Source organism: Asanoa sp. NPDC049573, assembly GCF_040676615.1.
In the GTDB taxonomy this organism is placed as follows: domain Bacteria; phylum Actinomycetota; class Actinomycetes; order Mycobacteriales; family Micromonosporaceae; genus Asanoa.
In genome coordinates, this window is record NZ_JBFAPI010000004.1 from 1 (window position 1) to 56,140 (window position 56,140).

The 56,140-nt window shown below is 70.5% G+C and carries 56 protein-coding genes and 1 pseudogene (1 of these 57 cut by a window edge); 33 read left to right on the forward strand and 24 right to left on the reverse strand.

Going from position 1 to position 56,140, the window contains the following annotated elements:
* Positions 1-201, reverse strand: a pseudogene (locus AB0J74_RS10080) (beta-xylosidase); the annotation flags it as partial.
* A gap of 549 nt (positions 202-750) precedes the next feature.
* Here AB0J74_RS10080 and AB0J74_RS10085 point away from each other — a divergent pair.
* Complete coding sequence (locus AB0J74_RS10085; RefSeq protein ID WP_363446630.1) at positions 751-1,221, forward strand: hypothetical protein; 471 nt, start codon at positions 751-753, stop codon at positions 1,219-1,221.
* Between the two features lie 249 nt (positions 1,222-1,470).
* Here the strand turns inward: AB0J74_RS10085 and AB0J74_RS10090 are convergent, their stop codons facing one another.
* From AB0J74_RS10090 to AB0J74_RS10105, 4 genes are all read right to left on the reverse strand, one after another.
* Complete coding sequence (locus AB0J74_RS10090; protein WP_363446632.1) at positions 1,471-2,391, reverse strand: phosphotransferase; 921 nt, start codon at positions 2,389-2,391, stop codon at positions 1,471-1,473.
* A 63-nt stretch (positions 2,392-2,454) separates the two neighbouring features.
* Positions 2,455-3,762, reverse strand: a complete 1,308-nt coding sequence (locus tag AB0J74_RS10095; protein WP_363446634.1) for a hypothetical protein — start codon at positions 3,760-3,762, stop codon at positions 2,455-2,457.
* 11 nt (positions 3,763-3,773) lie between these two features.
* Positions 3,774-5,396, reverse strand: coding sequence for a hypothetical protein (locus AB0J74_RS10100; RefSeq protein ID WP_363446636.1), 1,623 nt, complete (start codon positions 5,394-5,396; stop codon positions 3,774-3,776).
* 315 nt (positions 5,397-5,711) lie between these two features.
* Positions 5,712-6,956 carry a helix-turn-helix domain-containing protein gene (locus AB0J74_RS10105; protein ID WP_363446638.1) on the reverse strand — a complete coding sequence of 415 codons (1,245 nt, stop codon included), beginning with the start codon at positions 6,954-6,956 and terminating at the stop codon, positions 5,712-5,714.
* Here AB0J74_RS10105 and AB0J74_RS10110 point away from each other — a divergent pair.
* Positions 6,932-7,819 carry a CBS domain-containing protein gene (locus tag AB0J74_RS10110; protein ID WP_363446640.1) on the forward strand — a complete coding sequence of 296 codons (888 nt, stop codon included), beginning with the start codon at positions 6,932-6,934 and terminating at the stop codon, positions 7,817-7,819. The two genes, AB0J74_RS10105 and AB0J74_RS10110, sit on opposite strands and share 25 nt — an antisense overlap.
* Positions 7,820-7,879: 60 nt before the next feature.
* Here AB0J74_RS10110 and AB0J74_RS10115 read toward each other — a convergent pair whose 3' ends face one another.
* On the reverse strand, positions 7,880-8,479 hold the full coding sequence (locus AB0J74_RS10115) for a DUF488 domain-containing protein (protein ID WP_363446642.1): 600 nt from the start codon (positions 8,477-8,479) through the stop codon (positions 7,880-7,882).
* A gap of 549 nt (positions 8,480-9,028) precedes the next feature.
* Between AB0J74_RS10115 and AB0J74_RS10120 the strand changes: the two genes are divergently transcribed.
* Together AB0J74_RS10120 and AB0J74_RS10125 are read left to right on the forward strand one after the other, a co-directional pair.
* Positions 9,029-9,829 carry an ROK family protein gene (locus AB0J74_RS10120; protein ID WP_363446644.1) on the forward strand — a complete coding sequence of 267 codons (801 nt, stop codon included), beginning with the start codon at positions 9,029-9,031 and terminating at the stop codon, positions 9,827-9,829.
* A gap of 46 nt (positions 9,830-9,875) precedes the next feature.
* The gene (locus AB0J74_RS10125; RefSeq protein ID WP_363446646.1) at positions 9,876-10,196 is read left to right on the forward strand and encodes a TraR/DksA C4-type zinc finger protein; all 321 of its coding nucleotides are present in this window, start codon (positions 9,876-9,878) and stop codon (positions 10,194-10,196) included.
* A 43-nt stretch (positions 10,197-10,239) separates the two neighbouring features.
* On the opposite strand, the gene AB0J74_RS10130 is transcribed toward AB0J74_RS10125, so the two are convergent.
* Complete coding sequence (locus AB0J74_RS10130; protein ID WP_363446648.1) at positions 10,240-10,554, reverse strand: MerR family transcriptional regulator; 315 nt, start codon at positions 10,552-10,554, stop codon at positions 10,240-10,242.
* A gap of 631 nt (positions 10,555-11,185) precedes the next feature.
* On the opposite strand from AB0J74_RS10130, the gene AB0J74_RS10135 reads away from it, so the two are divergent.
* Together AB0J74_RS10135 and AB0J74_RS10140 are read left to right on the forward strand one after the other, a co-directional pair.
* Positions 11,186-12,049, forward strand: coding sequence for a hypothetical protein (locus AB0J74_RS10135; protein WP_363446650.1), 864 nt, complete (start codon positions 11,186-11,188; stop codon positions 12,047-12,049).
* An 8-nt stretch (positions 12,050-12,057) separates the two neighbouring features.
* Entirely contained in the window at positions 12,058-17,229 is a 5,172-nt protein-coding gene (locus tag AB0J74_RS10140) for a hypothetical protein (protein ID WP_363446652.1), read from the forward strand.
* A 40-nt stretch (positions 17,230-17,269) separates the two neighbouring features.
* On the opposite strand, the gene AB0J74_RS10145 is transcribed toward AB0J74_RS10140, so the two are convergent.
* The gene (locus AB0J74_RS10145) at positions 17,270-18,448 is read right to left on the reverse strand and encodes an MFS transporter (RefSeq protein WP_363446654.1); all 1,179 of its coding nucleotides are present in this window, start codon (positions 18,446-18,448) and stop codon (positions 17,270-17,272) included.
* A gap of 91 nt (positions 18,449-18,539) precedes the next feature.
* Between AB0J74_RS10145 and AB0J74_RS10150 the strand changes: the two genes are divergently transcribed.
* A complete protein-coding gene (locus AB0J74_RS10150; RefSeq protein WP_363446656.1) occupies positions 18,540-19,184 on the forward strand; it encodes an ABATE domain-containing protein in 645 nt (214 codons plus the stop codon).
* Between the two features lie 24 nt (positions 19,185-19,208).
* Here AB0J74_RS10150 and AB0J74_RS10155 read toward each other — a convergent pair whose 3' ends face one another.
* Positions 19,209-20,153, reverse strand: coding sequence for an NAD(P)-dependent oxidoreductase (locus AB0J74_RS10155; RefSeq protein WP_363446658.1), 945 nt, complete (start codon positions 20,151-20,153; stop codon positions 19,209-19,211).
* Between the two features lie 192 nt (positions 20,154-20,345).
* Between AB0J74_RS10155 and AB0J74_RS10160 the strand changes: the two genes are divergently transcribed.
* The gene (locus AB0J74_RS10160; RefSeq protein WP_363446660.1) at positions 20,346-20,729 is read left to right on the forward strand and encodes a Rid family detoxifying hydrolase; all 384 of its coding nucleotides are present in this window, start codon (positions 20,346-20,348) and stop codon (positions 20,727-20,729) included.
* 18 nt (positions 20,730-20,747) lie between these two features.
* Here the strand turns inward: AB0J74_RS10160 and AB0J74_RS10165 are convergent, their stop codons facing one another.
* From AB0J74_RS10165 to AB0J74_RS10185, 5 genes are read right to left on the reverse strand one after another with little or no spacing between them, the layout of a single operon-like run.
* Positions 20,748-22,007: an APC family permease gene (locus AB0J74_RS10165; protein WP_363446662.1), complete on the reverse strand. Its 1,260-nt coding sequence runs from the start codon at positions 22,005-22,007 to the stop codon at positions 20,748-20,750.
* 16 nt (positions 22,008-22,023) lie between these two features.
* Entirely contained in the window at positions 22,024-22,404 is a 381-nt protein-coding gene (locus tag AB0J74_RS10170) for a VOC family protein (protein WP_363446663.1), read from the reverse strand.
* A 14-nt stretch (positions 22,405-22,418) separates the two neighbouring features.
* Positions 22,419-23,183, reverse strand: a complete 765-nt coding sequence (locus tag AB0J74_RS10175; protein ID WP_363446665.1) for an ArsR family transcriptional regulator — start codon at positions 23,181-23,183, stop codon at positions 22,419-22,421.
* Positions 23,184-23,220: 37 nt separating this feature from the next.
* Entirely contained in the window at positions 23,221-24,120 is a 900-nt protein-coding gene (locus AB0J74_RS10180; protein ID WP_363446667.1) for a L,D-transpeptidase family protein, read from the reverse strand.
* A 41-nt stretch (positions 24,121-24,161) separates the two neighbouring features.
* Complete coding sequence (locus tag AB0J74_RS10185) at positions 24,162-24,716, reverse strand: YcxB family protein (protein WP_363446668.1); 555 nt, start codon at positions 24,714-24,716, stop codon at positions 24,162-24,164.
* Between the two features lie 299 nt (positions 24,717-25,015).
* On the opposite strand from AB0J74_RS10185, the gene AB0J74_RS10190 reads away from it, so the two are divergent.
* The 8 genes from AB0J74_RS10190 (at position 25,016) to AB0J74_RS10225 (ending at position 31,912) form a co-directional block, all read left to right on the forward strand.
* Entirely contained in the window at positions 25,016-25,885 is an 870-nt protein-coding gene (locus AB0J74_RS10190) for a hypothetical protein (protein ID WP_363446670.1), read from the forward strand.
* Between the two features lie 147 nt (positions 25,886-26,032).
* On the forward strand, positions 26,033-26,602 hold the full coding sequence (locus AB0J74_RS10195; RefSeq protein WP_363447761.1) for an RNA polymerase sigma factor: 570 nt from the start codon (positions 26,033-26,035) through the stop codon (positions 26,600-26,602).
* The gene (locus AB0J74_RS10200) at positions 26,599-27,150 is read left to right on the forward strand and encodes a hypothetical protein (RefSeq protein WP_363446672.1); all 552 of its coding nucleotides are present in this window, start codon (positions 26,599-26,601) and stop codon (positions 27,148-27,150) included. Before AB0J74_RS10195 ends, AB0J74_RS10200 begins: the two co-directional genes overlap by 4 nt.
* On the forward strand, positions 27,147-27,542 hold the full coding sequence (locus tag AB0J74_RS10205) for a hypothetical protein (RefSeq protein ID WP_363446674.1): 396 nt from the start codon (positions 27,147-27,149) through the stop codon (positions 27,540-27,542). Before AB0J74_RS10200 ends, AB0J74_RS10205 begins: the two co-directional genes overlap by 4 nt.
* Entirely contained in the window at positions 27,542-29,662 is a 2,121-nt protein-coding gene (locus tag AB0J74_RS10210; RefSeq protein WP_363446676.1) for a bifunctional polysaccharide deacetylase/glycosyltransferase family 2 protein, read from the forward strand. Before AB0J74_RS10205 ends, AB0J74_RS10210 begins: the two co-directional genes overlap by 1 nt.
* A 19-nt stretch (positions 29,663-29,681) precedes the next feature.
* Positions 29,682-30,245: a YcxB family protein gene (locus AB0J74_RS10215; protein ID WP_363446678.1), complete on the forward strand. Its 564-nt coding sequence runs from the start codon at positions 29,682-29,684 to the stop codon at positions 30,243-30,245.
* 151 nt (positions 30,246-30,396) lie between these two features.
* On the forward strand, positions 30,397-31,209 hold the full coding sequence (locus AB0J74_RS10220) for a trypsin-like serine protease (protein ID WP_363446680.1): 813 nt from the start codon (positions 30,397-30,399) through the stop codon (positions 31,207-31,209).
* Positions 31,210-31,255: 46 nt separating this feature from the next.
* Positions 31,256-31,912: a hypothetical protein gene (locus tag AB0J74_RS10225; protein WP_363446682.1), complete on the forward strand. Its 657-nt coding sequence runs from the start codon at positions 31,256-31,258 to the stop codon at positions 31,910-31,912.
* Positions 31,913-31,927: 15 nt separating this feature from the next.
* On the opposite strand, the gene AB0J74_RS10230 is transcribed toward AB0J74_RS10225, so the two are convergent.
* The 3 genes from AB0J74_RS10230 to AB0J74_RS10240 form a co-directional block, all read right to left on the reverse strand.
* Complete coding sequence (locus tag AB0J74_RS10230; RefSeq protein ID WP_363446684.1) at positions 31,928-32,383, reverse strand: SRPBCC family protein; 456 nt, start codon at positions 32,381-32,383, stop codon at positions 31,928-31,930.
* 97 nt (positions 32,384-32,480) lie between these two features.
* Positions 32,481-32,783, reverse strand: coding sequence for a hypothetical protein (locus tag AB0J74_RS10235; RefSeq protein WP_363446686.1), 303 nt, complete (start codon positions 32,781-32,783; stop codon positions 32,481-32,483).
* Positions 32,784-32,879: 96 nt separating this feature from the next.
* Positions 32,880-33,437, reverse strand: coding sequence for a hypothetical protein (locus AB0J74_RS10240; protein WP_363446688.1), 558 nt, complete (start codon positions 33,435-33,437; stop codon positions 32,880-32,882).
* A 110-nt stretch (positions 33,438-33,547) separates the two neighbouring features.
* Between AB0J74_RS10240 and AB0J74_RS10245 the strand changes: the two genes are divergently transcribed.
* Positions 33,548-34,144 (forward strand): TetR/AcrR family transcriptional regulator, encoded by a 597-nt coding sequence (locus AB0J74_RS10245; protein ID WP_363446690.1) that lies wholly within the window; start codon positions 33,548-33,550, stop codon positions 34,142-34,144.
* A gap of 19 nt (positions 34,145-34,163) precedes the next feature.
* On the opposite strand, the gene AB0J74_RS10250 is transcribed toward AB0J74_RS10245, so the two are convergent.
* Both AB0J74_RS10250 and AB0J74_RS10255 read right to left on the reverse strand, forming a co-directional pair.
* Entirely contained in the window at positions 34,164-34,562 is a 399-nt protein-coding gene (locus tag AB0J74_RS10250; protein WP_363446692.1) for a ChaB family protein, read from the reverse strand.
* A 70-nt stretch (positions 34,563-34,632) separates the two neighbouring features.
* On the reverse strand, positions 34,633-34,950 hold the full coding sequence (locus AB0J74_RS10255; RefSeq protein WP_363446694.1) for a hypothetical protein: 318 nt from the start codon (positions 34,948-34,950) through the stop codon (positions 34,633-34,635).
* A 199-nt stretch (positions 34,951-35,149) separates the two neighbouring features.
* On the opposite strand from AB0J74_RS10255, the gene AB0J74_RS10260 reads away from it, so the two are divergent.
* From AB0J74_RS10260 to AB0J74_RS10275, 4 genes are all read left to right on the forward strand, one after another.
* Entirely contained in the window at positions 35,150-36,496 is a 1,347-nt protein-coding gene (locus tag AB0J74_RS10260; RefSeq protein WP_363446695.1) for an extracellular solute-binding protein, read from the forward strand.
* 3 nt (positions 36,497-36,499) lie between these two features.
* On the forward strand, positions 36,500-37,417 hold the full coding sequence (locus tag AB0J74_RS10265) for a sugar ABC transporter permease (protein WP_363446697.1): 918 nt from the start codon (positions 36,500-36,502) through the stop codon (positions 37,415-37,417).
* On the forward strand, positions 37,414-38,337 hold the full coding sequence (locus AB0J74_RS10270; protein WP_363446699.1) for a carbohydrate ABC transporter permease: 924 nt from the start codon (positions 37,414-37,416) through the stop codon (positions 38,335-38,337). Before AB0J74_RS10265 ends, AB0J74_RS10270 begins: the two co-directional genes overlap by 4 nt.
* 115 nt (positions 38,338-38,452) lie before the next feature.
* A complete protein-coding gene (locus AB0J74_RS10275; protein WP_363446701.1) occupies positions 38,453-38,653 on the forward strand; it encodes a hypothetical protein in 201 nt (66 codons plus the stop codon).
* A 59-nt stretch (positions 38,654-38,712) separates the two neighbouring features.
* Here the strand turns inward: AB0J74_RS10275 and AB0J74_RS10280 are convergent, their stop codons facing one another.
* Together AB0J74_RS10280 and AB0J74_RS10285 are read right to left on the reverse strand one after the other, a co-directional pair.
* On the reverse strand, positions 38,713-39,897 hold the full coding sequence (locus AB0J74_RS10280) for a zinc-dependent alcohol dehydrogenase (RefSeq protein ID WP_363446703.1): 1,185 nt from the start codon (positions 39,895-39,897) through the stop codon (positions 38,713-38,715).
* A gap of 18 nt (positions 39,898-39,915) precedes the next feature.
* A complete protein-coding gene (locus AB0J74_RS10285; protein WP_363446705.1) occupies positions 39,916-40,707 on the reverse strand; it encodes a glucose 1-dehydrogenase in 792 nt (263 codons plus the stop codon).
* A 181-nt stretch (positions 40,708-40,888) separates the two neighbouring features.
* Here AB0J74_RS10285 and AB0J74_RS10290 point away from each other — a divergent pair, with 181 nt between their 5' ends.
* The 5 genes from AB0J74_RS10290 (at position 40,889) to AB0J74_RS10310 (ending at position 45,618) form a co-directional block, all read left to right on the forward strand.
* Complete coding sequence (locus AB0J74_RS10290; protein WP_363446707.1) at positions 40,889-41,974, forward strand: NAD-dependent epimerase/dehydratase family protein; 1,086 nt, start codon at positions 40,889-40,891, stop codon at positions 41,972-41,974.
* A 91-nt stretch (positions 41,975-42,065) separates the two neighbouring features.
* Positions 42,066-42,482, forward strand: a complete 417-nt coding sequence (locus tag AB0J74_RS10295) for a CBS domain-containing protein (protein ID WP_363446709.1) — start codon at positions 42,066-42,068, stop codon at positions 42,480-42,482.
* Positions 42,483-42,572: 90 nt separating this feature from the next.
* Positions 42,573-42,842 carry a hypothetical protein gene (locus tag AB0J74_RS10300; protein WP_363446711.1) on the forward strand — a complete coding sequence of 90 codons (270 nt, stop codon included), beginning with the start codon at positions 42,573-42,575 and terminating at the stop codon, positions 42,840-42,842.
* A complete protein-coding gene (locus AB0J74_RS10305; RefSeq protein ID WP_363446713.1) occupies positions 42,842-45,160 on the forward strand; it encodes a nitrate reductase in 2,319 nt (772 codons plus the stop codon). Before AB0J74_RS10300 ends, AB0J74_RS10305 begins: the two co-directional genes overlap by 1 nt.
* A 2-nt stretch (positions 45,161-45,162) precedes the next feature.
* Positions 45,163-45,618 carry a hypothetical protein gene (locus AB0J74_RS10310; RefSeq protein WP_363446715.1) on the forward strand — a complete coding sequence of 152 codons (456 nt, stop codon included), beginning with the start codon at positions 45,163-45,165 and terminating at the stop codon, positions 45,616-45,618.
* 5 nt (positions 45,619-45,623) lie between these two features.
* Here the strand turns inward: AB0J74_RS10310 and AB0J74_RS10315 are convergent, their stop codons facing one another.
* On the reverse strand, positions 45,624-45,821 hold the full coding sequence (locus AB0J74_RS10315; RefSeq protein ID WP_363446717.1) for a ribonuclease: 198 nt from the start codon (positions 45,819-45,821) through the stop codon (positions 45,624-45,626).
* A gap of 101 nt (positions 45,822-45,922) precedes the next feature.
* Here AB0J74_RS10315 and AB0J74_RS10320 point away from each other — a divergent pair, with 101 nt between their 5' ends.
* The gene (locus tag AB0J74_RS10320) at positions 45,923-46,729 is read left to right on the forward strand and encodes an SDR family NAD(P)-dependent oxidoreductase (protein WP_363446719.1); all 807 of its coding nucleotides are present in this window, start codon (positions 45,923-45,925) and stop codon (positions 46,727-46,729) included.
* Between the two features lie 603 nt (positions 46,730-47,332).
* On the opposite strand, the gene AB0J74_RS10325 is transcribed toward AB0J74_RS10320, so the two are convergent.
* Together AB0J74_RS10325 and AB0J74_RS10330 are read right to left on the reverse strand one after the other, a co-directional pair.
* Positions 47,333-49,138 carry a thiamine pyrophosphate-requiring protein gene (locus AB0J74_RS10325; protein ID WP_363446721.1) on the reverse strand — a complete coding sequence of 602 codons (1,806 nt, stop codon included), beginning with the start codon at positions 49,136-49,138 and terminating at the stop codon, positions 47,333-47,335.
* Positions 49,139-49,237: 99 nt separating this feature from the next.
* Positions 49,238-49,990 (reverse strand): ATP-binding protein, encoded by a 753-nt coding sequence (locus tag AB0J74_RS10330; protein ID WP_363447764.1) that lies wholly within the window; start codon positions 49,988-49,990, stop codon positions 49,238-49,240.
* Positions 49,991-50,207: 217 nt separating this feature from the next.
* Here AB0J74_RS10330 and AB0J74_RS10335 point away from each other — a divergent pair, with 217 nt between their 5' ends.
* From AB0J74_RS10335 to AB0J74_RS10360, 6 genes are all read left to right on the forward strand, one after another.
* Entirely contained in the window at positions 50,208-51,341 is a 1,134-nt protein-coding gene (locus tag AB0J74_RS10335; RefSeq protein WP_363446722.1) for a sigma-70 family RNA polymerase sigma factor, read from the forward strand.
* 110 nt (positions 51,342-51,451) lie between these two features.
* Positions 51,452-53,722 carry a catalase gene (locus AB0J74_RS10340; RefSeq protein ID WP_363446724.1) on the forward strand — a complete coding sequence of 757 codons (2,271 nt, stop codon included), beginning with the start codon at positions 51,452-51,454 and terminating at the stop codon, positions 53,720-53,722.
* A 7-nt stretch (positions 53,723-53,729) separates the two neighbouring features.
* The gene (locus AB0J74_RS10345; protein ID WP_363447766.1) at positions 53,730-54,035 is read left to right on the forward strand and encodes an STAS domain-containing protein; all 306 of its coding nucleotides are present in this window, start codon (positions 53,730-53,732) and stop codon (positions 54,033-54,035) included.
* Positions 54,032-55,222, forward strand: coding sequence for a PP2C family protein-serine/threonine phosphatase (locus tag AB0J74_RS10350; protein ID WP_363446725.1), 1,191 nt, complete (start codon positions 54,032-54,034; stop codon positions 55,220-55,222). Before AB0J74_RS10345 ends, AB0J74_RS10350 begins: the two co-directional genes overlap by 4 nt.
* Positions 55,223-55,318: 96 nt before the next feature.
* Entirely contained in the window at positions 55,319-55,642 is a 324-nt protein-coding gene (locus AB0J74_RS10355; RefSeq protein WP_363446726.1) for an STAS domain-containing protein, read from the forward strand.
* Positions 55,643-55,710: 68 nt separating this feature from the next.
* Positions 55,711-56,140, forward strand: partial view of a YihY/virulence factor BrkB family protein gene (locus tag AB0J74_RS10360; protein ID WP_363446728.1) — the start only. It continues 587 nt past the right edge of the window; 430 of the gene's 1,017 nt are visible here — the first part of the coding sequence; its start codon is at positions 55,711-55,713; its stop codon lies off the right edge, out of view.

Genomic DNA, 56,140 nt, shown 5'->3' on the forward strand with positions numbered 1-56,140 from the left:
GTTCTCGGTCATCCCGTAGATCCAGCCGGACGCCCGGTAGGTCGGGGTGCCGGACACCGCCGAGAAGTTGACGCTGATGGACTCATCGGCGGCGTACGCCGGCTGGCCGGTAGTGATCATGGCTCCACCGGCCAACGCGGCGGCCGCCAGGACGGCGATCACGCCGCGGCGCCATGGGCGAGCCCGTCGTGCGATGTCCATTTTCGACACTCCTGGTCCGTTATCCTCAGCACGGTCACGTCGCCGTGTTAGCGCTAACATTTCTCTCCCCGCTTGGACTTCTTCCATTAGCTCCGGGATGGATGCCACAGCTACGCATCGATGATGGTGAGGTTGCCAGATTGTTTCGAGGCGTTCAAGAGGAAGCGATCGATAGGCGCGCGAAAGTCGTCTCATGAAGCATGGGACTTTCGAAGTGCGCCATCGATAACACGTTCTCGACACGCATCTGAATAGTGGATGCGTAAAAGGTCGCCCCGTTTTCTGTTATGAAGGCGGTTGCCTGATGGTCCCGGCGTGGACGGATCGGGCCGACGCTCTGGTCGAGCCTGTCGAGGCTCGCCGCGGCCGCAGCCGGAGGGCCAAGGGATCTGGGAGGTCCGCCGTGACGGGCGGGTACTCACCTGTTCCGCCGCCCTGTGCCAGGTGGCTCCTTCATCGGCGACACGACAACCGTTACCCGGGCGGCGACATCGTGCTGCGGTTCGGCGATCATTTCGCCGACGCAGCCCTTTCGCATCACAGGGAAGAATGCGAACCGCGATTTCGATCGCCGCGGGGCCGCGCCATGGCCTGGCGCTGCTGTCGACCGGAAACGTCAAGGCATGGGGAGACAACTCCTACGGCGAGCTCGGTGACGGCACCACGGCCGATCGGATGGTCGCCCGCAGTGTGGCCGGTATGGGTGACGTGAAAGCCGTCGCCGCCGGCTCGCTCTTCAGCCTTGCCCTGCTCGGCGATGGCACGGTGCGGGCGTGGGGCCGAAACGTCGACGGCCAGCTCGGGGACGGCACGACGACGAACCGGTCGCTTCCCGTCCCGGTCGTCGGCCTGCCTGGCCGGGTGTCCGCGATCGCCGCGGGCTCCAACTTCGCGCTCGCGCTGTTGGCCAACGGTGGTGTCATGGCATGGGGCAGCAACGACCAGGGCAGCTCGGGCTGGGCGGGACCGACGTCGACCCGCATCCCGTCCCGGTCGCCGTCGCGCTACCCCGTCTTGTGACGAGCATCGGCGCCGGCCCGCGGCACGGCGATCAGTGCCGGTGACTCCGGGAGCCCAGACCGCGCCCTCAGCCTGGCGATCGCCGGCAACACCGTGCTGGCATGGGGGCTGAACAGCTCGGGCCAGCTCGGCCCGCGGTCGGTCTCGGCAAGCAACATCTGGAGCCTGGCTTCCTGATCGTGACGAACAGGGCCTCCGCCGGCACGGCAGAGGCCCTGTCTCCACTCGTGACCAGCGAAGCGGCTGACGTTACGCATTGGCCCGGCGGAGGCGTTCGGTTGCCTGCGCCCGCAGCGCATCACCGCCCGCCGGGGTGCCACCGCACAGGGCCATCTCCCGGGCGTTGTACGCGGCCATCCACAAGCTGGCCGCCCACGCGACCTCCAGCTCCACGGCCGTGAACGAGCGCCCTCGAACGTCCTGATACGCCGCCAGGAACGCCTCGGAGCTTGCGATCGGCGCCAGCGTGGGCGGCCCGGCACTGGCGAACGACCCGCTTGCCGCTCCCACCAGCGCCGCCTCCGGCTGCCACGCCAGGCTGTCCCAGTCGTGCACCGCCCACACCTGCCGACCCTGCCACCGCAGGTTCTGCGCCTCGAAGTCGGCGTGGCCGAGCACGCACGGCAGGGCGGCCGCCAGCAGCCGCCTTCGAGCGCGCGCCGCCGCCTCGACGATGTGCTCCGACACGACACTCTGGTCCCGGCAGTCGAGAGAGTCGATCGCCGGCCACACACCCGAATCGGCGTGGTCCCAGCGCACCCAGGGTGGATTCGGCAGGGGCGGCGCGACGCTCACGCCGGAGAGTTCGGCCATCAGCCGGGCGAACACCTCCGCGCAGCGCACGGCTATGTCCGGCGAGTCCCCGTGCAGCACCTCGCCTCCGGGCCGGGGTTCCTCGGCGTGGACGGCCAGTGCACCAACACCGACCACCGGCGTGAGCGGCCGGGCACACGGAAACCCGCGCTCGGCCAGCCGGTCCTGCGCCGCGACGCACGAGGAGGCCCGGCCGTCGTCGGCGCGCGCCTTGACCACGACGTCCCTCCCATCGGTCAACCGCAGGCCGAACACCGTCGAGACCTGTCGCGCCTGGAACAGCACGCCGGCGGGTTCGCCGCCCAGATGGTCAAGACACCAAGCCGGCAGCCAGTTCGGCAACTCGTCCAACCGCACACCCGAGACTGTGCCATAGGACGGTCGGCTGTCAGGTGCACCCTGACAGCCGACCGCACGAACCTAGCCGACGATGTCGACCGTGTCGCAACCGTAGAAGCTCGTCTGCACCGACGGGCCGCTGGTGAACTTGCCGAAGACACAGCCGGTCGTGTCCGTCGGCGTCAATGCGTCCTGAGGCGGTCCGAAGTGGAGAACCGCGTCCAGGTCGCCGTCGCGCGTTCTCTCGTCACGCTCGACCGAATCCTCCTGGTGAATCTTGTTGTGGATCTCCGCCACGCCGAGGCCGCGGAGCAGGATGTCCGGCGAGCCGAAGCGTGTCGCGCCGACGACGATGGTGGTCGCGTCGAACGCGAGAGGGTTGCCGTATTCGCCGGCCCGGGTGCTGAGCACCGCGGTCGGCACGTTGGCGGCGTGCAGGTTGACCGGGTTCTGTGCGCTGCCGGGGTGGATGTTGATGGTCACCGGAACCGCGCAGTCGAGCGTGAGCCGCACGGTCCGCTGGTTGTTGTCGGCCCTGGCGTCGACGACGGAGGCCCGACGCGGAGTCACGGCCGTGGTGAAGTCGAGCGTGCGAGGTCCAGGCTGGACACAGGTCACGGTGTACGTCTTCTCCAGCCGCTGCGGCGTGCCGACCGCGAGTGTGGCGGGCGTGGTGGCCGCGGCGTCGGGGGTGACGGTGATGCCGGGACCGGCCACGACCGTGCGTTCGACCTTGGCCTCGGTCGGACCGTCGGGCCCGGCATTGGCGACCGTGCTGGCCACGGTGATGGTCACCGGCCTGCCGAGCACGCCGAACAGCGGCCCGGGTGCGGCGATGGCGTCGACCGACAGGTCGCTCTCGAGGCAGTCCGGGTCGTTCGGGTTCGCGACGCAGTAGTCGTGGACGGCTCGCGTGGTGTCGACCGTGGCCACCGTGGCACCGGCCGGGCCGGCCAACCGGATCTGCTCGACCCGACTGTCGTAGGGCACGAGCACCTGGCCGCGGCCCGGTTGGCTGACGAAGCCCGCACCCTCCGCGAACGCGAGAGCCGGGTTCGGCATCGTGGTCGACCGCAGCACCGCACCGTCGGCGATGCTGGACACCGTCAGGTCCGGCTTCAGGAACGCGGTACCCGGCGTGGCCACGTGCGCCACCACGACGCCGGCCGAGGTGCCGGCCTGGGCGGACTGGAAATCGATCTCGGCGACGAAGCTACGGGCGTCGTCGACATATTCGGGCCGTGGAACCGGATCGCTCAGCGGGCTGGCGGCGTTGGGGACCGCCTGTGCGGTCGTGTGGAGCGCGCCGATCGTCAGGGCGACGGCGCCGATTATCAGCATGGGTACGCGGGCCCGCCGCAGCCGGCGGGAGGGAGTGCGGTTCGGCATCGAAGGACCCCTCAGCAACTTGCCTGGTCGCATTGACCGAATACGAACGTGATGCGGCGCCGATCGGCTCGCCGGGCGAAGGTGTTGTCGTTCATCAGGTCGTTGGACGCCGGGTCGGAGACCCAGAAGTCCGGGTTGGTGTCGGTGTCGTAGACCGAGTCCATGCCACGGCAGTCGGCAGCGACTCCGCCGAGGTTGCCGACGTCAGCGACGCACGCCGACTGGCTCAGGTAGACGTTGGGAACGTCGGTGGTCTGGAAGTAGCCACCGTTGCAGCAGTATTCGTCGGCCAGCCCGAAAGCGGAGTGGCCGGTCTCGTGAATGAACACCCCGGTCTCGCCGGCCTCGGCGCTCTGCACCCGGTTGAAGGCGCATTCCCGCAAGGTGTTCCTGTTGCCCGGTGCGGGGGTCGCGGGATGCAGGATCGCGCGGACCTGGCCGAACCCGTAGTCGGTGCCGAGGTTGGCCGGCATCTGGTGCTGGCAGGTGTCGTCGATGCCGTCGCCGCCCTGCAGATCCCGGAAACCGCCCGTGGCGGCGCCGTCGAGGGCTATCCAGACGTTGATGTCACGCTGGTTTTCCAGGACGAGTTGCTCTCGCATCAACTCGACGACAGCCGTGTAGGCGTGGCCCAGGAATCCGGGGTCTTTCGGCCCGCTGTAGACCGGGTAGGTCAGCAGACTGGTGTTCGAGGGGTTGTTCGGTTGACTCCGAACGTTGGTGGTCGCCGGGAACAGCACGACGTCCAGCGCCTTCTCGCGGGAGGCCGACAGCAGCACCGGCACGGCGCGTCCCTGCGGCGGATCCCCGACCTGCACCGTGTGCCAGCCGGAATCGACCGAGTCGAGACGGTCGATCGCCAGGCAACTGTAGGAGAAGGTCGAGCCGGCCGCCCCGGCCGTCTGGCTGGCGCTCAGCGTCGTCTGCCGGCCCGAACCGCCGATCTTCTGTCGAGTCGCGCCGCCGTCGGTCGAGAAGAAGATGTCCAACTGGTCGGAGATCAGCGGCGGTAGACCGGCGCCGTCGGGTTGGTCGCCGAACGCCTCGGCGGTGATGGTGACCGACTCGCCGGGCTGCGGCCACAGCGGAGAGTGCAGGCACCTGACATGCCGTCCGGGCGCCTGCGGCGGCTCGTTGACCTCGACCATGAAGATCATGTCGCCGACGTCGCCGTCGTCCGCGTTGCCCTGCGTCGTGACCTCGACCCCGCACGGTCCGCTGACGTCACCGGAGAAGTAGCAGCGGGAGTTTTCCGGATGCAGGTCGATCGAGAAATTCACGGCCCGGTCGGCATCGTTGTTGGTGAGATCGATCTGGTTGTCGCGGAAATTCAGGCCGTCGTCCTCGTCGAATATCTCGATCTTCACATCGGTTGTGGCATTGCTGTGGTCAACCGTTTCGGTCGCCTTCCAGTCGTCCGGCGTGATAATCGATTTATCCTCGATCTCCCCGAAATCGGTCGAGGCCCCCGCGATCGTCGTCCGGCCATAGAAGTCGGCGTCCGACGTCAGGTCAATGGGGCCACCAGGACAGCATTCCGCCACCCTGACAATCGTTACGGTCACGCTCAACGGCAGCGCCTGCGCGGGCGCCGCCCAGGCCACCAGGCACGTCGCGGCTACGGCGACGGCCACGAGCGCCGCCCGTATTCGCCGAAGGACAAACCGTCTCGCATTTCGGTTTCCCGCCAAGCCCATTTGCGTACACCCCTTTTCAAGGTTCGAAGAATTGAAAGAGCATTTCGCTAGATGGTTGCCGTGTCGCGAAGGCGTCGTCAAGACGACGGACAGTCGGCATTCAAGTCGGATCAACGACTCGCGAGCGCAATTCTTCACTCGAAAGAACGAAATTGCGATTCCCAAGGGAATGGCTTGTATCAAACGACGTCCGAGTCCATCCGTGTCGCAGGCTGTTGGCCCCTGTGTGGCTTCGACACGGCATTGCCGCCGTCAGAGCGCGGAGGGCAGCGGTTCTCCGGGCCAATTGAGGGCGGTGGCGCCGAGCACCGCCGCCTGAAGCATGAACCGGTTGGCGGGCTCGGCCGGGTCGTAACCGGTGAGCGCGGCGATCCGGTCGAGGCGGTAGGTGACGGTGCGGACCGACACGTGCAGGCGGCGCGCGGACTCGGTGGCGACGCCGCCGGTCTCGAAATAGGCCGTCAGCGTGTCCAGCAGCGGTTGCGCGCCGCCGCGGGCCTGTGTGAGCGGCGTCAGCACCGCTTGGACGAGGTCGACGATCGCCGGCTGGTCGCGCAACAGAACTCGGTAGACGAGCAGGTCGTGCGCGTTGACCACGGGACTGTCGACCCGCAACCGGCCGGCCATGCTGAGCGCCTCGCGGGCCTCCTCGTAGGAGCGCGCGATGCCGTACACCCCCGGATGGGCCCGACCGACGGCCACCCGCCACGGACGACCGTGCCGCAGCCGATCGAGCTGGTCATGCATCAACCAACCCAGGTCGCTGCGCCGGTCGACCGGTGCCGCGGGCCGACCGACGATCGCCGAGTCGGCGGGTGCGAGCACCACCACCAGCCCGTCCTTGGTCGCCACCATCACGTCGCGGTCGCCGAGCCGGTCGAAGATGGCCGCCTCCAGGGCGCTGATCGCCGCATCCGAATCCGGCAACCGGCGATCGGGGGCGGCCAGGGCCACCTGGTGCACCCGGGTCAGGTCGAGGCCGAACGGCTCGGCCCGTTCCACCAACCCGCCCAGGTCCGAGTCGCCGCGGAGCAGATCGTCGATCACCTCACGGCGCAGCGTCTCCTCACGCCGGACCAGGTCCCGCCGGGCCAGGTTGTAGCCCTCCGCCAGCGTGGCCACCGCCTCGTCCACGACGTGGAGTACGGCCGCGGCGGCCGCGCGTACGGCCTCCCGGTCCCGGGACCGGACCATCATCGGGATCTCCTGCCAGAGCCGGCGTGCCGCGGACAGGTATAGCTGGACCACCCGGCCGGCCGAGATGCCTTGCTCAGCCGCCTCGCGGCCCAGCCGGCTCACCGCCTCCAGTTCGCCGCGCTCCGGTCGGCGCCCGCTCACGGCCGCGTCCGCGAGCAGCGAGAGGTAGTCGCCCAGCAGCTCCACCGGAACCCCACCGGCGTCGGTGCTGGCGCCGCGCGCGACCTCGACCAGCCATGCCTCCTGCGGCCCGGCCCCCGACCCGGCCGGCGCTCGTGGCGGCCGCGACCCTGCTGCCATGCCGAACCTCCCGCCATGGCGAAATTGCCGAACGTCGGCAGTTTACCCCCGCGCTCTCTACGCCCACGGCCCCTGCCGCCACGCACCACCAGCCGCGACCATGGAATGGCGGAAGCGAACAGAAGGAGGAAGCGATGCTGCAATGGCAGGTACGCGACGTCATGAACACCGACGTCGTCACGCTCCCCGACGATGCCACGGTCACCGAAGTCGCGGCCGTCCTGAGCGGGCGGCGGATAAGCGGAGTGCCGATCGTTGACCGGTACGACGTCGTGACAGGTGTGGTCAGCTGGACAGACGTTCTCAGCAACATCGACTTCGGCGGGCGCCCGAGCCGCCGAAGCACAGCCGAGCTGCGCTGGCGTCCCGGGATTCGCACCGCGATCGACGTGATGAGCGCCGCCCTGGTCACGATCCGACCAGACGCGTCGCTGGCCGACGCCGCCAGGACGATGCATCGACGCGAGCTCAGTCGGCTCCTGGTCGTCGACGACCGCCATCGGCTCCTGGGCATCGTGACCCGTCGCGACCTGTTGGCGCCGTTCTCGCGGTTGGACAGCGTCATCGAAGACGACGTTCGGCAGCGGGTGTTGCGCGGAACGTTGGGTCTGGAGCCGGAAACGGTCCGGGTGCGTGTCGACGACGGCGAGGCGACCCTGACCGGCCGCGTCACGCGCCGGTCGACGGCGCTGGCTGCCCGTCGACTGACCGAGGCGGTGCCCGGCGTCTCCACAGTGGTCGATGAGCTGGCCTTCGATGCTGACGACATCGCGCCCGACCCGTCGCCGCCCGCGCCGGCGCCGGATCCGATGCGCGGCTGGTTGAACCCGGCCCCGGTCCCGGCGCCGCGCTCGGTGCATTGAGCCGCGTGGTGGCGAGCGTCCGCAAGGGACACTCCGTGTCACGGCGAGATCCCCGAACGGCTAGCCGCCGTCCGTGACGCCGTCGTAGACGAGGTCGCCCTCGGCGGAGAGCCGGGCTCCGGTGGCGGCGACGTGGGCCGTGAGCCGGCCATCGTGGTGCAGGTGGTTGACCCGGCCACCGCGCGCGAGGACGACGAAGTCGGCGATGAGGCGGCGGTGGCAGCGCCACCACACGCTTTCACCGCACATCACCGCCGTCACCGCCGTGCCCAGGTCGGAGAGCAGCACGTCCGCCGCGTCGCGGAACGCGGGGGTTCGCATGTATCCCGCGTAGGCACGGAACGCGGGGACGCGCCACCAGGTGTCCGGTGAGTCGGCCATGAGCCGTCGGCGACCGCCGAGCCGTTCCTCCCATCGATATTCAATGCCCGTCATCGGCAGCCATTGGGCGAGGGCGTCGCGGTTCACCTGCGGGTGGGCGCGGCTGCCGGGATAGCGGCGAACATCCACCACCCGGCGTACGCCCGCGTCGTGCAGCAGCCGGGCCAGGTCCTCGCGACTCGCGCGTCCGTGGCCGAACGTCAGCAACGCCGGGCGTGCGTCGTCGCTCGCGTCCGGGCGGGGCGTCATCTCCGGCGGTGGCTGCTCCGGCTCACCCACATCCCCATTGTCGCGGCGCGTGAGGAGGGCGACGACCCCGGCGGCGATGGTCGCCGACTGTCGGACCGGTTGCGCGCAGGCGAAGCGCCCGACGAAGGCCGGGCCGCACCTCCAGCATCGGAGGGAACAGATCCGACAGCGGACGGGAGCGCGGCCAAATCGGGCGTTGGTGGTTGCCTGCGCGCGGCAATGTCCGAGAAGCGGGTCCACTCAGCATCAGCGACGCCCGGTTTTGCCGACGACCGGCAAATGGCCGCAGGGGACCTTACCAGCCGCAGCCCCTGAATCCCGGCGGCGGATGGGGCAACGTGGGGGTTGGACGGCACCACGCCGGACGGAACGACCCCTATGCGGAGGAGGCGGTGATGGCGGCTGACACGACGAACGCACCGCGGCTGCGCCCGCCCGTCGCCTGGCTCTCGCTCGTTGGCCCGCGGGGCTGATCACCGCTTCGCCGGGTGATCCTCAGCCGGTCGACATCGGCATTCCACCAGGGATCTCCGGCCCTGCGCCCACCAGCTCACGCGTACCCGATGGAGGTAGACAACCATGTCCGCAGTCGCCACACCACATGCGCACGAGCGGCCGCGGTCCGACCAGCCGACCTTCGACAAAGCGACCGGGCCCACCGAGCCGGCCGCTGTCGGCGTCGATCTCGGGAGTGCCTACCTGCGTATCTGGGCTTCGGGCCGGCCGATGATCGACATACCCGCGAGTTACCCGACCGGCGCACCCACGAGGCTCGTCCGCGGTGGACGCGTCGTCAACCGGAACCGGCTCGCCGCACTGCTGCGACACGTTCTCAACCAATATCATCGGCAGCTCCCGGCCAGGCCACTGGTCGTGGCGTGCCTGCCGGTGCTGACCACCGACGACGACGAGCGCCTCACCCGCGACCTGCTCACCGAGGTCTTCACGCCCCCACGTCTGCTGGTCATCCCGACGGTGCGCGCCGCGGCGATCGGCGCCGGCGCGCACTCCGGGCCGCTGCTCATCGCCGACGTCGGCGCGGACCTCGTCGAGGTCGCCGTCGTCGCCGGCGGTCGTGTGGTCGCCGCCCGCCGCCGTGGTCGCGACACATCCGCCGAGCCGGAACGCAGCGTCCACATGATCGGTCGGCTGCGGCAGGACCTCCTGCGCGATCCGGCCTGCGGACCGCACCTCGCCGAACTCGGCCATCGCCCCGTGCTGCTGGCCGGTGGCGGCGCGGTGCGCTCACCGCTCGCCGCGGAGCTTTCCGGGCACCTCAACATGGCCGTTCGCACGGCCGCCTCGCCGCGTCTGGCCGCCGCCCGGGGAGCCGGACTTGCCGCACTGTCAACGCTGCGGCGGCTCGCCGCGACGCCCTAGTCGCACGGCGGCTCAGCAACCGACCACGTACGACATTGGAGTAACAATGACCCGCAGCATTCCCGGCCGGCTGCACGGCCTGCACCTTGTCCTACAGGAACTGTTCGAGCAGCAGACCGACGAACTCGTCAAGCTCGACAGTTATCGCATCGACCCCAGCCTGACCGGCCACACCCCGCGCGCCCTCGACGAGCTCACCACGACGGCCCGGCGAGCGCTGGCCGAAACGGCCGAGGCGCTGCAACGGATGAACGAGGGAACATACGGCATCTGCCAACATTGCGGCCAGCACATCCCCCTCGAACGGCTCGAGATCCTACCCAGCACCCGGTACTGCGTGCCGTGCCAGCGGCTCCAGCGCACGTAGCCAGCTTGGAGATCGGCCCGGGCGACGGCGGGCGGCGCCGAGCTCAGGCGGCGCCTGTCCGCCCCTGATGCCGTTCGTTCTGCTGAAGGGCTTCCTCGAGTTGGTCCTCGAGGATGATGATCCGGCAGGCGGCTTCCAGCGCGGTCCCCTGATCGACCATTTCCCGCGCCCGGGCGGCAAGGCGCAACTGGTAGCGGGAGTAGCGGCGGTGCCCGCCGGCCGAGCGGAACGGGGTGAAGAGCTTCGCCTCGTCGAGGCGGCGCAAAAAGTCCTGCGAGGTGCCAACGATGTCCGCGGCGCGGCCCATCGTGTAGGCGGGGTAGTCATCGTCGCCGAACATGTCATCAGATTTGGCCATACACACACCTCCATGACGAGGGCCCCGGCGCGGTTCCGCCGGGGCCCAGGGCTACGGGTCAAAAACACCATCTACCGACGAATGCGTCGGGTACTCGTATCCACACCTACCGTCGATGACGGTTTCGGGTGTGAGGATCGCATCAGCGTGACCGGAGACCACCTCTCGTTCGATGGGAACTACGGCGTCTACCCCAGCGTTGACGTTTCGTGCTGGTGGTAGGCGATCCAACGGTGTTCGGCCCTCCCTTTCCTCTGTTTCCACATCCTTGTTGCCCACATGCTCCGCCGGTGTCGAAGCCCCACGCGACTTCATGGCCTCGCACACGTGCGGCGGACGTTCCACTTACCTTCACTTGCTGCGGCGGCGACTCGTCTTTCACTGCCGCGCCGAGGGGGCCACGAAACATCCGGGCCCTGCTTAACGCTCGGCTGATCGTCTGCGTCTTTGAAGATCTCTGTTGTCAACGCCGATAACGCTAGCGAAGCCAACCCAGGATGTCTAGCGCTTTGGGCATAGATTTCCTCGGCGTGGCGGCGAGCCTGGTGCCGGGCCACCCCGTTGGTCCGGCAGTGCGGAGCACGTCACAATGAGTGTCCGCGAGACATGAACGCCGTGGAGGTGGACGCCGGTGGCCCGTGTCGTGTTGGTCCATGGGATCGGCCAGCAGTTCACCGGCCCGGAATCGATGCTCGCCGGGTGGCTCCCGCCACTACGCGACGGTCTGACCCTCGCCGGGGCGCCGACGCTCCTGTCCGCGGAGGATGTCGCGGCCGCGTTCTACGGCGACCTCTTCCGTCCTCCGGGCCGTCCCCTCGGAAGCGACGGCTCGCCGCCGTACACGGCGGCCGACGTCACCGCCGCGGAGGCCGACCTGCTGATGCTCTGGTGGGCAGAGGCGGCCACGGTCGATCCGGCCGTCGTGTCTCCGGACGCGCGGACGCTGGCGCGGACACCCCGGTCGGTGCAGGCGGCGCTGCGGGCACTGGCCGGTTCAGCGTTCTTCGCCGGGCTCTCGGTCCGGATGATGGTCGCCGACCTGAAGCAGGTCGCCCGCTATTTCGCGGACGCGGACACGCGCCAAGAGGTCGGTGCGCGACTGCGGGCCCGGATCGGCCCGGAGACGGCAGTCGTGATCGCGCACTCGCTGGGCTCGGTCGTCGCCTACGAGGCCCTCTGCGCCGAACCCGACCACGGGGTGCGGGCCCTGGTCACGCTCGGTTCGCCGTTGGGCATCCCCAACGTGGTCTTCGACCGGCTCGTGCCCGGGCCTGTCGGAGGCCTCGGGAGGTGGCCCGGCGGGGCCGGTCTGGTGTGGACGAACATAGCCGACCAGGGTGACGTGGTCGCGCTGGTCAAGGACCTCAGGGTCGGGTTCGGTCCCAAGGTTCGCGGCCACCTGGTCGACAACGGGACGCACGCGCACGCGGTCAGTTCCTACCTGAGCGCACCCCAGGCCGGTGCCGCCGTGGCCGCGGGCCTGCAGGACACCTAGGAGGCGCCATGGATCAGGACACCCGCGGTGCCCCGGCCCCGACCGGTGGTGGCGCCCGCCGCTACCTGATCGCCTCGGCGGTGACCCGGTTCCCGAAGGCACCGCGGCTCGACCGGCCAGAGCTGGTCGGCGCCCGGGACCAGGTGGTCGACCTGTTCACCACCCGCCTCGGCTACCAAAACGTGCCCGACCTCGGTCTGGACCCGACCCGCGATCAGTTGCTGGGTCTGCTCAACGCATTCTGCAGGTCCTCCGAGCGCAAGCCCGACGACCTGGTGGCGGTCTACCTGTCCACCCACGGTGAGGTGCTCGACGACGCCGGGTTCGAACACGTGTTGCTGCTCTCGGACACTGACCCGGACAATCCGGTGACGGCGCTGCCGACCGTCGACCTCGCACGGGCGATGCTGCTCGGCACCCGTGTGCGGCGGGTGCTGATCATGCTGGACACCTGCTACTCCGGGCAGGGCGGCCAGGACCTCACCGCAGCCGCGGTCGGCCGGTTCGCGCAACGCTGGGGGTCGATCCCAGGCGCCGGCTTCGTCGTGCTGGCCTCGGCACGCCCGAACGAGGCCGCCTACCCCAACCTGTTCCCCACACTGCTGAGAGGGGCCGTCACCACGTTCGCGACGGCCGGTGCCGCACCGGAGACGTTGGACATCGGTGCCCTAGTCCAGCGCATGAACGTCGACCCGGCGCGGCCGCCGGGCCAGCGGGTGAGCTGGAACAGCGTGGGGCTCTCCGGCACAGTGCCCGGGTTCTTCCCCAACGCCAACCACAACAGCACTCGGGCACCGGCCGAAGTCGACCGCTACGTCGCGCAGGTCACCGAGTGGCAGGACCACGCCGAACGCCGTGAGCTCGACTATCAGGAGCAGTTCCTCACCCGGGCACGGGCGGACCTGGGCATGGGTGACGGCTGGTGGTTCACCGGACGGCACTCCGCACTCACGGAGATAACAGCTTGGCTCACCACCGCCACCGGGCCGCCGGCGATCGTCGTCACCGGGGACCCCGGTTCCGGCAAGACGGCGATCCTCGGGCTGGTCACGACGCTCTCACACAGCGAACGGCGGCGGACCGTACCCACCGACAGCTTGCGGTTGCCGGCGGCAGCCATTCCGCAGGTTGGCGCCATCGACGTCGCCGTCTACGCCGGCGGACTCACGAACGACGAGGTGCTCGCCGCCGTGGCGGCGGCGGTCGAGGTGGATGCCGACACCCCGGGTGCGCTCGTCGAGTCGCTCGCGGCCCGGATCCGCCCGTGCGTCGTGCTGGTCGATGCGCTGGACGAGGCAATCGACCCGCACGGCCTGATCACCCGCCTGCTGCTGCCGCTGTTGCGGAAAGGCAACGGTCGGATCCGGCTCCTCCTGGGAACCCGACCACACCTCGCTGGCCTGATCTCCGGTGCCGCGACGATCCACCTGGACTCCGAGCATGCCGATCCGGCGGCGCTGCGCGACTACACCGTCCGGGTCCTGATGCGCTCCACGACGGACAGTCCCTTCGGGGCGGCCGGGCCAGATCTCGTCGGTGCCATCGCCGAGCGGGTCGTGGCCGCCGCCGGCAATTCGTTCCTGGTCGCCGGGATCACCGGTCGGATCCTCGCCACCGCCGGCGGGCTTCCCGACCCGGACGACCCGGTCTGGCTGGCCGGCCTGCCACGGCTGCCGGGCGACGCGATGGCCCAGGACCTCGCACGCCTCGGCGTCGATGCCGGGCGGGCCCGGGATCTGCTGCTGCCATTGGCGTTCGCGCAAGGGCAGGGACTGCCGTGGGAGGACGTCTGGTCGGCGCTCGCGTCCCGGCTCAGCAATCGCCGATACACCGACGAGGACCTGCTGTGGCTACGCCGTGCCGCGGGCTCCTACGTCGTGGAGACGCAGGTGCGCGGACGGTCTGTCTATCGGCTGTTCCACGTGGCGATGGCCGGTCATCTTCGGACGTCGCACGACGCGGCCGCCGTCAACCGCACGTTCGTCGAGGTGCTGACGGCGCACGCGCCCCGGACACCGGACTGGCAGGTCGATTGGGCACACACCCACCCGTACACCCTGCGCAACCTGGCCTCCCACGCGGCCGCGGCCGGCATGATCGACGGCTTGGCCGTCGATGCCGAGTTCCTCACACATGCCGCGCCCGACACGCTGATCCCGGCGCTGCGGACGGCGACCGGCCGGGAGGCCCGCCTCGCGGCCCGTACCTACTTGACGTCGGCCCACCTGCACCGCGCCGCGGACGTACCCAGGCGTCGGCAGTTACTCGCGCTGGACACGGTCCGGCTGCGACCGGCTGCCCGCCGGGAACCGGTGGGTCCGGTGGGTGAGCTGGCTCCCCGGTGGGCGACCAGCGGCCAGACCTCCGTCGCCCTGCATGGCACCCTCACCCGCTCGACCGCGCCCATCAACGCCGTGGCCTGCGCGCTCGTCGATGGCCGCCCGGTCGCGGTGACCGGGTCGTACTCGGTGCTGACCGTCTGGGACCTACGCGGCGAGGAACCCATGTTGCGCATTCCCACCCACCAGGGCGACGTGACGTCCGTTGCGTGCACCGTCGTCGCCGGCCGTCCGGTGGCGTTGAGCACCGGCTCCGACAGCACGACGCGGATGTGGGACCTGCGCTCGGGCCAGCAGGTCGCAGTCCTGGCGGGCCACCTCGACCGGGTCTGGTCGGTCGCCTGCACCGAGATTGACGGGCGACCGGTCGCGGTGACCGGCAGCACGGACCGCACGGTCCGGATCTGGGACCTGGCCGTCGGCGCAAACGAACCCGAGGATCGATGCCTCGCGATCCTGCGCGGCCATAGCCGGTCGATCCGTTCGGTCGCCTGCACGACGATCGACGACCGCGCGGTCGCCGTCACCGTCGGGTGGGAGGGCACTGGCCTGGTCTGGGAGCTGGACCGCAGGCTGCCGGCTATCGGCAAGCTGAGCGGGCACCTGAACCGGATCACCGCGGTGGCATGCGCCACGATCGACGGTCGACCGGTGGCGGTGACCGGAAGCCTCGACCGGACGGTGCGGGTCTGGGACCTCTCCAGCGACGTGGACGGCCAGGCGCGGCGTTCCGCGACCCACGTGCTCGCCGGCCACGCCCACCGGATCTGGGCCGTCGCGACGACCGAGATAGACGGCCGACCGGTCGCGGTCACCGGCGGCACCGACCGCACCGTGCGGTTGTGGGATCTGCGCGACGGGGGCCACGTCGCCACCCTGACCGGTCACACCGGCCGGATCGCCGCGGTCGCCGCCACCGTGCTGGACGGCCGGCCGGTCGCAGTCACCGGCAACGTCGACCGCACCGCACGGGTCTGGGACCTCGGCGCGATCGACATGAACGCGTCCGCGGGATCGCTGTGGGCGGTGGCCTGCACCGTCGTCGACGGCCGCCCGGTCGCGGTTACCGGTGGCACCGACCGGACGGTACGGACCTGGGACGCTGTCACCGGCGATCGGCTGGTCACGTTGACCGGCCACGCCGACCGGGTGACGGCGGTGTCCTGCGCGCAGGTCGGCGACGCGACGATCGCGGTCACCGGCGGCCGCGACGGCGAGCTGCGGTTCTGGGACCTGCGCACCGGCGCCTGCGTACGGCGGGAGCAGAGCCGCTGGCCGGTATGGGCACTCGCCTGCACGGTCGTGGGCCGTCGCACCGTCGCCGTCACGGGCGACGCGCGTGGCACCGTCACAAGCCACGACCTCCAGTCGGGGCGCACCGACATCATCGGTGAGCACGAGCGCGCGGTGTGGGCCGTGACCTGCTCGACGATGGGAGGCCGGGCGATCGCGGTCTCTGTGGGGGACGACCACCGGATGCGGGTGTGGGATCTGGAACGGCGCACCCTCGTCACCACCATCCCGGTCCCGGCCAGCCGGGTCTGGGCCGTACGGTGCATCTCCGTCGGCGGTGAGCGGGTCGCGGTGACCGCATGCGCCGACGGAGCCCTGCGGGCGTACAGCCTCGGGTCCGGCGCGAAGGTCCAGCAGATCGTCGGGCACACCGCTTCGGCCCAGGCGCTGGCTACCGCCTTCGTCGACCATCGACCCATGGTCGCCTCGGCCAGCCTCGACGGCACCGTGCGGCTCTGGGATCTCTCGTCCGGACGATGCGCCGCGGTCCTCGCCGACCACCGCGGTGGGGTCTGGGCGGTCGACTTCGCTCACACCGACAACGGGGCGCTGGTCGTCTCGGCCGGCGACGACCGCACCCTGCACGTCAACGATCCGGCCGCCGGGCCGACCGATGCGCATACCAACGACATCACCGCGATCGCCGCCGCCGCACCCGACGGCCGCCCCGTCGTCATCACCGGCGCGGCGGACCGCACGATGCGGTTCTGGGATCTCGCGAACGGCCACAGCACCAGCACCACGGTGGCCCGGGCCGCGGCGGTGACCGCGATCGCCGCGGTGGAGGTCGACGGTCGCCCTTTGGCGTTGGTCGCTACCACGGACCAGTCCCTCGAAGTATGGGACCTGATCGCGGGGAGCGGCCTACGACGTACAGCGCTGCGGCCGGACCGGGGCGGTGCGGGCCATGGCGGCGCGATGGCGATCGCCTGTGCCGTCCAGGACGGGCGGCCGGTCGCGGTCGTCTCACCGGCAGACCAGACGCTGCGGCTGTGGGATCTGCGTAGCTGGCAGATGTCCCTGGTGACACCGGCCGGCATGCACGTGGTGACTTCGGTCGACTGCGTGCCCACCACCGCGGGCCTCACGGTGGTTACCGGCGGCACCGACGGCACGGTCCAGCGCCTTGTCATGACGGCCGATCCGGCCGGCGCGCCGGGGGCCGTCACGCTCGGCCGGCACAGCGAGAAAGTGACCGCGGTCGCCTGCGCGATCGTTGACGGCCGGCCATTCGTGGCATCGCTGGACGCCGCGTCGACCGTACACATTCAGGACCTCGCGACCGGCGACACGATCGCGACCCGCTCCGGCCCGGCGCGCGTGACCGCCATGACCTGGTCGACCCACGCGGGTCGGCCAGCCCTGGTGCTCGGCAGCAACGATGGTCTGGTCCGGGTGTGCGACCCGTTCACGCTGACCGCCTTGACCGTGTTCCAGCTACCCGAGGTCGTCCACGTGTTGGCTCCGGCGCCGGACGGCAGCCTGCTCGTGGGGAGCGGCCACGAGGTGGTCGTTCTGGCGGAGGTGCTGCCCGGTCCGACAAGATAGCGTCCGGGCAGCCCCCGCGGCTGAGCGGACCGGCCTGAGGTCAGGCGCTCTGGGAGACGCGGCTTCGCGTCGGTGCCGATGGCATGAGTCGTTCGCCGATCGCGAGGGTCAGAGCGGCGAGGCCCAGTAGGGCACCGATCAGGACGGTGCTGTGGACGCCGTGCCGGGGCAGTGCGAGGCCGCTGGCCAGAGCGCCGCCGGTGATGCCGACGTTGACGGCGGCGGAGAGGGTGGCGGCGGCGAGGTCGGATCGCCCGGGTGCGATCTGGAGCACGAGGCCGCCGAGTGCCGCGGTGAACGCGGCGAACGCCAGTCCGGCGATGGCGATCAGCGCGACGGCCGCAGTGGGCTGGCGGCCGAGCGCGGACAGGCCGAGCAGCGCGACCGCCTGGAGCGCGACCGTCGCGATCAGGACGCGCCACGGCCCGCGGTCGACCAGGGTCGCGACGGCGACGATCCCGAGCACGCTGGCGATCCCGCGCGCCAGCAGGATGGCACCGACCGAGGCGGCGGCGAACCCGCTGACCTCGGTGACGAACACAGCGACGAAGGTGTAGGCGGCGATCGCGGCGGCGGTTGTCAGGACGGCCACCGCGACCAAAAGCCAGAAGCGACGGAGGTCGGGCGTCGCGCCCCGCGCGGCGTGGCCCTGCTCGGGCGGGGCCGAGGGCAGCAGCGTGGCCACCGCGACGAGGACGACCGCGCCGATCCCGGCCACCGCCAGGAACGACGCCCGCCAGCCCGCGCGTTCGCCGAGCCAGGTGCCGGCCGGCAGGCCCAGCACCAGAGCGAGGTTTCCGCCTGCGAACACGACCGCGACCACCCGCCCGCGGAGCCCTGGCCGGAACAACTCCGCGGCCGCCGGCACCACGACCGCCCAGAACAACGCATGGGTCGCCGCTGTCGCCATCCGTGCCGCCAGCACCAGAGCGAACGTGTCCGCGAACGCGGTGATCGCGGTGCTGACGACGAAGCCGGCCAGGAGAGCCGACAGCAGCAGCCGTCGTGGGACTCTCCGAGCCAGGGCCGTCAAAGGCACCGAGGCGACCATCACGACCGCGCCGTACGTGGTGACGAGCATTCCGACCTGCGACGGCGTTACGGCCAGGTCGGCGGCCATCGGGAGCAGCAGGCCGATCGGCAGCGCCTCGACGGTGGTGTAGAGGAAGGTCCCGCCGGCCAGACCGGTCAGCGCGGCCATCGCTCGCCCGTGTTCCATCCCGACCCCCAAATGTTGCCGGCTAAACTCGCTATGGTGGAAACACCGTATCGAGGTGCCCCACCGGCGTCTACTGGTAAAGTGGATTTCGATGGAAACAGTCGAGGGTGTTGCCCGGATGCGCCTGGTCGGCGGCGACCTCGCCCTGGATTTCGTCAACACCCGCAGCGGCCCACCCGACGGACCTCCGGACGACGACGTGCTGACGGGCTATCCGGAGTTGGTCGCCTGGGCCGTCTACGCGGGCGCTCTCACCGAGCCGGACGCGGCAGTCCTGCACCGGGCCGCACAAGACGATCCGAGTGGCGCTCAGGCGGCGTTCACGCGGGCGCTGCGCACCCGTGACTATCTCGACGAGATCTTCCGGTCGCTCTCCGCCGGCCGAAGGCCGGATACGCACGCGCTCGCCCTGCTGCGGGACGACGAAGGCGACGCGGTCGGCCACGCACACCTCGACGAGCACGGAACCACGTTCACCTGGACGTGGCGGGACGATCACACGCTGGGCCGACCGCTGCGGCCGGTGGTCCACGCCGCGACCGAGCTGCTCACCGGCGGAATGCTCGGCCGGATCAAGGCATGTGGAGGCTGCCGCTTCCTCTTCAACGACGAGAGCAAGAACCGCAGTCGCCGCTGGTGCAGCATGGACGACTGCGGAACCACCGCGAAGATCCGCCGCTACGTCGCTGCCCGACGCACCCGAACGACACAGCCGACGCCCAGATCGGGCTCCTGACGGCTGGTGATCCGATGTGGACGATCAGCTCAGCCCTGTGGTGAACCCGGCGCGCCAGCTCGGATACACGGGCGCCCAGGCCAGATCGCGTTTGGTCCGTTCGTTGGAGATGCCGGGCGCCCGGGTCATCATGTCCACCGCGAAGTCGCCAGCCAGCCCGCGGGCCAGCCAGGCCGGGACCCGCCGCGGCGGCTTGGCGCCCAAGGCCTGGGCCAGGTACGGCAACCATTCCCGCACCGGTGCCGGCTCGTCATCGGCGACATGGTAGATCCCGGGCCGGCCTCGCTCGATGGCCGCGACCGTGGCCGACGCGGCGTCGCTGATGTGCACCATCGACCACACGCCCGCACCGTTGCCGATGATCGGGAACCTGCGCTTGCGGACCTGCTCGGTCAGCACGGCGTCGGCCGCAGCGCTCAGATCGGTCCCGGGGCCGTAGAACCCGCCGTAGCGAATGACGATGCCGTCGGCCCAGTCGATGCCGGTGACCGCCTCCTCCAGGTGTCGCAACGCCGCCACCAGCGGCACGGCGTCGGCAGGCGGGTCCGGCTCGAGCTGCCCGTCCTCGTCGACCACGGGCGCGCCGGCGCGTTCCATCCAGAGCGCATTGCTCTGCGCCACGAACCTGCGGGCGCCGACCGCCCGCCCCGCGGCCAGGAAATGGTCCGTGCCCTCCGTCCGCAGCCGGTTGGTCGCCGCGAACGTCTGCTTCGCGTGCCGCACGTCCGCCGGTCCGCTCAATGCGGTGAGCTGATGGACGATCACCTCGGGCTCCGCCTTGGCCACGACGCCGGCCACCGCGTCCCGGTCGAGCGCGTCCACGACCACCGGCTCGGCGCCGAGCGCGCGCAGGGCACCGGTCTTGGCGGCCGAGCGTGTCGTGCCGACCACCTCGTGACCGCGTTCCACGAGCTGTGGAACGAGCTGGCCACCGATCGCGCCGGACGCGCCGGCGACGAAGATCCTCATGACGCCCCCTTCGTTGTGCTCACCCCCTGCTGAACGACGGTTACCCAGGTCGGATCCGGATACGGCTCAGGGGCCGCCACCACGACCCACAGGCAGCACCGGCAGCTCAACGACGTCACACGGACAACAGGTCAGGCGGACTCGCATAGAGTCGACGGCACTCACCTTCGGCCAACCGCCACGGAGGGAACCATGACTCGAACAGCGATCTCGAGCGAGGACGCACCGGCAGCGCTCGGACCGTACAGCCAGGCGATCGTCGCCGGCGGATTTGTCTTCTGCTCCGGTATGGCCGGCATTGACCCGGCGACCGGGGCTGTCCCGGAGGGCATCGAGGCCCAGACCGAGCAGGCCCTGCTGAACCTGGCCGCCGTCCTCGCCGGCGCCGGCGCCTCGATGGCCGACGTGGTGAAGACGACGATCTTCTACGCCGACGTGAACGATTTCCAGCGCCTCAACGCGGTCTACGCCCGGCACATGCCCGATCCCCCGCCGGCTCGCTCCGCGCCGGCCAACGTCCGGCTGCCACGCGGACTGCTCGTCTCGATCGAGGCCGTCGCCGTGCTTCCTACGTAGCCAACCCTGGACGGCCCGTCAACGCCGTTGGAGCCGGCGGACGGCGAAGGCGGCGGCGCCGACGGCGAGGACAACCGCACCCGAGACGATCGAGGTGACGGGCAGGGCGAAGGCGAGCGTGAGACAGCCGGCGAGCCCGACGATCGGGATGATCCGCGCCGGACGATTCTCCTGCGGGCTCAAGGTCCAGGCGGACGCGTTCGCGATGGAGTAGTACACCAGCACGGCGAACGAGGAGAACCCGATCGCGGACCGTAGGTCGGCGGTGCCGGCCAGGACGGCGACAACCACGCCGACGAGCAACTCCGCATGGTGCGGCACGCCGAACCGCTCGTGGACGGCGGCGATGGTCCGTGGGAAATGGCCGTCACGCGCCATCGCGAAGGTGGTGCGGGAGACGCCCAGAATCAGGGCCAGCAGCGAACCGAGCGCGGCGATCGCGGCGCCGGCGCGGACGACGGGCTCGAGCCAGCCGGCACCGGCCACCCGCACAGCGTCGGAGAGTGGCGCGGTAGCAGCGCCCAGGGCCGGTGGGCCGAGCACCGCCAGAACCGCGACGGCGACCAGGGCGTAGACGGCCAGCGTGATGCCGAGCGCGAGGGGGATCGCGCGAGGGATGGTGCGGGCGGGATCGCGTACCTCTTCGCCGAGGGTCGCGATGCGGGCGTAGCCCGCGAAGGCGAAGAAGAGCAGACCGGCGGCGCGAAGCACGCCGCCGGGTGTGGCGTCGGCGCCGATGTCCAACCGTGCCGCTTGCGGATCGCCCCAGCCGAGTGCCGCGACGACGACCATGACCAGCACGACGATCACCACCGCCACGATGGCCCGGGTGGCCCATGCGGATTTCTGGATCCCGACGTAGTTCACCGCGGTCAGAACGATGACGGCCAGGGCCGCGACGAGGTGCGCCTGGCCCGGCCAGACGTAGACACCGACGGTCAGCGCGATCGCGGCGCAGGAGGCGATCTTGCCGACGACGAAGCCCCAGCCGGCGAGATAGCCCCAGAACTCGCCGAGCCGCTCGCGACCGTAGACATAGGTGCCGCCGGACGCCGGGTAGCGGGCCGCCAGTCGCGCGGACGACGTGGCGTTGCAGTAGGCGACGACCGCCGCGACCGCGAGCCCGATCAGGAGCCCGGAACCGGCGGCTGCGGCGGCCGGCGCCAAGGCCGTGAAGATCCCAGCGCCGATCATCGCGCCGAGCCCGATCACGACCGCGTCGAATACGCCCAACCGGCGGCGCAGGGTGCCGTCGACGGACCCCGGGTGTTTAGTCAACGGTGGAAACCTTTGTCTAGTGCGCCGATTCGAACAGCTCGATCAGGTTTCCGGCGGGGTCGGCCACCAGAATCTGCCGGCCCCCGGGGCCGGAGGTGACCTCGCTCCGGAACGCGACACCGCGCTGGCGAAGCCGGTCGATCTCCGCGTCGAGGTCGTCGACGGTCAGGTGGATGCGGTTCCTGCCCGGACCCGCCAGATCGCCGGGTGTTGCCCGGGCGCCGGAGCTGGCGGGTCCCGACAGCAGCAGCCGCAGCGGACCCCGGATGACATCGGCGAACGCCGGCGCGGAGTTGGTATTGACGTGGAATCCGAAGTGCCTCAGGTAGTAGTCAACGGCGGCCTGGACGTCGTCGACCAGGTAGCGGACGCTGGCGTGCTGATCTGGTGTAGTCACGGTGCGGACCTCCGTCAACGGGTGACGAACTCGGTTGTCAGGACGGGCAACAGGTGGACAACGCGTCGGTGGATGTCGGTCGCGGTGCGGGTGAACACGTCCCCGGCCGGCGCGTCGCCGTTGGCGGCCGGGTCGGGGATGCTCCAGTGGATCCGCCGGGGATGGTCGGCGACGTCGGGGCAGGCCTCGCGGGCCTTGTCGCAAAGAGTGATGACGACGTCGAAGTGGCGCTCGGCCACGCTGTCCAGGTGGCGGGGATGCCACCCGGTGATGTCGATGTCGAACTGTTCACGGAGCACACGGACCGTGCCGGGGTGCATCCGCGGCTTCGGGTGACTCCCGGCGCTGGCCACGTCCACCTGGCCGCCGGTCGCCGTGCGCAGCAGAGCTTCGGCGATGGGCGAGCGGGCGGTGTTGCCGGTGCACACGAACAGCACCGCCACCGGCGGGAACGGGCCTAGCGCGCCCGCATCGTCGGCATGCCGGCGCAGGGCCGGATGCAGGGAGCCGCCGCTGCTCGCCAGGCCCTCGGAACAGCGGTCAAGGTCGAGGTGGTAGTAGGTGTCGCGGCCGTCCAGGGTGCTGCGGGTCGCGGTGACCAACCCACCGTCGCGGAGCAGGCGCAGGTGGTAGGAGACCAGGTTCTGCGTCTCCCCCACCAGCCCGACCAACTCACGAACCCGCAGGTCACTGGCGGCCAGCGCGGACAGCAGCCGCCACCGCACCGGGTGTGCCGCCAGGTGCAGGAACGCGGGCGCGCCGAGAGTCGATGACACCACGACCCCGACGATACATCAAACCGGTTTGATGAATGCGTCAGTAGCGCCCGAGGTTCTGGCTGGGCGCCATCACGATGCGCGGAGCCGCCCCCGGATCGAGCCATTCCAGCACGCGGAGGAGGTCGCTCTGGGTCAGTGACACGCAACCCGCGGTGGCACCGCTTCCCATGACGTGCAGGAAGATGCCGCTGCCGCGGGCAGGTGTGGCTTCCTTGACCGGGATGTTGTAGTTGATGACCGCGAAGTAGTTGTATTGCGGCACGGTCTGCCACAGCGCCTCGCTGTATCCACCCGGATCGGTGCCGTGCACAAAGCTGTTGTACGTCGACGAGCTGGGATTCTCGTCCCAGTAGTCGTTGGCGACAAGCTGGTGGTAGGTGTATTTGACGCCGGGATTGGCGCGCACGCCGTACATGGTGGAACCGATGGTGTAGACGCCCGTCGGCGTCGTGGGTATGCCCTCTTGATGGCTGTCGCTGAATCCCTTGGACCCGATTCGAGCGCTCATCACGCCGAACTTCGACCGCCACACGCCGTTGACCTTCTCGAAGGTTTCGAAGGACGCGACGCTCGTGCCGTAGCCGCTGCTGTAGACGACGATGAGCTGGCGGGTGCTGGCCGGAATGGTGTGTAGCCGGGACGCGATGGTGCCGGATGGCTTGGGCGTCTCGGCTTTGCTGGTCTGGACGCGGGCCGGCGACCGTTTCGGCGACGGCTTGTTCGTCGGGCGCACCGAGGGCGACGGGATCCGGTGCGCCGTAGGCGATGCGACGGGAACGGTGGGAACGACAACCGATCCAGGAGGATCATCGGGTGAGATCGACGCCGCGTCCGCCGCGCCGTCTCGGCCGGGATCCGCACAGGATGTCAGTCCCAGCACACCCACCACCGCCACCGCGATGGCAGCCAACACATCCCGCCGGAACGGCGTCCGCATCCTTACTCCTCCGATAGATTCTGACGTACGCGAAAGAGCTCTCATGGCATCGCCCGGTGGGAATGCGCATCGAGCATCGCTCGCAGTCGGGTCGCGTCGCCGTCGACCACCGCGCGCTTCGGCAGTACCAGCGCCATCGCGCCGAAACCCTTCGAAGCGAGCAATACGAAGGACCGGTCCGTCTCGACGTACAGCGGGTACTGGGACCACGACGACCTCGACGCCCCGGTCGCGTTCTCCGCGCTTATGCCGACGCCCGACACGGTGGTCCGGACGGGCTGCGAGAACGCCGGGTTCCCACGCATGATCAAGCGGGCCTGCCAGAGCCGCATCCGGCGCGCGAAAACCCGGTGGGTCAGCAGGCCGAATCCCACGGCGAGTACGACGAGAACGAGGCAGGCTATGACGACCGCCGCCGCGGAATCCGCCGGCCGGTCCCAAACGTTCGAGCGGACCAAGCCGATGGCGAGCCCGACCAGGGCGGGAAGCGCCAGCAAGGCGATCCGCCAACGGCGCCGCACGCCGTGCCGCTGGACACCGAGGCCATCGACGAGATCGTGCGGGGTAAGGCTGTAACGAAGTTCGATCGGAACCATCGTGTCCTGTTCATTCGGCGCGGCCGGTGGTCCTTGTCCTGGTCGCGAGCCTCGAGGTCCGGGGCGTCGCGGCCGGCCGAACTGCGGGCTGAGAGACGAACGACGCGCAGTCGAGAAATGAGGTCTGTTCTCGTGCTTTGCGCTCAACAGGTCCACGTCCGTGCGGTAGGTGTGCGGGTCGGTTGGTTAAGCGCCGGATGCGCGCTCTTCGTCACACCGCCTCGGTGACGAAGACGCGGCCGTCGGCGCTGTAACCGACGGCGACCCGAGCACGGTCGTCGTCTACGGGGAGGAAGAGCGTGAAGATGCGATGGCGGCGCCGTGCCCTGGCGGCTGTCGTGCTGTTGACGGCGGCCTGCGGAGGACTGTTCGTGGCCGGCACGGCACAGGCGCAGAAGGTGAGCACGGGGTCGCTCAGTTTCAGCGGGGACCAGGGCGACTACATCACCCAGGGTGACTCGTACGCGTACTCCACCGGTGGCGGCGACGCGCTGAACGTGTCGAGCGCGACCGGCAGCACCGTCAGCGTCTCGGTCACCGGCTACAACGGTGACTGGTGGACCCTCACCTTCGACGCACCGGGCACGCAGGTCCTCGCCGCACGCACCTACAGCGCAGCGCACCGGCACCCGTTCAACGGGACCGGCCCCGGCCTCGACCTGAGCGGCGAGGGCCGCGGCTGCAACGAACTGACCGGCTCGTTCACCATCTCGAAGGCGGTCTTCGGCTCCGGCGGCTACGTGCAGGCCTTCGACGCCACCTTCGAACAGCATTGTGAAGGAGGAGCCGCGGCGGCGCGCGGAAAGATCCACATCGCGAACCCGGCACCGCCACGCGACTCCGGTGCCGGGCACCCGGCGACCACCAGCCCACGCACCGCCACGACGCGCCCGCGCGCGGCGACGGCCAAGCCGCACGCCGCCGCCACCGGTCAGCCCCACGCCACCGCGAGCAGCAGGCCCAGTGCCGCCCCGACCAGCGGTGCCGGCGCTGCCGACGCCGGCAGCGGCACCGTCACGGCGACCGACACCAGCGTTGCGCGGGCGCTGCTGCGGGACGGTGCCGTCGTACGTCGGCTGCTGATCGTGCTGGGCATCGTCGCGCTGGTCGGCCTCGTCGCCCTGTTGCTGGTCGGGATCGGCGTCGTCAGACATGTCCGCGGCCGCTGACCCGCACGGTTGGGCCGATAGGTCTCCGGCAGGTAACCCCGGCCGGAGAGTTCGCGACCGGTCACTGTCCGCTGCGTGTAACACCAATGCAGGTGGCGACGCTCTTTCTCCCGTGAAGCAGCACACCAGGACGCACGCGTGGATGTGATGGTGGAGCCGGCGTCGACCGCCGGCCCCGCCGATCTTTCCGGCGCCGTGGCCGCCGCGCAGGACGGTGACGAAGGGGCCTTTCGGGAACTGTTCCGGGAGGTTCAGCCTGCCCTGTTGCGCTACCTGCGCGGCCTGATCGGCGACGACGCCGAAGACGTCGCGTCCGAGACCTGGCTGCAGGTCTGCCGGGACCTGCCCGGGTTCTCCGGTGACTACGCCAACTTCCGGGCGTGGACCGCCACGATCGCCCGCCATCGCGCGATGGACCACGCCCGGCGGCTGCGCCGGCGTCCGAGCGTGGCGGTGCCGGTCGAGACGCTGGCCGACCTGGCCAGCAGCGCCGACACCGAAGCGGAAGCGGCCGACGCGGTGGCCACCGGTGCCGCGATCGCGCTGGTCGCGACGCTGCCGCCGCAACAGGCCGAGGCGGTGTTGTTGCGGGTCGTGATGGGCCTCGACGCGGAGACCGTGGGGCGGATCCTGGGCAAGCGGCCGGGCGCGGTGCGCACCGCCGCGTACCGCGGGCTGCGTCGGCTGGCCACTCTCATGCCGGAGGACTCGCCATGACCGGCACACGGTGGCCGGACCGCGCGACGGCCGAACGCCTCCTCGACGGGAAAGACGCCGACACGCCACTGGGTCGAGTGCTGGCGCATGCGCGCGGGCCGGCCGGCCCGGACGAGCTGCTCGGCGAGGAGGAGGCGGCGCTCATGTTCCGAGCCGGCGCTGACGCACCCCCGCCGCCCCGGGCCCGGCGGGCGCTGTCCCGGGTCCTGACCTTCAAGGTCGCCGTCGTAGGAGCCTTGCTGGCCGGTTCCGGCCTCGCGGTCGCCAGCGCGACCGGGACACTGCCCGTGCCGGTCCGCAACACGCCGCGGCCCGCGCCCGCGGTGCCGCCCCGGCCGCCCGCGACCCCCGACGTCCGCGACGAACAAGATTCGCCAGCCGGCACGCCGCGCACTCCAGGCGCTCCCGCTACGACCCCATCCACCGGGCGGACAAAGGGCCCGAACGAGCACGCTCGCTCGCCGCAGCCACACGCCAACAGCGCGCATCCCACGCCCGGGCGGAAGAACGAGCACACTCCCGAGCCGCGTGGGGGTAACGGCCGGTGAGCGCGGACATCTTCGTGGACCGGACCGGCCGGCGGCGCCGCGTCCTGCGCTGGCTCGCGGTCGCCGCGGCCGCTGCCCTGGTCGGCGCCCTCGGTTTGCTGGTCGCCGGCCTGGTCGCCGGCGCGCCACTGCCGCTGAGCGGGTGGAGCGACCACGACGCCGTGCCACCCGGATCGGAGTCCGCCGTGATCGGGCCGGCGCCGACGCCCGCCGCGCCGCCCGCCTCACCCGGGGGCCCGTCCACCGCGGTGCCACCGGCCACGACACCGGGCGCGCGACCCGCCGCGAACCCCAGCGCGACAGCGAGCAGCTCCGTGCGGCCGGGGCGGGGTAACGGGCGGGAGAACCGGCCGACCGCCAAGCCCAGCCACCCGCAGCACAAGGCCGGCTGATGCCCGCCGGACACCGGCCGCGGCACGTCGCCCGGCGCGACCCCCGCGCGCACTGGGTGCTCTTCGCGCTCGGCCTGCTCGTGCTGCTCGCCGGCCTCGCGTTCGACGGCTACGCCCGTGGCGGCGGCGGCGGCTCCGGTCGGCCCGGGCTCGCCACCTCGGCGGCGACCCCGCTGTCCGGGCCGTTCGTCCGGGCCGACGCCGGGGACCTGGTCACCCGGACGCTGCCGGCCCGGACCATCGCGCTGACCTTCGACGACGGCCCGGATCCACTGTGGACTCCGCAGGTGCTCGACGTGCTGCGCCGGCACAAGGTGCCGGCGACCTTCTTCGCGGTGGGTTCCCGGGTCGACGCCGAGCCGGCGCTGGCCCGACGGATCGTGGCCGAAGGGCACGACCTCGGCTCGCACACGTTCACCCACGCCGACCTGAGCGCGGCCGCACCCTGGCGACGGCACCTGGAGCTCGCTCTCACCCGCAACGCCATCGCCGGCGCGACCGGCCGCCAGGCACCGCTGTTCCGGCCACCCTTCTCGTCCCGCCCCGGTGACGTCACGCCCGCCGACGTCGCGGCCCTGCGCGACGCCACGGGCCAGGGCCAGATCGCCGTCCTCGCCGACCTGGACACCAACGACTGGCGCCGGCCCGGCGTCGACGCCATCGTCCGCGCCGCGACACCCGCGCGCGGGGCGGGGGCCGTGCTGCTGATGCACGACGGCGGAGGGGACCGGTCCGAGACCGTCGCGGCCCTCGACCGGCTCATTCCGCTGCTGCAGGATCAGGGTTACCGGTTCACCACCGTGTCGGCCGCGCTCGGCGTTCCGGCGCCGGCCGCGTCGGGCGTCGATCGGCTCAGGGGAACCGCGCTGCGCTGGTTCCAGGCGCTCGGCGCGGGCCTGACCACCGTGATGAGCGCTCTGCTGGCAGTGGCGCTCGTGCTCGGGGTCGGTCGCCTCGTCTTCCAGGCCGGCTGCGCGTGGTGGCACGCCCGGCGACGCCGGCCGCCCAGCCGCGGCGTCTGGGCACCGGTCTCGGTGATCGTCCCGGCCTTCAACGAGGCCGCGAACATCAGGGCCACCGTGATGTCGCTGATCGGGGGCGACCATCCCGCTGTCGAGGTGATCGTCGTCGACGACGGCTCCACCGACGGCACGGCCGACATCGTCGAACGCCTCGGCCTGCCCGGGGTACGCGTCGTGCGGCAACGCAACGCCGGCAAGCCCGCCGCGCTCAACACCGGCATCCGGTACGCGCGTGCCGACCTGCTGGTGCTCGTCGACGGCGACACCGTGTTCCAGCCCGACACCATCCACCGGCTGGTGCAGCCGTTCGCCGACCCGCGGGTCGGCGCGGTCTCCGGCAACGCCAAGGTCGCGAACCGGCGGCGGCTGCTCGGCCGCTGGCAGCACCTGGAATACGTGATCGGCTTCAACCTCGACCGCCGGATGTACGCGGTGCTGCGCTGCATGCCGACCATTCCCGGGGCGGTCGGCGCGTTCCGGCGGGCGGCCTTGCGAGACGCCGGCGGCGTGCCCGGTGACACCCTCGCCGAGGACACCGACCTGACCATGGCCCTGCACCGGACGGGCTGGGAGATCGCCTACGCCGAACGGGCCATCGCCTGGACCGAGGCGCCCGCGACGCTGCGGCAACTGTGGCGGCAGCGCTACCGCTGGGGCTACGGCACCATGCAGGCGATGTGGAAACACCGTGCCGCGCTGCGCGAGCGCGGTCCCGGCGGCCGGCTCGGCCGGCGCGCCCTGCCCTACCTCGTGATCTTCCAGGTGCTGCTGCCGCTCACCGCGCCCGCCGTCGACGTCTTCGCCGTCTACGGCCTGCTCTTCCTGCCCGCCTACCAACTCGCCGCCGGCTGGCTGCTGCTCCTGCTCCTGCAAGCCGTGACCGCCGGCTTCGCGCTGCGCCTGGACGGGGAGTCGCTACGACCGCTGTGGAGCCTGCCGTTCCAGCAGGTGCTCTACCGCCAGGTCATGTACCTGGTCGTGGTCCAGGCCGCGGTCACCGCCGTGCTCGGCAGCCGGCTGCGCTGGCACCGGATGGCCCGCACCGGTGCCGCGGCGGCCCTCGTCCCGAACATCTACCAGGATCGTGGTCATGTCTGAGGGGAACGGACGCATGTCATTGGAGCAGGTCACCGTCGGACCGGTGACTCTCGGTTACACCCTTACGGAGGCGGACTGGGTCGACGGTCTCGTCGCGCACCGGCGCGGCCTCCGGCGTCCATGGCTGCTCCCGCTGCTGATCGTGGCCGCTCTCGTCGGGGTCCTCCTCGGACACGCCCGCTCGGGCAGGTCCTCGGCCATGACGGTGACCGACGTTGTCGTTCTCGTCGCCGTGGCGGTCGGCGGCGTCGTGTTCGGCCTGCTGCTGTTCCGGTTCCTCGTCCGCGCCCGTTGGATCTATCGCTGGCAGGCACGACTGATCATGCGCGGGAATCCCTGGCTGTCCGAACCGATCCGAGCCGTCGTTGACGGCAGCGGCTTACGTCTGACCAGCGCGAGCCGGACGGAAACCGCCGCGTGGTCCCAGTACCTGCGATATGTCGAGACAGACCGGTCGTTCGTCCTGCGCGCGTCCGACCGCGCCGGTGCCGCGGTTCTCGTGCTGCCCAAACGTGGGCTGGACAGCGGCGATCCCGCCCCGCTGCGGGCGTTGCTCGAAGCGAACTGCGACCGGCGCGCCTGAGAGCGAGGAGGAGCGGCCCGTCGCGAGGGTAAACCCTCGACGACACCCGACACCTTCCCCTGCGGACCGATATGGGCGTGTGATTGCCGCACGCGGCGGCGCTGAGTGACTAGGGGGCATCTCCCCGGGCCATCGCGAAAGGACCGTGCCCATGAAACGACTCCTCGCACTACTGGCCGTCGTCGCCACGACGGTGCTGGTCGCCGCGCCGGCGCAGGCGGTGACCAACGGTCAACCGGACAACGGCCGCCACCCGTACGTCGGCCTGGCGGTCTTCGACACGCTGGTGGCGGGCCAGCCCGCGCCGACCTGGCGGTGCAGCGGCACGCTGCTGTCGCCGACGGTGTTCCTCGTCGCCGGCCACTGCACCGACGGCGCGGTCCGCGCGCGGGTGTGGCTGTCCGAGGACGTGCAGAACAACACCGAGTACCCCAACGGCGGCGTCACGTCGTACGAGGGAACGCCGTACACGTATCCCGGCTACTGCAACTCGCCGTGTGGCAACGGCCTGCCGGAGTTCGCGCACCTCGACGTCGGCGTGATCGTGCTTTCCGAGCCGGTGCCGACATCGGTGGTGGCCAGCTATGGCCAACTGCCCACCGTCAACCTGGTCGACACCCTCGCCACCGGCACCGACGTCGCCATCGTCGGCTACGGCGTGCAGGTCAACCAGCGCGGCGGCGGCAAGCCGGTATGGACCGGGCCACGGGTCCGGCTCTACGCGCCGAGCGAGGTCTTCGGTGGGCAGGAGCGCACCGGCGACGAGTTCCTCAAGCTGCGGGCGAACCCGGGCGGCGGGAGCGGCGGCACCTGCTTCGGCGATTCGGGCGGGCCGATCCTGCTCGGTGACGTCGTCCTGGCGGTCAACTCCTTCGTGACCAACAACAACTGCACGGGCGTGACGTACGCGGCGCGCGTCGACCTGGCGCCGGTGCTCACCTGGATCGAATCGTTCCTCGACTAGAACGGCTTTCCGGCCGCCTACCGTCGGTGGGCGGCCGGCAGCCCGTGTGACGCTCGCGCTCTTGGAAGCGCTGAGAACGAGGAAGGTTCGTCCGTACGGGGAAAGGGTCTGTTCGTTGTTCGGGAAAAACCGGGTAGTTCGGTCATTGGTGCTGGTCGCGGCGATCGCGGGACTCGGCGGGTGCGGCGGTGGCGACGAGCCCGGGTCCGCCGCGGAGTGGGTGGCGGCGCCACCCTCCGCTCCGCCGCCATCCAGCACCGGCCCGGCGCGGCTCGCGAAGATCAGTTCGGCCTGCAAGCTGCTGTCGGCGGACGCGCTGGTCGATGTTCTCGGCTCGAAAACCGGATCGAAACTGAAGGCCCGCGAGTTGCCGGTCGACAAGTCCGACGGCGAGGTCGCCTACACCTGCGCGTATGGGAAGGATGGCCAGGAGCCGTTCGCGTTGACCGTGTCGACGCGGCCGGGCAAGGCCGACGCCGCGGAGAAGACGATCGACAACATCGCGACCGGGGTCGGCGTGAAGACCACGCCCGTCGAGGATCTGGGTGCGGCCGGCGTCGGCTATGTCAAGGACGGCTTCCGGATCGTGGCGGTGACCGTCCCGTACGAGGAGAATCTGCGCCTGGTCCTCTTCGCCGCGCCACAGATCGTGCCGCAGCAGAAGCTGGAAGAGGTCGCCGGGAAAGTGGTGGCGAAGATCTGAGCTCGCGCGCCGCGGCTAGCCGCGGACAGGAGCGGCGACACGTCGGCGCTCGGCGATGTCGGCCAGCCGTTGGAGCATTTCGTTGCTGCGCGGCCGGAGCAGAACAGAGTGAAGCGCGTGCGGAACCAACCGTCCGATGCCGGCCGTGAGGTCGTAGGACAGGGTCACCCGGGTGTACGCGTCAACCGGCTCGAGTTCCAGCAGGACAGTCGCTTCGCCGAGCGGCCACGCGCGGGCATGAAGTTCGAGCATGCGTCCCGGAACAACCGCGGACACCACGGTCTCGTCCTTGATATGCAGGGGCCACGGCCCCACCTGATGGTGGAGCGTGGCCCCGACGGCGGGCCAGTCGGCGTCGACCGCGCTGATGTGCGAGGCGCCGACCACCCAGCTGGCATAACTCCAACCATCGGCCAGCACCGCGAAAACCCGTTCCGGGTGGGCCTTGACGACGCCCGACGTTGTTGCCACCGTAACCCCCGCGCCGACACCGGCGGTCTGCGCTCGCGTTCCCGGCGTGCGGACGGCTAAACGTCCCGGCACCTGCCACGCCGATCTGGTGGCCCCGCTACCGCTCGATGTCGGAGAACAGCCCCGTGAAAGTCACGTGTGTTCCCACGAGGGCACCGAACATAGAAGCGGCGGCGGGCGTGGTGACCGCGGCCGAGGCGTCCTCGTAGCTGTCGAAGTACAGGTCGAGCGTTCGGTAAGCGGGCGTGGGCGTGCCGTCCTCCTTCGGCCACACCTTGGCCGACTCGACCCGTTGGAGCTTCGGCAGGCCTTCCGCGGCCTGCCGCACCTCCGCGTACGCCTTCTCGAACTCTTCAGGGTCCGCCGGGTTGTCGACGATCAACGTGATCTTGGTTGGCACGGTGCCTCCTTCTCTGTCGGGTGGCGCAGCGTTGCCACCCACCCGATGCTGACCCAACGCGACGACGTCACGCAGGCGTTCACGCCGGGCTCCCGCTCAGTTGGCCCTGGCCGAGCGGCTCAGCCGGATGGCGGCGACGAGGAAGAAGATGGCGCCGGGGATGGCGTAGCCGACGGCGTTGGTCAGCGCCGGGTCGTCGCCTGAGGCCGCCACGACGAACGACCCACCGGCGAGCACCGATAGGCCGCCGCTGATGATCATGGGCCACTGGCCACCCATCCCGCGGCGGGAGACCCCGACGATCAGCTGCACCACCCCGGCCACCACCGCCCAGAGACCCCACACGCGCAGGACCGCGGGGATGCCGGACGCGCCGGCCACGGCCAGAGCGACCGCGGCGAGCAGGCTGACCACGATGTTGACGGACAGCAGCCTGTGCGGCCCCGTGGTCCGCGACGAGCGACGGTCGATGACCGCGGCCGCCGCGTCGACCAACGGGTAGATCACGAGAAGCGTGGCCGCGAGCACGCTGAGCTCGTCGGCGATCGCGAACGTCACGACGGCCCAGACGATCGCGAACGCGAAGCGGGCGAAGTAGAGCCGCCGGAGCGCGGCCGCCGTCGTCGAGAACCGAGGTGCGGTGACGGTGGTCATGGTCAGCCTTTCGGTGGTTCACAAGGAGAACGAACGTTCTGTCTGACCTCACGATGACAACACGGTTCGCGCTTGTCAAGACGGAACGTTCTATCCGCTAGGATGGGCCCATGGATCGCAGCGAAACCGGGACCCGGCCGTCCGAGGCACGACTCCGGCTCCTGACCACGGCGACCCGGGTCTTCTACACGGAGGGCATCCACTCGGTCGGCGTCGACCGGATCATCGCCGAGGCGAAGGTGACCCGGGCCACCTTCTATCGGCACTTCCCTGGCAAGGAAGACCTTGTGGTCGCCTATCTGCGCAGCGCCGACCAGGGCATCCGCGCCCAGGTGGAAACGGCCATCGCCGCTGGGGCACCGGCGAGTGACACCGTCCGGGCCGTCGCGTCGGCGATCGCCGACGGCATCCGGTCGCCCGGCTTTCGGGGCTGCGCCTTCCTGAACGCGGTGGCCGAGTATCCCGATCCCACCCACCCCGTGCATCAGGCCGTCCTCGCCCACCGGGCCTGGTTCCTCGACACAGTCAGCACCCTGATGGCGGGCATCGAGGCGACCGGCGCCGATGCGGCCGCCCGACATTTCGTCATGCTCCGCGACGGCGCCATGGCCGCCGGCTGCCTGTTCGACCCGGCCGCGATCTGCGAGACGTTCCTGCGCGGTGTCGACGGGCTCGTCGAAGCCCACGGCTCGCGCCAGCCAGCCTGACCGCCGCGGCCAGCCCGAGCTAGGAGCGGGCCTTGCGATCGGCCCGGCTGTTGGCCTTCTGGATCGCCTTGACGAGGTCCGCCTTGGACATCGTGGTGCGGCCGGCGATGTCGAGCCGTCGCGCGACGTCGATGAGGTGCTTCTTCGACGCGTTGGCATCGACGCCGGAGGCCGTTTCCGCCGGCTGGGCGCGGTTGCTCCGCGCCGCCTGCGCGTCGCTCGGCCCCCGCTTACGCTTCGGCTCCCAGTGGTCTCCGACCTTCTCGAACGAGTGTTTGACGGCGGCGAACGCGGTCCGGTGGGCGCGTTCACCTTCGCCGTACTCGGCCACGGCCGCGTCGTGTGCCTTGGCGTAGGTGTCCTGCGCCTTCTTCGGCGAGCGCTTCAGTGTGCTCGGCATGTCTTCTCGAGCGGGCATGCTTCCCTCCGCTGGCTGACCGCCGCTGCAGCAGGTGACAAAGGACGATCCCGTCGACGAAGCGGCGGACCTACGACCGGTCCTCGCCGCGCCGGGCGCCGGGCTGGTGGGCCGGTCCCACTCCAGGATCGCTCCGTTCGGTCTGTCGCGTCTCGTCGGCTGGCTGCTCGTCGGCGGGCAGGCCGGTCGCGCCGCCGGGCGTCTGGTCGGGATCGGCCGAGGACATGTCCTCGTCCTCGGCCGGCCCGGTGGCCCCACCGACCTTCGCGCCGCCCTTGGTGGTGGCGTCCTTCCCGCGGGTCTCGGCGGACTGCCGCCGGCCCTCGTAGGGTGGGACGGCCTTGCCCTCGGTGTCGATGCCGTCTGGTGTGTTCGGATCTGCGGCCATGATTACCTCCGGTGGTGATGACGCGTCGTGCCCGCGCCTCAGCCGGTCCAGCTTCGACCTCCACCGTACTCCGGCGATTCGGACGAAATGGTCGATAATCCCCCTTTCCTGAGTGGACAAACTGGAGGTTTGAAGTCTTCCCGCTCGGGCATCCCGCGCCCGGCCCCCCTTTCCTGGGGGCGATCATGGGGAGGAAGACATGTCACGGAGGGTTCGCAGCGTCGCGATCACCGCGACGATCTCGTTGGCACTGGCCGGGTGCGGCGGCGTCGGCGGCGGAGACGACGGCGACGACGCGGCCGGCAAGGGCGCGATCACCACACTGGGTTTCAGCCTGCCCGACGAGATCGCCACGACCCGGGTGGACACCTTCAAGAAGGCCCACCCCGACATCCAGGTGACCATCACCGAGGGCGCCTTCGACGAGCAGCAGTTCCTGTCCGCCGTCGCGTCGGGCAACCCGCCGGACCTGGTCTACATGAACCGCAAACTGGTCGGCACCTACGCCAAACAGGGATCCGTGCTCCCTCTCGACGACTGCATAGCCACGCAGCACATCAACATGGCCCAGTACCGCCCGGCCGCGAAGGACGAGGTGACGCTCGCGGGCAAGGTCTACGGCATCCCCGAGTTCTACAGCGTCCGCGTCGTCTACATGAACGAGAAGATCCTGCGCGAGGCGGGCCTGTCCCCCGACGACATCGACCTCGCCGACTGGGCCGCCCTCCCGGCGCTGAACGCCAAGCTGGCCAAGGTCCAGGGCGGCAAGGTGAGCCGCATCGGTATCGACCCGAAGCTACCCGAGTTCCTGCCGATGTGGGCCAAGGCCAACGGCGCCGACCTGATCTCCGCCGACGGCAGGACCGCCCACCTCGACGACCCCAAGGTCGCCGAGGCGCTGCAGACCGGGCTGTCCCTCATCGACGCCCAGGGCGGCTGGGGCAACTTCAAGGCCTTCCGCGACACCTTCGACTTCTTCGGCGCGCAGAGCCCCGTGGCGAAGAACCAGATCGCCGTCTGGCCGATGGAGGACTGGTTCCTCAATGTGGCGGCTCGCGAGACACCCGACGCCGAAGTCGCCGTGCGTCCGTTCGTCGACCGGGCCGGCAACCCGCTCACCTTTGCGTCGGGTTCGGCCTGGGTCATCCCGAAGGGTGCCAAGAACCCGGACGCGGCCTGCACGTTCGCCAAGACGATGACGGCCACCGACACCTGGGTCGCGGCGGCGAAGGCCCGCGTCGACCAGCGCAAGGCCGACAACGAAGCGTTCACGGGCCTCTACACCGCGAACGTCGACGCCGACAAGCGCATCTTCGCCGAGCTCTACAAACCGAGCGGCAACAAGCGCTTCGACGACGCCGTGCAGACCATCCTCTCGGTCCAGGACAAGGGCTTCTCACTGCCGGCGTCCCCGGCCGGCGCCGAGTTCGACAAGGCCTGGTACGACGCCGCGAACCGTGCCCTGTCGGGGCAGGGCGACGCGAGCACGGCACTGCGCCGGGGCCAGCAGGAGGCGGCGTCCGCACTGGCCAAGGCCGCGGGCTAGACCATGGCCAAGAGGGCAACCCTGGCCAGGCGTGAGTCGCGGTGGGCACTTCTGTTCCTGGCGCCCTGGGTCATCGGGTTCCTGGTGTTCTACGCCGGCCCGATGGTGGCGAGCCTGTGGCTGAGCTTCACCGACTATGACGTCATCAACGCGCCGACGTTCGTCGGCCTCGACAACTACCGGCAGATGATGTCCGATCCGATGGTCGCGCGCAGCCTCGGCAACACCGTCTACTTCACGCTGCTGCACGTTCCGCTGACCATGGCGATCTCGCTGGGCCTGGCGCTGCTGCTCACCCGCATCGGCCGGTTGTCGGGCTTCTTCCGGACGGTCTTCTACCTACCGGTGATGACGCCCGCGGTCGCCGTCGGGATCCTGTTCCTCCTGCTGCTCAACACCCAGGACGGGATGATCAACCGGTTCCTCGGCTGGTTCGGGATCGACGGACCGAGCTGGACGACCGACCCCCACTGGGTCATGCCGGGCATCGTGCTGATGAGCCTGTGGAGTCTGGGCTCCACCGTGATCCTCTACCTCGCGGCCCTGCAGAACGTTCCGCGTGAGCTGCACGAAGCCGCCACGGTGGACGGCGCCAGCGCGTGGCAGCGGTTCCGGTCGGTGACCGTGCCGATGATCTCCGGCACGCTGTTCTTCACCCTGATCGTCAACACGATCGCCTCGCTGCAGATGTTCAGCGAGGTCTACACGATGTATTTCGGCAACCAGGCCACGCAGCAGCGCTTCAACGCCGACGCGGCGACGTTCTACGTCATCTACCTCTTCCAGCAGGCGTTCCAGTTCCTCCACATGGGATTCGCCTCGGCCATGGCCTGGCTGCTGTTCCTGGTGATCCTGCTGATCACCATCGTCCAGGTCCGGGTGTCCAAGCGGTGGGTCTACTACGAAGGCGAGCAGTCATGACCGTCTCCGCCGACAGCCGGGCCGCCTCCGCCTCCGTACCCGCGCCGATGCCGAACGAGAGGGCAACCCGGCCGCGCCCGACCGAACCGGAGCGACGCGGACCATGGCGGGTCGCGTTCGTGGCGGCACTGGTGATCGCGGCCGTCATCTTCCTCCTGCCATTCGTCTGGCTGGTCAGCGCGTCGCTGCGCGAGCCCGGGTTCGTCTTCGCGCGGGGCTTTCTGCCGACCCCGTTCTCCCCCGGCAATTACCAGGAGGCATTCGACGCGGTGCCCCTTCCGCTGTGGCTGTTCAACAGCACGGTCGTGGGAGTCGCCGCCGCCGTGACGGTGACGCTGTCCAGCGCCTGGGTGGCATTCGGATTCGCCTACTTCCGCTTCCCGGGACGAAATCTGCTGTTCGGCCTCGTGCTGGCCACGATGATGCTGCCGTTCGCGGTCACGATGATTCCGACGTACCTGATCTGGTCGGAACTGCGGTTGACCGATACCCAGGTGCCCCTCTGGGCGGGCAACCTCTTCGGTTCGGCGTTCTACATCTTCCTGCTGCGGCAGTTCCTGCTGTCGTTGCCCCGGGAGCTGTTCGATGCCGCCCGCGTCGACGGGGTCTCCTACCCCGGGCTGTTCTGGCGGGTGGCGTTCCCGTTGATCCGCCCAGCGCTGTTGGTGGTGCTCGTGTTCGAGTTCAAGGCCAGCTGGACGGACCTGATGAAACCCTTGATCTACCTGCGGGACGAGAACCTGTTCACCCTGCCGCGCGGGCTCAAGGTCGTTCTGGACCGCTTCGGGTACGGCGGAGAGCAGGACTGGCACATCGTGCTCGCCGGCAGCGTCATCGCCACCCTGCCCATGATCATCATCTTCTTCCTCGCCCAACGCCACTTCGTCGAAGGCATCGCCACCACCGGCCGCAAAGGCTGAAACAGGCCCCTATACCCCGACACGGAGGAGATCCGGAGGCTAGCATTTAGGGAGGTTTCGCACTCTTCTACCGCGAAACCGGTCATTGCTCGCACGTCCAGGGAGAGACTCGCCGATGACTGAGAAGCCTGGTTCGCATCTCGAGGAGGAGCCTCAGGAGGCCCGCGGTGCGAAGGGGTCGCGAGACGCCGGCACCCGTAAGCCCGCGGACGGCGCGGACCGGCCCAAGGGCCATGCCGACAAGAAGGCCGACACCTCCATCGATCCGAAGGGGGCGCAGGATCCGGATGCGCCCAATCTGCAGAGTGGACGCTGAGCGTCCGGGTACGAAGACTCGGCGCGAGGGGGCCCGCTGAAGGGCCCCCTCGCTCGGGGTCAGGGCTTGAGCACCACCTTGATACAGCCGTCCTGCTTCTCCTTGAAGATGTCGTAGCCGTGCGGCGCCTCGTCGAGCGGCAGCCGGTGGGTGACCAGGTCCTCGGTGCCGAGGGGGTCACCGTCGCCGGCGAGGGCCGGCATGATCTCGTCGACCCAGCGCTTCACGTGTGCCTGCCCCATCCGCAACGTGACGCCCTTGTCGAAGAGGTCCATCATGGGCAGCGGGTTGGCCTGGCCGCCGTAGACACCGATGATCGACACGGTGCCGGCCCGGCGCACGCTGGCGAAGGCCGTGTTGAGCGCGGCCAACCGGTCGACGCCGGCCTTCTCCACCGCGGCCCGCGCGACCTTGTCCGGCAGCAGGCCGGCGGCCCGCTGGGCGGCGTGCTGCAGCGGCGAACCGTGCGCCTCCATCCCGACCGCGTCGATGACGCCGTCGGCGCCCCGACCGGACGTCAGATCCATGATCGCTTCGGGTACGTCGTCGACGTCACGGGTGTCCACCACGTCGATGCCGTGCCGGCGGGCCATCTCGAGCCGCTCCGGAACGCTGTCGACCGCGATCACCCGGTCGGCGCCGAGGTGGCGCGCCACCCGGGCGGCCATCTGGCCGATCGGGCCGAGCCCGATGACCGCGCAGGACCCACCCTTCGGGACATCGGCGAAGCGCACGGCCTGCCACGCGGTCGGCAGCACGTCGGAGAGGAAGAGAAACCGCTCGTCGGGATACTCCGCCGGCACCTTGATCGGCCCGAACGTCGCCTGCGGGACCCGTAGGTATTCCGCCTGTGCGCCCGGCACCTGACCGTAGAGCTTGGTGTAACCGAACAGGGCCGCGCCCTTGCCCTGGTCGCGGACCTGGGTCGTCTCGCATTGGGCGAACCAGCCGTTACGGCACATCCAGCAATGTCCACAGGAGATGTTGAACGGGATCACCACGCGGTCGCCCGGCTTGATGTGCGTGACCTCGGCGCCCACCTCTTCGACGATGCCCATCGGCTCGTGGCCGAGGATGTCGCCGGGATCGAGATACATGCCGAGGACGTCGTAGAGGTGCAGGTCCGAGCCGCAGATCGCGGTGGAGGTGAGCTTGACGATGGCGTCGGTCGGCTCCTGGATCCGGGGATCCGGGACCTCCTCGACGGAGACCTTCGTCGTGCCCTGCCAGGTGAGGGCCTTCACGGGATGCCTCCTGTTCCGCTAGAGGATGGGCTTGCCGCCGGTGACCGGCACGATGGCGCCGGAGATGTAGCTGGCCTCGTCGGAGGCGAGCAGCACATACACCGGGGCGAGTTCACGGGGCTGGCCCGGCCGGCCGAGCGGGGTGTTCTTGCCGAACTCGGCGACCTGCTCGGGTGGCATGGTCGACGGGATCAACGGCGTCCAGATCGGGCCGGGCGCGACGGCGTTGACGCGGATGCCGCGGTCGCCGAGCATCTGCGCGAGGCCGGCGGTGAAGTTGGCGATCGCGCCCTTCGTGGTCGCGTACGGCAGCAGGGTCGGTTTCGGGGTGTCGTAGTTGATGGAACTGGTGTTGATGATCGACGCGCCCTCACCCAGGTGCGGCAAGGCGGCCTGCACCAGCCGGAACATCGCGGTGATGTTGGTGTCGAACGTGTGCTGCCACTCCTCGTCGGTGACCTCTTCGAGAGTCTCGTGGGTCATCTGGAACGCGGCGTTGTTGACCAGCACGTCGATCCCGCCGAGGTCCGCGACGGCGCGGTCGACGACGGCCTGGCACTGCGCGCGTTGCGACAGGTCGCCCGGCACGAGGACGGCGGTACGCCCCGCGGCCTCGACGAGCTTCGCGGTCTCCCGGGCGTCGTCGTCTTCGTTGAGGTAGGAGATGAGGACGTCGGCCCCTTCCCGGGCGAACGCGATCGCCACCGCACGACCGATGCCGCTGTCGCCACCGGTCACGACCGCCTTCTTTCCTTGCAGGCGCCCGCTGCCGCGGTAACTGTCCTCGCCGTGATCGGGCTTCTCGCGCATCGCGCCGAGGGTCCCTGGCGGTTCCTGCCGCGGCTCACCCTGCGCCCCGCCGGCCATGTCGATCGCCTCCCGTCGGTGTTGGGGTTGGTGGTGGTTGTGTGCCCGGCTCCCGGTCGATCAAACGCCGGGAAACCGGACAAAAGCCCGGCATGAATCGCGGTTCGGCGGGTACCGGTCGGCCATGAAGGTTGTCGTGGTGGGCGCGTCCGGAAACGTCGGCTCGGCCGTCCTCCGGCGACTCGCGCAGGAGCCCTCGGTCACCGAGCTCGTCGGTGTGGCGCGGCGGGTGCCCTCGCCCGGCGCCGGCGCACCGTACGACGGGGTCGACTGGTGGTCGATCGACGCCGGCGAACCCAGCGCGGTCAGCGCGCTCACCTATGCGGCCCGCGGTGCCGCCGCGGTGATCCACCTGCTCTGGCAGATCCAACCGAGCCACGAACAGGCCAGGTTGCGCCGCACCAACGTGCAGGGCGCCGCCAACATGGCGGAGGCCGCCGTCCGGGCCGGCGTGCCGGCCATGGTCGTCGCGTCGTCGGTCGGGACCTACGCGCCCGGCCCCAAGGACGAGCGCGTCGACGAGTCGTGGCCGACGACCGGCGTGCGCTGGTCGACCTACAGCCGCGACAAGGTGCACGTGGAGCGGCTCCTGGACGAGGTGGAGCGGCGCCATCCCGAGCTTCGGGTGGTGCGCATGCGGCCGGGACTGACCTTCCAGCGCGATGCCGCGTCGGAGATCGCCCGCCTGTTCATCGGGCCGCTCGCCCCGCTGAGCCTGCTCGGCAAGGGCCGCCTGCCCGTGGTCCCCGGCGGCCCGCGGTTGCGGGTGCAGGGCGTGCACGCCAACGACGTCGCGGACGCCTACGTCCGCGCTGTCCTGTCGGACGTGCGGGGCGCCTTCAACCTCGCCGCCGATCCGGTGCTCGACGGCCCAGCGGTCGCCGGCCGCTACCACGGCCGGGTGGTGCCCGTGCCGGTGCCACTGCTGCGGGCCGCCGCGGCCGCCACCTGGGCGGCCCGGCTGCAGCCGGTCGAGCCTGGCTGGATCGACCTGGCCGCCGGCGTACCGCTGCTCTCGTCGGCGCGGGCAACAGCTGATCTCGGCTGGAAGCCGCGGGTCGACGCCCTCGACGCGCTCGCCGAACTGTTCACCGGCATGGCCGACCGCGCCGGCGCGCCCACGGCGGCGCTACGCGAGCGTCTCCCGGCCCCTGCGCGCCTGGCCAGCCTGCTCGCCGGCCGCCTGCCCGGGCACGGCGACCCCTACTGACCTTTCCTGCCGGCCGAAGCTGATCCAGAGGTTGGTCCGCCGGCCCTCGGGTACCTGCCTGGTAGGAACCCGACAGAAGGGAGCAGACCACATGTCCACGGCCAGGGAGATCATGACCGCCGACGCCACGTGCGTCGGCGAAGACGAGAGCGTGGCGGTGGCCGCCCGCAAGATGGCCGAGCTCAACGTCGGGTCGTTGCCGATATGCGGCACCGACAACCGGCTCAAGGGCATGCTGACCGACCGCGACATCGTGGTGAAGGTGCTCGCCGCCGGCCGAAACCCCGAGCAGGTGCGGGCCGGTGAACTCGGGCAGGGCAAGCCGATCACGATCGGCGCCGACGACGACGCCGAGGAGATCCTCCGGACGATGGGCAGCCACCAGGTGCGCCGGCTGCCGGTGATCGACGGGCACGACCTCGTCGGCATCGTCGCCGTGGCCGACGTGGCGCGGGCGCTGCCCGACAAGCCGGTCGGCGCGCTGCTCGACGCGATCAGCGACAGCTGAGACCCGGCCTCACAGGTGCCCCGGGCGCGGCCCGGGGCACCTGCGGGCATCCTGATGTGATTCGCCGCCCCTGCAGGGTAAAGCGCAAACATGGCTACCGCGAAGCAGACGAAGGCCGCCCGGTCCAACGTGCGCAAGGCACAGGCCGGCGCGAAGGCCAAGAAGACGATCTCGAAGATGCCCGCCAAGACCCGCACCGCGCTGGGCAAGCAGGGCGCGGCCGTCGCGGCCCGTAAGCGGACCGGGTCCAGCGAGCCGAAGACCCGCGCCGAGCTCTACGAGCTGGCGAAGAAGCAGGACCTGCCAGGCCGTTCGAAAATGGGCCGCGACGAGCTGGCTCGGGCGCTCGGCAAGAAGTGATGAGCGACCGGGTGGCAGACCCGTGGGGTGAGCGAACCCCGTACGGGCGCGGAGCACGGTGGCCGGTACGGGTCGACGTCCAGCTCGCCGACGGCCTCTCCGTCGGCGAGGTGGACAGCTGGACCCAGTCGGCGTCGTTGCTGCATTCCAACGGCGACGCGATGGACATCGCGGTCAAGGACGGCCGGATCGCCGGCGTCCGGGGACGCGCCACGGACCGGGTCAACCACGGTCGGCTCGGGCCCAAGGACCTGTTCGGCTGGCAGGCCAACAACAGCCCGGACCGGCTCACCCGCCCGCTGGTGCGCGAGGGCGGCCGGTTGGTCGAGTCCGATTGGGACACCGCGCTGGGTCGCGTCGTCGACCGGTCCCGCGAGCTGCTCGACGGTCCGGGCGGCTGGGGCCGGTTCGGGTTCTACACCTCCGGGCAGTTGTTCCTGGAGGAGTACTACGCGCTCGCGGTCATCGGCAAGGCGGGCATCGGTACGCCGCACATGGACGGCAATACCCGGCTCTGCACAGCCACCGCGGCCGCATCGTTGAAGGCGAGCTTCGGCACTGACGGGCAGCCCGGCTCCTACACCGACGTGGACGAGTGCGACGCGCTCGCCCTGTGGGGGCACAACGTCGCCGCGACCCAGACGGTGCTCTGGAGCCGGATGCTCGACCGCAGGCGCGGCACCGACCCGCCGGCGATGCTGGCCGTTGACCCGCGCCACACCCCGGTCGCCCGCGAGGCCGACGTGCATCTCGCGGTCCGACCCGGCACCAACGTCGCCCTGCTCAACGGATTACTGCGGGAGATCATCCAGAACGGCTGGTACGACGAGTCATACGTGGCCGCGCACACGCTCGGTTTCGAGTCGCTGGCCCGGATCGTCGACGGCTATCCCCCGGAGCGGGTGGCGGAGATCTGCGCGGTGTCCGCCACCGACGTCCGCCGGGCCGCCGAACTCCTCGGCGGCGCCCGCCGCCTCCTCTCCACGGTCCTGCAGGGCTTCTACCAGTCCAACCAGGCCACCGCAGCGGCCTGCCAGGTCAACAACCTGCACCTGGTTCGCGGAATGATCGGCCGGCCGGGTGCCGGCGTGCTGCAGATGAACGGCCAGCCCACGGCGGAGAACAACCGCGAGTGCGGCGCCGACGGCGACCTACCGGGCTTTCGCAACTGGGCCAACCCGGAGCACGTCGGGCAGCTCGCCCGGCTGTGGAACGTCGACCAGGGAATCATCCCCACCTGGTCACCGCCCACCCACGCCATGCAGATCTTCCGGTACGCCGAACAGGGCTCGATCCGATTCCTCTGGGTCAGCGCCACCAACCCGGCGGTGACCCTGCCCGACCTGGCCCGGATCCGCCGGATCCTCGACCAGGAAGGCCTGTTCCTGGTGGTGCAGGACCTCTTCCTGACCGAGACCGCCCAGTTCGCCGACGTGGTGCTCCCCGCGGCGACCTGGGGTGAGAAGACCGGCACCTTCACCAACGCCGACCGCACCGTGCACCTGTCCGAGCAGGCCGTCGAGCCACCCGGCGAGGCCCGCGCCGACCTCGACATCTTCCTGGACTACGCACGCCGGATGGACTTCCGCGACCGTGCTGGGAACCCCCTGCTGCCCTGGCGTACGCCCGAGGAGGTCTTCGACGCGTGGCGGGCGTGCTCCCGCGGCCGGCCCTGCGATTACTCCGGTCTGTCCTACGCGAAGCTGCGCGAGGGCAGCGGTGTGCAGTGGCCGTGCACCGATGGTGCACCGGACGGGACGGAGCGGCTCTACACCGACGGCCAATTCCATACCGACCCCGACTACTGCGAGACCTATGGCCAGGACCTGCTCACCGGCGCGGAGTTCACCGGCGACGAGTATCGCGCCAAGCGACCGGGCGGCCGGGCGTTCCTGCATGCGGTCGACTACCAGGCCTCGCCCGAGGTGCCCGGCGCGGAATATCCGTTGCGGCTGGTCACCGGGCGCAGCCTCTACCATTTCCACACCCGCACCAAGACCGCCCGAGCGCCCGAGCTCAACGCGGCGGCGCCAGACGTCTGGGTGGAGTTGCACCCGTCCGACGCGGCCGCGGCCGGGATCGGCGATGGCGAGCGCGTCCGGGTCGAGTCACCCCGCGGCGCCGTGACCGCGCCGGCCCGGCTGAGCGGCGTACGCCCCGGCGTGGTGTTCCTGCCCTTCCACTATGGCTGGTGGGACAGCGCCGACGGCCCCGACGGACGGGCGGCCAACGAACTGACGCTGACGGCGTGGGACCCGGTCTCGAAGCAGCCGCTATTCAAGTCGGCAGCGGTGCGGGTCACCCGGACGGAGGGCTGAAGATGCACGTCGCACACTATCTCGGCCTGCAGCACCGGGCCGAGGCCAACCTCGCCGACGCCTTCCGGCAGGTGGCTGCCGCCCACGCCGCGGAGGCCGATGTCTTCCACCTCACCGGTAAGCTGGCAGCGCAGTGCGACCAGCATGTCGAAAGGCTGGCGCCGTTCATCGAGACCTATTCGGCGGAGGCGCCGGACGAGCCCGAGCGGCTGCACGCGGACCTGTTCGCCGGCGCCCGCAGCGGGGGCCTCGGCCTCCTGCGCGATCTGCACGACCTCTACCTGATGGCGTCCTACGCCGACATCACGTGGACCGTGCTCGGCCAGGCGGCGGCCGGGCTGCGCGACGGCGACCTGGCCGCCGTCGTCGCCGCATGCGAGCAGGAGACATCGATCCAGCTCGCATGGCTACGTACGCGGATGAAGTCTGCGGCGCCCCAGGCGCTTGTGGTCGCCTAGTGCAGCTATTCCTCCGGAATGCCCGGACCGACGTCGCCCTGCCTCAAGCGCTCTTCGTTGCGGTCGTTCTCGCTGTCGGCGTTCTCCATCGCAGTCCGGGGATCCGTGGTCTGTCTGCCCTCCGCGTCCTGGAAGACTTCGCCGCGCTCTAGCGCGTCCTCGCGGTGCTGTCGTTGTGAGCCCTGCTCCGGTGTCGTCGTCACGGCATCGACGTACCCCAATTGTCGGCCGGCAAACAACGCCGGATTAGGCCCCGTGTTGGCGGGCACCGGAGGTGGAAACCCATGGAGGATCAGGAGGGATCATGAGCGGAACAGTCTCGGGTCGACCGCTGGCTGTCGTAACCGGCGCGTCCAGCGGCATCGGATACGAGTTGGCGCGGGAATTCGCCGAACACAATTTCGACCTGCTGATCGCCGCCGAGGACGCCGGCATCGCGGAGGCCGCCGCTCGGCTTCACCGTGACGGCGGGCCGACGGTCGACGCGGTCCGCACGAACCTGGCCACCCCCGAAGGGGTCGAAGAGCTCTACCGGCGGATAGCGGCAACGGGGCGGCCGGTGGACGCGATCGCGATCAATGCGGGGCGTGGCGCCGGCGGTGACTTCGCGCACGAGACCGACCTGGGCGATGAGCTCGAGATCATCGACCTGAACGTGCGGTCGACGGTGCACCTGGCCAAGCGGGTGGTGCCCGACATGGTCGACCGCGGTTCCGGTCGGGTGCTGTTCACCTCGTCGATCGCCTCCGCCATGCCCGGCTCGTTCCAGGCGGTCTACAACGGATCCAAGTCGTTCGTGCAGTCGTTCGCCGAGGCGCTGCGCAACGAACTCAAGGACAGTGGCGTCACGGTCACCTCGCTCATGCCCGGCCCGACCGACACCGAGTTCTTCGACCGTGCCGACATGCGCGACACGAAGGTCGGTGCCGGCGAGAAGGACGACCCGGCGAAGGTCGCCAGGCAGGGTTACGACGCGCTGATGGCCGGCGAGGACCACGTGGTCGCCGGGTCCTTCAAGAACAAGGTGCAGGCGGTCGCGGCCAAGATCATGCCGGACACCGCCAAGGCGGAGATGCACCGCCGGATGGCCGAACCGGGCTCGGCCGACTAGCCGCATCGGGTGCCGACCCGCGCCCGCGGGTCGGCACCTGATCCGTTGCGCCGCCGTCACCTCAGCGCCGCGCGTCGACGAACGCCGGCCGGTCAACCGGTCGGCGGCGCCGATCGCCGGCCGCGCCGGCTCTCCCGGTAGGCCGCGGCACGCAGGCGCCACAGGAAACCGTCGGCCGTCACGCCCGGAACCGGCGCCATGACCGGGTCGAAAGACAACTGGCGCTCGTCCGTCGCCGGTCGTGGCTGGCCCAGATCTATCCGGCCCGCGAACCCCCAACGGCCCAGGCGCGATGCCGTACCCATAAGAAATCGGGCCTGCCCCACACGGGCCGCGGCCGTGACCGCGTCGAGATCGTGGACGGGCGGCAGGGACCGGTCCGGGAAAGCCGCCAGGACGGCCAGCCGCTGGGTAGGCCGTCCCCGCGGGACAGCCGGACCAGGGCCGGATGGGTGCCCGGTCGATCGAACACATCGATCCCCGATCCGGCCCCGCCGGAGCAGGTGAGCGTCGCCTCGAACGTGCGGCCCACCGTGTGGACGGCCCGGGCATGACGGACGCGGGCGAGCGTGCGGAACAGCGGGGCGACGGCGATCGACACGCTTACGAGTCGCCCGCGGATGGGCCGCCGTAGCCTTCGTCGGCGCGTTCGCGGCGCAGGTTCGCCTCCGCGCGGCGGGCCACCGCGCCCTGTTCGGCGCTCAGGCCGGCGAACATCGGCGCGATCTTGTCGGACGGCTGGCCGGGAGGCAGCAGCGGGACGGCAGGGTCGACGACGGCGTGCACGACGGTCGGCCGGTCGGCCGACAGCGCCGTGGACCAGGCCGCACCCAGGTCGCGGGGGGACGAGACCCGCACGCCACGCAGGCCGAGCAGCTCGGCCCAGCGGTCATAGGACACGGTCGGGAGGTCCTGCGATTCCGGGAAGCGCGGCTCACCCTCCGTCTCGCGCTGTTCCCAGGTGACCTCGGCCAGGTCGCGGTTGTCGAGCACGCAGACGACGAACCGCGGATCCGGCCACTGCGTCCACCGGGCCGCCACCGTGATCAATTCCGCCAGACCGTTCATCTGCATCGCACCGTCGCCGACCAGGGCGACGACGGGACGGTCCGGGTGGGCCAGCTTCGCGGCCAGCCCGTACGGCAGTGCCGAGCCCATCGACGCGAGCGTGCTGGACAGGTGCGCCGGCACACCGGCCGGCAACCGCAGGTGGCGGGCGTACCAGTAGGTGACCGAGCCGACGTCGACGGCGACCTGGGCGTCGGCGGGCAGGTGGTCGTTGAGCGCCCGGACGACCAGTTGCGGGTTGAGCGGGTCGGCCGGGGCCGCCGCCCGGGCCGTCGCGATCTCGTGCCACCGCGAGACGCTGCCGCGGACCTCGGCCCGCCAGGCCCGGTCGTTATGGGGTTTCACCGTCTCCGTCAACATGCGTACGGTCTCCTTGGCGTCGCCCAGCAGTGGCACCTCGACCGGATAGCGCACACCGAGCCGGCGCCCGTCGATGTCGATCTGCACCGCGCGGGCCTGGCCGGGCGCCGGGTAGAACTCGGTCCACGGGTCGTTGGTGCCGACGAGCAGCAGGGTGTCGCACCGCTTCATCAGCTGGGCACTCGCGGTGGTGCCCAGGTGCCCCAGCACGCCGGTGTGGAAGGGCAGGGTCTCGTCGAGGACCGGCTTGCCCAGCAGCGAGGCGGCGACTCCGGCGCCGAGCCGTTCGGCCAGCTCGACGATCTCGCCAGTGGCGCCGTAGGCACCCTGGCCGACCAGGATCGCGATCCGCTCCCCGGCATCGAGGACGGCGGCCGCCGCGGCGACGTCGTCGGCGTAGGGCAGGACGCGGGCCGGGCGAAGCCCGGGGCTGCTGACCAGCACACCGTGACGGTGCTCCGTCGGCTCCGGTGCAGCCGCGGTCTGCACGTCGTGCGGCAGCACGACGCAGGTGGGGCTGCGGGTGGCCAGCGCGGTGCGGAACGCCTTGTCGACCAGCACCGGCACCTGCTCGGGAGTCTGCCCCACCTGGACGAACTGCGCGCACACGTCGCCGAACAGCCGGACGAGGTCGATCTCCTGCTGGTAGGCGGTGCCCAACACGGTCGAGAGCTGCTGGCCGACGATGGCCACCACGGGCTTGCTGTCGAGCTTGGCGTCGTAGAGCCCGTTGAGCAGGTGCACGGCGCCGGGGCCCTGCGTCGACAGGCAGACGCCGACGCGGCCCGTGTATTTGGCATGACCCACCGCCATGAACGCGGCGGTCTCCTCGTGGCGGGCCTGCACGAACCGCGGCTCCCCGGCCCGCCGCAGCGCCCCGATCACGCCGTTGATGCCGTCGCCCGAGTAGCCGAAGACGCGGTCGACGTCCCACTGCCTGAGCCGTTCGACCAGGGCGTCGGAAACGCTGCGCTGCGACACGGCAGCCCCTCTCTCGACGACGCGGCGCCGGTTCCTACCGGTGAAACAGGCCGGTACCCGCCCGGAGGGTGCTCAAACGGGCGTCGGCGCGGTCCGCGCCTAAACGGTCGGTCCCGGGGCGGCGTCGACGCGCAGCACGGCCCAGACCACCTTGCCGGAGCCGGTAGGGCGCCAACCCCACCTCGAAGTGATCTCGTCGACGATCGCCAGTCCGCGTCCGGCGGCGGGATCGTCCGGGTCCGCGGCGGCCGCCAACCGGGGCGGATCCGGATTGCCGTCCTCCACCGACACCAACAGGTTGTGGCCGCGCAGGGAGAGCACGAGCGTCATGGTGGTGCCGGCGTGGCGGACGGCGTTGCTGACGAGCTCCGAGACGACGACACAGGCAGGCCCCACGATGTCGTCGAGCTGCCACCGGGCGCACATCTCCGTCACCAGCGCGCGGGCATGCCGTGAGACGCCGGCGATCGGCGGCAGCAGCTCGCGAACTGTCGGCACCGCGTCACCATCGGCGATCGCGTCGAGTGCCTGCGCCGCGGTGCCCCGGATCGGATAGGTCCCCCCGGATCCGCTGGCATCCTGCGGGAGCCCTGGCCGCGCCACGACGGCGAACGGAACCCCCGGGAACATGCCGGCTCTGCGGGCGACGGCGGCGAGGACGGTCAGGGTTGCCGCGTCGCCCGAGGTCAGCTGGGACAGCTCGACGATCAGCGCCGCGGGTTGGTCGGCCAATGCGTTGAACAGCGCGGCACGCAGATCGCTCGCGCCGGCTGCGTCGAGATCGCCGATGGCCGCGACGACCGTGGCTTCTGCCAGCTGACCGACGCGGCACCGCAGGGGCGAGTTCGCCATGACCAACCCGAGTCTCCGTCACGGAATCCAAGAACGCCATAGTCCCGTTCACCTGGGGCCGGTACCCGCGACCGGGCCGGCTACGCCTCCTCTCCCCGGCGGCTGACCTGGGCGAGCGCAATAACCCGGCGGATCCGGTGTAGAGGTGGCGATCGAGGGTATCCGCGCCCGGCGGGTGAGGGTGCCCGAATCAGCCCACGATCGGGCGGACGTGGAGATGACAGTGAGGCTAGAGGAACGACGGGAGTACGACCGCTCCCTCGACGACGCCGCGGTCCGCTATGCCGCTATGGCCGGCGACGATCCGTCCGGGAGGGCCGCCCGGGAGCGGTTCGTCATGGAGGCGTTGCCCTTCGCCGACCGGGTTGCCGGCCGCTATCACGGTCGCGGCGCGTCATTCGACGACCTGCGGCAGGTCGCGCGGCTCGGCCTGATCAAGGCGATCGACAACCTGGATCCGGCGCGCGGCTCGTTCACCGCCTACGCGGCCATCACCATGCGGGGTGAGCTGCGGCGATACTTCCGCAACAACGGCTGGGCCGTCCACGTGCCGCGCCCCACCCAGGAACTGACGCTTGAGATGTGGAAGGCGAGCGACGACCTGACCCGCGAGCTACACCGCCCGCCGACCCGCCCTGAGCTGGCCGCGCGGTTGCGGGCGACACCCGCCGACCTTGAGCTGGCGCTGCAGGCATCCGGCGGGTGGCAGGCGCGGTCGCTCAACGCCCTGGTGCGAGGGCAGGGCGACAGCGACGGGGGCTCGGCCGAGCTCGGCGAGCTGCTCGGCGGCCGTGATGCCGATCTCGACGGTGTCGACGATCGCCTCACCATGCGGAAGCTGGTCGCACAGCTGCCCGTACGCGAGCAGAAGATCCTGGCGCTGCGGTTCTACGGCAACCTGAGCCAGGTGGAGATCGCGAAGGCGACCGGCGTCTCGCAGATGCATGTCTCGCGCCTGCTCACCCGGGCACTGACCTGGCTACGCGAAGCCATGCTCAGCGATGTCCCGCCGCCCTGGCCCGGCATCGAGGACGACGTGGACGTCGTCGGGCTGGCCGTCGACGTCACGCAGCAGAACGGCGTGGTCACCGTCGCGATTCGCGGAGAGGTCGACTGCGACAACGCCGACGAGCTGCGCCGCCAGCTCGAGTTCTACTGCCGGCACGCGCGCACCGCTGTCCGGGTCGACCTCGGGCGCGTGCCGTTCGTGGACGCCGCCGGCTTCACGGGCTTGGCCAGGTGCTATCAGGTGGCGCACCAGCGACGCATCCACTTCCAACTCCGCCAGGTCAACGCCACCGTGCTCCGCGGACTCCGCGTGGCCGGACTCGGCCATCTGGTCGTGGCCTAGCCAGTACACCTAGGCCAACCTGCTCTTCAGCGGCAGCGCGGCGTTTGGCGCCGCTGATCACGGGTAGCGGCGACCTCTACGCACCAGTTCGTCACGAAGGAGCTCGCCATATGGACGCGTCGAAGCCGGCCAAGGTGGTCAAGGACGCTGTGGAAGCCGCAACGGCCAGGGTGGCCGAGGCACTGACGCCCGCCATTCCGGGCGCGCCGGGCAGCGCTCCGCCGGCCGTCGACGAGCCCACCACGCCGCACGATCCCCTGCCCCCGAAGGCGGAACAGGGCGCCCCGCAGACCCGTACGCCCACCGGGGCGCGGACCGGCGCCCCCACCACCGCCAACGGGCAGCAGGGCGAGTTCCTGACCACGTCGCAAGGAAGCCGGCTGCGCGCCACCGACCACTCGTTGAAGGCCGGGCCGCGCGGCCCGATCCTGCTGCAGGACCACCATTTCCGCGAGAAGATCACGCACTTCGACCACGAACGGATCCCCGAGCGGGTCGTTCACGCGCGCGGCGCCGGCGCGCACGGGGTCTTCACCGGCTATGGCACCGCCGAAGCCATGACCCGGGCCGGCTTCCTCGCCAAGGGCAAGCAGACGCCCGTCTTCGTGCGGTTCTCCACCGTCCTGGGCTCCCGCGGCTCCGCCGACACCGTCCGCGACACCCGCGGTTTCGCGACAAAGTTCTACACCGACGAGGGCACCTTCGACCTGGTCGGCAACAACATCCCGGTGTTCTTCATCCAGGACGCCATCAAGTTCCCGGACATCATCCACGCCGGCAAGCCCCACCCCGACCGGGAGATCCCGCAGGCGCAGAGCGCGCACGACACGTTCTGGGACTTCGTCTCGCTGCACACCGAGGCCCAGCACCACACGATGTGGAACATGTCGGACCGTGGCATTCCCCGCTCGTACCGCATGATGGAAGGTTTCGGTGTGCACACCTTCCGGCTGGTCAATGCGGCCGGCGAGACGACGCTGGTCAAGTTCCACTGGAAGCCCAAGCTCGGTGTGCACTCGCTGACCTGGGAAGAGGCCCAGATCGCCGGCGGGGTGGATCCCGACTTCCACCGCCGCGACCTCTACGACGCGATCGAGGCCGGCGCGTTCCCGGAGTGGGAGCTGGGCGTCCAGGTCTTTCCCGACACGCCGGAGGAGACCTTCGCCGGCATCGACCTGCTCGATCCCACCAAGCTCGTGCCGGAGGAGCTGGCCGCGGTGCAGCCGGTCGGCAAGCTGGTGCTCAACCGGACGCCGACGAACTTCTTCGCCGAGACCGAACAGGTCGCCTTCCACCTTGGCCACCTGCCGCCGGGCATCGACGTGACGAACGACCCGCTGCTGCAGGGACGCCTGTTCTCGTACGTCGACACCCAGCTGACCCGGCTCGGCGGCCCGAACTTCTCGCAGATCCCGATCAACCGGCCGCACGCGCCGGTCAACGACATGCTCCGCGACGGCTTCCACCAGCACGCGGTCCACGCCGGAGCCGCGCCGTACCGGCCCAACTCGCTCGACGGCGGCAACCCCTTCCCGGCCGGCGACGCCGAGCACGCCTTCCTCGACGTGCCGGTGACGGTCGCCGCGGCGCCCAAGGTGCGCGCCAACCCGGCTTCGTTCGACGACCACTACAGCCAGGTCCGCCTGTTCTGGCTGAGCATGTCGCCGGTGGAGAAGGAACACATCATCCGCGCCTACACCTTCGAGCTGGGCAAGTGCTACGAACAGGCGATCAAGGAACGCCAGCTTCAGTGCCTGGCCAACATCGACCCGCTGCTGTGCGCCGAGGTTGCCAGCGGTCTGGGCCTGCCCGCACCGGCGCCGACCGTGCCGCTCGTCGAGTCCACGCCCAGCCCGGCGCTCTCCCAGGTCGGCCAGCAGTGGCCGACCGACGGTCGGGTCGTCGGCATCGTCGTCGACCCCGACGCCGACCTCGAAGGCGCCGCACTCGTGCGCCGCGACCTGTCCGCCGCCGGCATGCTGCCCCTGATCATCGCCCCGCACGGCGGCATGGTCGGCGACCTCACCGTGCAACGCACGTTCGCCACCGCCCGCTCGGTCGAGTTCGACGCGATCCTGCTCGCCACGGCGCCGCGACCCGCCCCCGACGCGCTACCGAGCCGCGACGACAAGGCCGGCTCCGCGGACCCGGGTGCGAGTGCGGTCGATCCACGCGTCCTGCTATTGGTCGAGGAATGCTGGCGGCAGGCCAAGGCGATCGGCGCCTGGGGCACCGGCGCCCGCGTCGTCCGGTCGGCCCGGGTCGCGGACACCCCCGGCGTCGTCAGCGCCGGCTCGGGCGCCGAGGCGCTCGCGGCGGTCACCGACCTGCTCGCCACGCACCGCGTCTGGGAGCGGTTCCCCGCCGCTGCACTAGCCTGACGGTGTGGTGGAAGCGCATATAGAACCGGGAGACGTCACCGTCATCCGAGTCGCCGGCGAGGTGGACATGGATACGCACGTCGAAATGGAAGACGCGATCCTCGGCGCACTGCGTTCGGGCGCCGGCCCGCTGGTGGTGGACCTGGCCGAGGTGAGCTTTCTGGACTCCAGTGGCATCCGGGCGCTGCTGCACGGCCGGGAGGCGGCGATCGGCCGCGGCACGACGCTGACCGTTCGGAGCCCGCAGCCGATCGTCGCCAACGTGCTGCGGCTGACCAACGTCGCCGGGCTCCTGGGTCTGTCCTCGTCGTGACACCCGCCGCCGTACCGGCAGCATGGCGCGACGCCGTCGCTGAGCTGGTCGAGGCCGGTCACCGGACCGGCCCGGCCGAGCTCGCCGAACTCGTCTCCGCGGCCGCGGCGAAGCCGGCCGCCACCATCAGCGTCTATCTCACCGACTACCAGCAGCGGACGTTGCACCCCCTGTCGGAGGGCGCGGCCGAGCTGGTCAACGGCAGTCCCGCCGGACTGGCGTTCACCACCTTGCGCACCGTCCGTGCGGATGGGCCCGCACTTCGGTTCTGGGTGCCGATCGTCAACGGCACCGAGCGGCTGGGTGTCGTGCTCGCGGGCTTCGACGACGGGGCCGACCCCGCTTCGGAACTGGCCGGGTGCCGGCTGTTCGCGGGCATGATCGGGCACCTCATCACCGCGAAGTCGCAGTACGGCGATCATCTGGAACGGGTACGGCGCAGCCGCCCGATGACACCGGCCGCGGACCTGCTCTGGAGCCTGCTCCCGCCGTTGACCTTCGCCACTCCGGAGGCGATCGTCACCGCGATCCTGGAGCCCTGCTACGAGGTCGGCGGGGACGCGTTCGACTACAGCGTCGACGGCCCCATCGTCCGCCTGGCCGTGTACGACGCGGTCGGCAAGGGGATGCGCGCGGCACTCACGACGGCCACCACGCTCGGCGCCGTGCGCACCACCCGCCGGACCGGCGGCGACCTGGAATCCCTGGCCGGCGCGGCCGACCGGGCGATCCGTGGCGAGTTCGACGACGCGCGTTTCGTGACGGCCGTCCTCGCCGATCTTGACCTCCGTGACGGCCGTTTGCGTTATGTCAACGCCGGCCATCCCGCGCCGGTGCTCTTCCGGCACGGCGCGGCCGCGGAAACCCTCGATCAGGGGCGCCGGCCGCCGTTGGGCGTCGAGCCGGGCAGCTACCAGCCCGCGGAACTCCGGTTCCGCCCCGGCGATCGGCTGCTGCTCTACACCGACGGCGTGACCGAGGCCCGCGACGTCTCGGGCACCCAGTTCGGCCTCGATCGGCTCGTCGCACTCGCCGAGGATGTGTCCCAGGAGGACCTACCGGCGCCGGAGACGCTGCGCGCGCTCGCGCATACCGTGGTCGACCGTCAGGCCGGACCGCCCCGCGACGACGCGACTCTGGTGCTGGTGGAATGGTCGGCGGCCGCCGCCGATCGGGCGGTTCCCTGACGGCGCCGGCCGGCCCGCCCGTCTCGTTTGAGGAACGGCGGTGGGGGTAGCACATGAACTGTTCTTGCTATACGGCAAAGGACAGTGGGAGGGACAGTGGCCAGAGCGGTGGTAAGCCGGCGCCTCCTCGAGGACGGTACGGTCGTGCTGGATCTGCGGGGAGAGCTCGACGTGGCCGTCAACGATGCCTTGCGGGATGTGCTGGAGCAGACGATTCAGGTAGAACGGCCACCCATGGTGATGGTCAACATGCGACACGTGACCTTCGTCGACTCGACCGGCATGGGAGCGCTTGTGGCTGGCCTCAAAGCTGCACGTGACCAGCAGGTGCGCTTCTCGGTGCAGGGTGTGGCGCCCTTCGTCGAGAAGCAGCTACGCATCGCCGGCCTCTACGAGACACTGGTGTCACCTCCGCGGTGAGCGACGTCCCGTAGCCGCTGGTTTGCGGCTCCGGGCACGGGGCATCGCCATGCCGGGAGGTGCGACCGATGAGCGACGATCCAGGCCGGACAGGCACCGAGGACCAGGCAGCGAAGGGCAGCGGGTCGATCCCCCGGCAGCCGACCGCCGACCGGGGCCCCGACGAACTCAGCGACCTGACGAAGATGTCCTACCTGCGCAGTTTCCGGCGCGCGGCGAAGGAGTTCGGCGACGACTCGGTCACCGTGTGGGCGGCGGCGCTGACCTACTACGGCGTGCTGTCGATCTTTCCCGGGCTGCTGCTCATCGTCACCTGCTTGCGGCTGTTCGGCCCGGACACCGTCCGGGCCGTCACCGAGAACCTCACCGACATCGCCCCGGGGACGGTCGCCTCGATCATCAGCAACGCGGCCGAAAGCCTGCAGCAGGGCCAGCAGGGAACGGCCGGGCTGGTCGCGGTGGTCAGCCTGCTCGCCGCGCTGTGGTCGGCATCCGGCT

Bases quoted from the DNA above. Each gene is read 5' to 3' on its own strand.
- AB0J74_RS10150 (WP_363446656.1), top strand. From the start codon at position 18,540: ATGGAAACAGTCGAGGGTGTTGCCCGGATGCGCCTGGTCGGCGGCGAC.
- AB0J74_RS10285 (WP_363446705.1), bottom strand. From the start codon at position 40,707: ATGCGCGAGAAGCCCGATCACGGCGAGGACAGTTACCGCGGCAGCGGG.
- AB0J74_RS10095 (WP_363446634.1), bottom strand. From the start codon at position 3,762: ATGCCGAACCGCACTCCCTCCCGCCGGCTGCGGCGGGCCCGCGTACCC.
- AB0J74_RS10260 (WP_363446695.1), top strand. From the start codon at position 35,150: ATGTCACGGAGGGTTCGCAGCGTCGCGATCACCGCGACGATCTCGTTG.
- AB0J74_RS10085 (WP_363446630.1), top strand. From the start codon at position 751: ATGCGAACCGCGATTTCGATCGCCGCGGGGCCGCGCCATGGCCTGGCG.
- AB0J74_RS10195 (WP_363447761.1), top strand. From the start codon at position 26,033: ATGGTGGAGCCGGCGTCGACCGCCGGCCCCGCCGATCTTTCCGGCGCC.
- AB0J74_RS10185 (WP_363446668.1), bottom strand. From the start codon at position 24,716: ATGGTTCCGATCGAACTTCGTTACAGCCTTACCCCGCACGATCTCGTC.
- AB0J74_RS10310 (WP_363446715.1), top strand. From the start codon at position 45,163: ATGCACGTCGCACACTATCTCGGCCTGCAGCACCGGGCCGAGGCCAAC.
- AB0J74_RS10335 (WP_363446722.1), top strand. From the start codon at position 50,208: ATGACAGTGAGGCTAGAGGAACGACGGGAGTACGACCGCTCCCTCGAC.
- AB0J74_RS10265 (WP_363446697.1), top strand. From the start codon at position 36,500: ATGGCCAAGAGGGCAACCCTGGCCAGGCGTGAGTCGCGGTGGGCACTT.
- AB0J74_RS10145 (WP_363446654.1), bottom strand. From the start codon at position 18,448: ATGGAACACGGGCGAGCGATGGCCGCGCTGACCGGTCTGGCCGGCGGG.
- AB0J74_RS10240 (WP_363446688.1), bottom strand. From the start codon at position 33,437: ATGACCACCGTCACCGCACCTCGGTTCTCGACGACGGCGGCCGCGCTC.
- AB0J74_RS10220 (WP_363446680.1), top strand. From the start codon at position 30,397: ATGAAACGACTCCTCGCACTACTGGCCGTCGTCGCCACGACGGTGCTG.
- AB0J74_RS10340 (WP_363446724.1), top strand. From the start codon at position 51,452: ATGGACGCGTCGAAGCCGGCCAAGGTGGTCAAGGACGCTGTGGAAGCC.
- AB0J74_RS10210 (WP_363446676.1), top strand. From the start codon at position 27,542: ATGCCCGCCGGACACCGGCCGCGGCACGTCGCCCGGCGCGACCCCCGC.
- AB0J74_RS10140 (WP_363446652.1), top strand. From the start codon at position 12,058: ATGGATCAGGACACCCGCGGTGCCCCGGCCCCGACCGGTGGTGGCGCC.
- AB0J74_RS10155 (WP_363446658.1), bottom strand. From the start codon at position 20,153: ATGAGGATCTTCGTCGCCGGCGCGTCCGGCGCGATCGGTGGCCAGCTC.
- AB0J74_RS10290 (WP_363446707.1), top strand. From the start codon at position 40,889: ATGAAGGTTGTCGTGGTGGGCGCGTCCGGAAACGTCGGCTCGGCCGTC.
- AB0J74_RS10275 (WP_363446701.1), top strand. From the start codon at position 38,453: ATGACTGAGAAGCCTGGTTCGCATCTCGAGGAGGAGCCTCAGGAGGCC.
- AB0J74_RS10270 (WP_363446699.1), top strand. From the start codon at position 37,414: ATGACCGTCTCCGCCGACAGCCGGGCCGCCTCCGCCTCCGTACCCGCG.
- AB0J74_RS10105 (WP_363446638.1), bottom strand. From the start codon at position 6,956: ATGGCAGCAGGGTCGCGGCCGCCACGAGCGCCGGCCGGGTCGGGGGCC.
- AB0J74_RS10120 (WP_363446644.1), top strand. From the start codon at position 9,029: ATGTCCGCAGTCGCCACACCACATGCGCACGAGCGGCCGCGGTCCGAC.
- AB0J74_RS10305 (WP_363446713.1), top strand. From the start codon at position 42,842: ATGAGCGACCGGGTGGCAGACCCGTGGGGTGAGCGAACCCCGTACGGG.
- AB0J74_RS10180 (WP_363446667.1), bottom strand. From the start codon at position 24,120: ATGCGGACGCCGTTCCGGCGGGATGTGTTGGCTGCCATCGCGGTGGCG.
- AB0J74_RS10255 (WP_363446694.1), bottom strand. From the start codon at position 34,950: ATGGCCGCAGATCCGAACACACCAGACGGCATCGACACCGAGGGCAAG.
- AB0J74_RS10250 (WP_363446692.1), bottom strand. From the start codon at position 34,562: ATGCCCGCTCGAGAAGACATGCCGAGCACACTGAAGCGCTCGCCGAAG.
- AB0J74_RS10330 (WP_363447764.1), bottom strand. From the start codon at position 49,990: ATGGCGAACTCGCCCCTGCGGTGCCGCGTCGGTCAGCTGGCAGAAGCC.
- AB0J74_RS10130 (WP_363446648.1), bottom strand. From the start codon at position 10,554: ATGGCCAAATCTGATGACATGTTCGGCGACGATGACTACCCCGCCTAC.
- AB0J74_RS10320 (WP_363446719.1), top strand. From the start codon at position 45,923: ATGAGCGGAACAGTCTCGGGTCGACCGCTGGCTGTCGTAACCGGCGCG.
- AB0J74_RS10160 (WP_363446660.1), top strand. From the start codon at position 20,346: ATGACTCGAACAGCGATCTCGAGCGAGGACGCACCGGCAGCGCTCGGA.
- AB0J74_RS10245 (WP_363446690.1), top strand. From the start codon at position 33,548: ATGGATCGCAGCGAAACCGGGACCCGGCCGTCCGAGGCACGACTCCGG.
- AB0J74_RS10125 (WP_363446646.1), top strand. From the start codon at position 9,876: ATGACCCGCAGCATTCCCGGCCGGCTGCACGGCCTGCACCTTGTCCTA.
- AB0J74_RS10295 (WP_363446709.1), top strand. From the start codon at position 42,066: ATGTCCACGGCCAGGGAGATCATGACCGCCGACGCCACGTGCGTCGGC.
- AB0J74_RS10300 (WP_363446711.1), top strand. From the start codon at position 42,573: ATGGCTACCGCGAAGCAGACGAAGGCCGCCCGGTCCAACGTGCGCAAG.
- AB0J74_RS10200 (WP_363446672.1), top strand. From the start codon at position 26,599: ATGACCGGCACACGGTGGCCGGACCGCGCGACGGCCGAACGCCTCCTC.